The organism is Alteromonas sp. KS69 (assembly GCF_003989595.1).
Lineage (GTDB): Bacteria > Pseudomonadota > Gammaproteobacteria > Enterobacterales > Alteromonadaceae > Alteromonas > Alteromonas naphthalenivorans.
In genome coordinates this window covers 57,672-115,342 of the sequence record NZ_PYHU01000002.1, presented here as the reverse complement: position 1 = coordinate 115,342, position 57,671 = coordinate 57,672, and the positions used below count along the sequence as shown (strand labels likewise).

Sequence of the window (57,671 nt, the reverse complement as noted above, 5' to 3'; positions counted from 1 at the left end):
TACGGCTTCAACGGCAACTGCGCCTATCGATTATAAGTTCTTACTGTCGCTATTAAACGGCGAACAAAAAGACCTCCCCTATCAACGTGGCCGGCAAATCAATAGCCTGTTGAAACAACTTGAACTCGTTGGGCTGGTGGTTTTTCCAGAAGCGTTAGATTTAGAGCATTCTATTAACGGCAAAGCCCTACTTCTGCCCTTAATAAATAATGCACAATCGATTTTTGATGCCCTGCATAAATCTCACTTTGCTATATCAGCGGCTTGGAAACCAAACAAGGACCTGTTCCTAGAAATGGCGTCTCTTCTCGGTATCATTGATACTGAGTATGATGATAATGAGGTAGGCGAATTCATTTCATACTGGCTTGGTAGGCCTGGAACGATACTTAGTGAATTCCAGTGGACACAAAAATTCGCTCATAATATTAAACATAAGCGCCTTGCTGCAGGTTATTCTCCTGTAAGAAAAGTAGGAAATCAGCAAGTGAAAGTTGCAGCTGGTATCGAAGCAGATGATAATGCAAGAAAGCTGGTGGAAAAATACGCCACGTCCACAAAGAAGAATTGATGCTATGGATCGAATTACAGATAAAATTGCAAATCTTGCAAAGGCACTTAACAAGCCTTCAGAGCCTAATGATGAATATATCGATTACGCAACGCTTAGAAAGCAATATGAGAACCAAGCAAACCAAGAGATTGGTCAACTACAACAGCGCTCTAAAAAAGCGCGCGTAGAAGCCATTCATGGGCGTTCTGATCTAAATCCCAAATGGACATTCGCAAATTTAATTGAAGACAGTGACGATGTTATTGAAGCCGTATCTATTGCTCAATCGTTCATTGCCGCTCACGATGATCCAGCGTGGCGCCAAAGCGGCTCACATATGATGTTATTCTACGGCGATTATGGCCGAGGTAAGTCTCATATTGCAGGTGCGATCGCCCATCAACTCATAGAACAATATGAGATCTCCGTATTATATAGGCAGCTTTCAACCCTATTGGAAATGCGTTATTCCTCTTACGATTTTAGTGCCACAGACAACATAGGCCAGAAATTTAGAGAAGCAAACCAGGAACTACTTGAAGTCGATTTGCTCATTCTTGATGAAGTGTGTGTGAATGAAACTGTACTTAAAAAGAATACCCAAAGCTGGTTAGGCAACTTATTGCGGCAACGATTGGTGAATAAAAAGAACTGTATCTTGATCACTAACCACAGTTTAGGCGAGCTAGAGCACGCTATGGGGCGATATTGCTTTGAGTCAGTCAAAGAATACGATACTTACAAAGTACGCTTTCAAGGGCCAAGTAGACGTGAAGGTTTAACCCAAGATGAAGCCGAAGCACAGAATATCACACCAAGATATCAACCTAATCAGGTACGCTAAACCAAAAGCCACAGGCAGTAAGCGTTAAAAGATCATTAAAATCCCCCTCGTAATTCTCTAAAAGGGTGTCATTAATAATGATCATTACTCCCTTGTGGCACTAATTTTTTCTGTTTCCTCCATAAATTTTCAATTATTTTCCTGATCACAAAATAAAAGATAATCAGTGATCATATGATCCACTCAAAAATTGTGGAAAGATCTCATCCACAGTTAGATCGCTCTGAAAGCCATATTCTATGCTTAGTTAACGATCTAACAGTAGTATTAACCAACATTTTATCCCCAATGCGATCACATCTTGATCAGTGCTGTGGATAGGATCCTACAAACCACTGTGTATAAGCTCTTACTGAAGAATGAGTAACTTTATTCACAATTGCCCATGTGGATAACTAAGGGGTTTATACACAAGATTATGAGGGGGTTATCGATCTGTATTACACAACCTTTTAGATCGTGTAACTTCATGATCTGAAACTGCTTTAAAGGGTTACTAACAGATCTTGCTGATCCTAATAATAATAAAAATAAACAGATCTATATAAGATCTTAAGATCAATAAAGCCAAGTCGAAAAGAAATGAGCAACAGCATTGAAGAAAATTTAACCGTTTTCTTTATGCAATAAGTCAGCTAAAATACGCGCCCTTTTTTCGACTTGTACAGAAAAGAAAAAAGTTACTCCATTTACGTTAATAGTGAGGTTCGATATGTATTACACCCAAGCATTTGATGTCATCGTAGTCGGTGGTGGTCATGCTGGAACAGAGGCTGCGCTAGCTGCTGCTCGCATGGGATCAAACACCTTACTGTTAACTCATAACATTGAAACCATTGGACAGATGTCTTGTAACCCAGCAATCGGTGGGATCGGCAAAGGTCATTTGGTAAAAGAAATTGACGCACTTGGTGGTGCAATGGGTTTGGCTGCCGATCAAGGTGGTATTCAGTTTAGAACGCTAAATTCAAGCAAAGGACCAGCTGTACGAGCAACGCGTGCTCAGGCTGACAGAACCCTTTACCGCCAAGCCATTCGTAAAATCGTAGAAAGCCAAGAAAACCTCACGTTGTTTCAACAAAGCGTTGACGATCTTGTCGTTGAAAACGATCAGGTGACTGGTGTGGTTACCCAAATGGGGCTAAAATTTAAAGCCAAAACCGTGGTACTCACAGTAGGAACCTTCTTAGGCGGCACGATTCACATAGGCCTTGAGAACTATCGTGGTGGACGCGCAGGCGATCCCCCTTCGATAGCCCTCGCAGATCGTTTACGTGCCTTACCGTTTCGTGTAGACCGCTTAAAAACCGGTACACCTGCACGATTAGATGCCCGTTCGTTAGATTTTAGTGTGATGCAGGCACAACCTGGTGATAATCCAACGCCTGTATTTTCATTCATGGGCAACCGTGAAATGCATCCACAACAGATCCCGTGTTACATCACGCACACTAACGAAAAAACACACGATATTATTCGAGGCGGACTTGATCGCTCTCCTATGTTCACTGGCGTAATTGAAGGTATTGGCCCTCGTTACTGCCCAAGCATTGAAGATAAGATCACCCGTTTTGCAGACAAAGATTCGCATCAAATTTTTGTAGAGCCAGAAGGGTTAAATAGCATTGAGGTTTACCCAAATGGTATTTCAACAAGCTTGCCTTTTGATATTCAAATGAATCTTGTACGTTCAATCAAAGGCTTTGAGAACGCGCATATTGTTCGTCCAGGCTATGCGATTGAATATGATTTCTTTGATCCTAGAGATTTGAAACAAACTTTAGAAAATAAATTTATCAAAGGTTTGTTTTTTGCTGGCCAAATTAATGGCACAACCGGGTACGAAGAAGCAGGTGCGCAAGGCCTTATTGCTGGTGCTAATGCATCGCTGCAAGCACAAGAAAAAGATCCGCTTATTTTACGTCGCGATCAAGCTTACATGGGTGTATTGATTGACGATCTGGCTACTATGGGAACGAAAGAACCCTATCGTATGTTTACCAGCCGTGCAGAGTATCGATTACTCCTTCGTGAAGACAACGCCGATAGTCGCTTAACCGCGTTAGGTCGTGAGATAGGCTTGGTAGACGACGCACGTTGGGCAGCGTTCAATACTAAAATGGAAGCGGTTGAAGGTGAATTGCAACGCTTGCGCGGTCAATGGGTACATAAAGATCATGGTGCTACGCCAGCACTTAACACCCTGCTTAAAACGCCAGTAAGCAAAGAGCATTCGCTAGAAGAACTGATACGTCGACCTGAAATGACCTATCGTCAATTGATGGAGATTGAAAGTATTGGGCCTGGTTTAACCGATCCCATTGCAGCAGAACAAGTTGAGATCCAAATTAAATACGCTGGTTATATTGCCCGTCAAATGGACGAAATAGCGAAAACACAGCATCACGAAAATTCACTGTTACCGGTTGATCTCGATTTTACTAAGATCTCAGGTTTATCAAACGAAGTGGTAGCTAAACTCACAGAAGCGAGACCTGAAACCATAGGTAAAGCGTCGCGCATCTCCGGAATTACACCGGCCGCTATTTCCTTGCTTTTGGTGTATTTGAAAAAGCACGGCATGTTAAGAAAACACGATAAATTAAGCGCTTAAGCAGATTTCAATTTATGAGTTTAGAGCAAGAGTTACACGAAATACTGGCCTCGGGCCTTGCGGCACAATCACTTCAATTAAGCGATGATCAGCAAGCAAAGCTAGTGGGCTTTGTATTATTGATTGATAAATGGAACAAAGCCTACAACCTGACATCGGTGCGCGATCCGAAACAAATGATGGTAAAACATATTTTGGACTCATTAGCGATATATCCGTATTTAGCTAAACATGAAGCCAAACATATCATTGATGTCGGCACTGGCCCTGGTTTGCCAGGTATGCCCCTTGCGATAGCGTTTCCTGACACAGCATTTACCTTGCTAGATAGTTTAGGTAAGCGTGTTCGGTTTATGACCCAATGTGTCCATACCCTTAAATTATCTAACGTTACGCCTGTTCAAAGTCGTGTTGAAGCACATACCCCAGCGCAACCGTATGATATAGTACTTAGCCGAGCGTTCGCTTCGTTAAAAGATATGTTGCACTGGTGCCAACATCTGGTAAATTCAGACGGGCAGTTCCTTGCACTTAAAGGGCAGTTTCCAGAAGACGAATTAAAAGAAGTGAGTGATCACTATCAGGTGATCAAAACGGAAAGTCTCACTGTTCCTAATCTGGTGGGCGAACGACACCTCGTTTGGATTAAAAAGGCATAACAGGACTTATTGTGGCAAAGGTAATCGCGATCGCGAATCAAAAAGGTGGTGTGGGTAAAACCACTACTGCAGTGAATGTTGCAGCATCAATGGCTGCAACAAAACGTAAAGTGCTACTGATTGATCTTGATCCACAAGGTAACGCAACCATGGGAAGCGGCGTCGACAAATACGATGTTCACGCTACCGCGTTTGAATTGCTTATCGAAGAACAACCTATCAACGACGTTATTGTAAAAAATACAGCGGGTAAATTTGATTTAGTGGCTGCGAACGGTGACGTGACGGCAGCTGAAATTAAGTTGATGGAAATGTTTGCCCGTGAAGTGCGCCTTAGAAATGCGTTAAAACCTGTTCTCGATTATTACGATTTTATCTTTATTGACTGCCCTCCTTCACTAAACCAACTTACGGTGAATGCATTAGCTGCTGCTGATTCAGTCATGGTGCCGATGCAATGTGAATATTACGCACTCGAAGGGTTAACGGCGTTAATGGATACCATTCAAAAACTCGCATCAGTGGTAAATCCTGAATTGAAGATTGAAGGGGTATTGCGTACTATGTACGACCCTCGTAATCGCCTTGCCAACGATGTTTCCGAACAGCTTAAACGTCACTTTGGTGAGCAAGTATATCGTACTGTCATTCCGCGCAACGTGCGCCTAGCTGAAGCGCCAAGTTTCGGTACACCGGCGATGTACTACGATAAGTCTTCTACAGGGGCTAAAGCATATTTAGCATTGGCGGGTGAAATTCTTCGTCGTCGTGATAAATCTGCGCCAAGTCAGGCGAAAGCCAGTTAAATTATAATAAAGCGTAATGCATATCAGCAAATAGGCCATTGAGGGAAATATGTCAGCAAGAAAAAGAGGGCTAGGTCGCGGTTTGGATGCGCTATTAGCAACCAGTCAATCGACGTCGCAAAGAGAAACAGATGCTGCGGCGACAGAAGCTACACAAAGCGAACTTAGTAAATTACCTATAGAATTTCTTGTGCCTGGCAAATATCAGCCTCGCAAAGACATGTCACCTGATGCCCTTGAAGACCTTGCTTCCTCTATTCGTGCCCAAGGTATTATTCAACCCATCGTTGTTCGCAAAGTAGACGACAATAAGTACGAAATTATTGCGGGTGAACGTCGCTGGCGTGCATCGCAACTTGCGCAACTTGATGAAGTTCCTTGTCTTGTTAAAGATGTACCTGATGAGGCCGCGGTTGCCATCGCGCTAATTGAGAATATTCAGCGTGAAGATTTAAACGCGATGGAAGAGGCGCAAGCATTAGACCGTCTAATGAATGAATTCTCCTTAACCCACCAAGAAGTTGCTGAAGCTGTGGGTAAATCTCGTACAACCGTGACCAACTTGCTTCGACTTAACAATCTTAATGATGACGTTAAGTTGCTAGTTGAGCATGGTGATATTGAAATGGGTCATGCTCGCGCATTACTCGCCCTTGACGGTGAGCAACAATCAGAAGCGGCAAATGTTGTTTCGGGTAAAGGTTTAACGGTTCGTGATACAGAAAAGCTGGTCAAAAAGCTACTTGAACCAGAAAAACCGAAGCAAGAGAAGCAAATTGATCCAGATGTGCAAAACCTTATGACCCGACTTTCAGAAAATTTAGGGGCACCGGTAACAATAGACCATAACGCAAAAGGGAAAGGTAAATTAGTCATTAGCTTCGACGACTTACAACAATTAGACGGAATAATCACTAAAATTCAGTAGGTTATGTTTATATTCTGAAAGATGGTAAGTATGAATAACGAGGTCATTCATTCCTTAAACTTGGGCTGTGGACAGCCTCCTTTCCGGTTATAGCCTTAGAATATCTTCAGAATAGCTTTCAAAATGCGATGTACTGTTGAAAAATGTCGGTAAAACAGTATACTTCTGACGCTTTTCGTTAGACATGAACAAGCAGAAGGGCAACGTGAAAAACAAGTTAGCTGAACATGGAGTATTTATTGCCAAAAAAGGCATTCTGTTTCAGTTAGTCACGGCACTAATAATAACCCTTTTGGCGGGTATTATCGCAGGTCAACATTCTGCAATATCAACCGCCGCTGGCGCAGTGATAAGCATACTGCCAACAGCGATTTTTTCGGGGTTTGCATTTAAATATGCTGGTGCAAGTAAAAACGAACTTGTTGCCCAAAGTTTTAGCCAAGGTTCAAAATTGAAACTGGCACTGACAATCATTTTATTTGTAGTGACATTTGCAGGCTTAAATGCCGCGCCGCTAGAAGTTTTTGTGGCTTATGTCGTTACAACCGCCAGTCACGCACTGGCCATGTTCCGTTATGGTACGAAGTAGTCAAACAATAACGATTAATAAATAACTACTGAATACTTGCTTACGAATATGTACTGGAACCAGTCACCAATTTTTACACTTTACAACTTAGGTTAAACAATGGCATCTGAATACACTACCTCAGAATATATCAAGCACCACTTGACCAATGCCACCATGTGCTCAACCGACAACGGAATTGCTTTTAACAAAGCATGCTCTGATGCAGGTTTTTGGGCGTGGCATGTCGACACACTAGCCTGGTCAATTGGCCTTGGCATACTATTTCTTGTTGTTTTTAGAAGCGTAGCTTCAAAAGCCACTACGGGCGTACCTGGCAAAATGCAGGCGTTTGTAGAAGTGGTTATTGAGTTCGTTGACGACAACGTAAAAAGTACCTTCCACGGAAGAAGTGCACTAATTGCACCACTTGCACTAACTATTTTTGTTTGGGTTTTATTGATGAACCTGATGGATTTAGTGCCTGTTGACCTTATTCCTTGGATTGCTGGTCTTGTAGGTCAGCATGCCTTCGGTATGGACCCTCATGATGTTTATATGAAGGCTGTACCTACGACTGACCTTAACCTGACGTTTGCATTAGCGTCTGGTGTATTCATCCTAATTCTTTTCTATTCAATTAAAATGAAGGGTATCAGCGGTTTTGCAAAAGAACTTACTATGCAACCATTCGGTCACCCTGTATTCATCCCAGTAAACTTTATTCTGGAATCAGTTACCTTACTTGCACGCCCGCTTTCATTAGCACTGCGTTTATTCGGTAACTTATACGCCAGTGAGCTAATCTTTATCTTGATAGCCACCATTGGTTACTTCCAGTTACCTTTACATTTTATGTGGGCTGTATTCCATATTTTGGTTCTCCCTCTACAAGCGTTTATTTTCATGATGCTAACCATCGTGTATTTAAGCTTGGCGTGTGAAGACCACTAGTAAGCATTGATCCGCGCTGGTAATACCTGGATTGACCGGCGCGGTTAATAACCGAGTTCTACTTTTAACATTAACTTTAAATTTAACTTAAATCGGAGACGTACATGTTATACATCGCAGTTGCACTACTGATCGGTCTTGGTGCCCTTGGTACCGCTATTGGTTTCGGTCTGCTGGGTGGTAAATTCCTAGAATCTGCTGCTCGCCAACCTGAACTAGCACCTCAACTTCAAGTTAAGATGTTCATCGTAGCAGGTCTTATTGACGCTATCGCGATGATCGGTGTTGGTATCGCTCTATACCTATTGTTCGCTGTTGGTGCCTAATTTTACTACACACTTTTTTAGCGAACTTTTAGAGGAGGGGCGATTGTGAATTTTAACGCCACTTTTATTGGTCAATTAATCGCCTTCGCTGTGTTCGTGGTGTTCTGCATGAAATATGTGTGGCCACCGCTGATGGCAGCGATTGAAGAACGTCAGAAGAAAATAGCCGATGGGCTTGAAGCTTCTGAACGGGCAGAGAAAGACTTAGAACTTGCTCAAGCGAAAGCCACTGAGCAAATGAAAGATGCGAAAGCGCAAGCAGCCGAAATTATCGAGCAAGCCAAAAAGCGCGCCAACCAATTGGTTGACGAAGAAACGCAGAAGGGCCATGCAGAACGCGAGAAGATTATTGCTTCTGGCTACACCGAAATTGAAGCTGAACGCAATCGTGCCAAAGAAGATTTGCGCAAGCAAGTGTCTGCATTAGCAGTAGCTGGCGCACAGCAAATCTTACAACGTGAAATTGATGCTAACGCACAAAACGACATTGTTGAAAAACTTGTCGCTGAGCTTTAAGAGGGAGATGAGCCATGTCTGAATTGACAACCGTTGCTCGTCCTTACGCTAAAGCAGCTTTCGATTTCGCCGTCGAGAAGAATGCCATTGCGAAGTGGCAAGAAATGCTGACCTTTGCAGGTGCAGTAGCACAAAACGATGATATACATCAGTTGTTATCTGGAGCAGTAGCTGCAGATACGCTAGCTGACGTTTTCATCAATGTTTGTGGTGAGCAACTCGATGATCATGGCCAGAACCTTGTAAAGGTACTGGCTGAAAATAAACGTTTAGCCGCGTTGCCTGAAATTTCAAATGTGTTTGATGCCTTTAAAGCAGATTACGACAAAGAAATTGAAGTAGACGTAACTTCAGCCTCTGCGCTGAACGATGCACAGAAAACCGATTTGGTTGCATCGTTGGAAAAACGTTTGGCACGTAAAGTGAAGCTTAATTGTAACGTGAATCCTGACCTGATCGCTGGAATGGTTATTAAAGCCGGCGATACAGTAATAGATGGTTCCGTAAAATCGAAATTGAACCGTCTAGCAGACGCGTTGCAAGCATAACGGGGATAAGAGCATGCAACTTAATTCCACTGAAATTGCTGAACTGATCAAGAAAAGAATTGAACAGTTCAATGTAAGCAGTGAAGCACGCAATGAAGGTACTATCGTCGCAGTAACTGACGGTATTATCCGCATTCATGGCCTTGCCGATGTAATGCAAGGTGAAATGATTGAGCTTCCTGGAAGCCGCTACGCTATTGCACTAAACCTTGAGCGAGACTCTGTAGGTGCGGTTGTAATGGGTCCATATGCGGACTTACAGGAAGGCGTAAAAGTACAATCTACAGGCCGTATTCTTGAAGTACCTGTTGGTAATGCCCTACTAGGTCGTGTTGTAAACACACTTGGTGAGCCTATCGACGGTAAAGGCGCCATTGATGCAGCTGGCTTTGAGCCAGTAGAAAAGATTGCACCTGGTGTAATCGAGCGTCAATCAGTAGATCAGCCAATCCAAACTGGTTATAAGTCAGTTGATGCCATGATCCCAGTGGGTCGTGGTCAGCGTGAACTTATCATCGGCGACCGTCAGTGTGGTAAAACCGCAATGGCAATCGACGCTATCATCAACCAAAAAGGTACAGGCATTAAATGTGTGTACGTAGCGGTTGGTCAGAAAGCTTCTACTATCGCTAACGTGGTACGTAAGCTTGAAGAGCACGACGCATTGGGTCACACCATTATCGTTGCTGCTTCTGCGTCTGAGTCTGCTGCATTGCAATACCTTGCACCATACTCTGGTTGTACTATGGGTGAATACTTCCGTGACCGCGGTGAAGATGCGCTAATCGTATATGATGATTTGTCTAAGCAAGCTGTTGCTTACCGTCAAATTTCATTGCTACTTAAGCGTCCTCCTGGTCGTGAAGCATACCCTGGTGACGTTTTCTATCTTCACTCTCGTTTGCTAGAACGTGCTGCTCGTGTAAACGAACAATACGTTGAGCGTTATACAAACGGTGAAGTGAAAGGCAAAACCGGTTCATTAACTGCGCTTCCAATTATCGAAACGCAAGCTGGTGACGTATCTGCTTTCGTACCTACCAACGTAATCTCGATTACAGATGGTCAGATCTTCCTAGAAACTGACTTGTTTAACGCAGGTATCCGTCCAGCGGTTAACGCTGGTGTATCGGTATCTCGTGTTGGTGGTGCTGCGCAAACTAAAATTATCAAGAAGTTGGGCGGTGGTATTCGTCTTGCACTTGCTCAGTATCGTGAATTGGCGGCATTCTCGCAGTTCGCATCTGACCTTGATGATGCAACCCGTGAGCAACTTGAGCACGGTGAGCGCGTAACAGAGCTAATGAAACAGAAACAATATGCACCACTATCTATCGCAGATATGGGCGTATCATTGTTCGCGGTTGAAAAAGGTTTCCTTAAGGACGTTGAGCTTAACAAAATCCTAGATTTTGAAGCTGCTCTTCATTCTTACATGAACAGCGAAAACGCTGACCTTATGAAGACTATCAACGAAACTGGTAACTTCAACGACGAAATCGCCGCTAAGTTAGCTGACGCTTTAACACAATTTAAAGCGACACAAACTTGGTAATCAATGCAGCCGATGATGTGTAAACACCATCGGCTTCACGTTGAGTAATCGGAGAAATAGTCATGGCCAGCGGTAAAGAAATAAAAGGTAAGATTGGGAGTATCAAAAATACTCAAAAGATTACCAGTGCAATGGAAATGGTTGCTGCGTCCAAAATGAAACGGGCGCAAGAACGTATGGCCTCTGGCCGTCCATATGCGCAAAACATGCTAAAAGTGATTGGTCACATTGCTAACGGTAACCTTGAGTTCCGCCATCCTTATTTGGAAGAGCGTGAAGTTAAGCGCGTCGGCTACATTGTGATTTCCACTGACCGAGGCTTGTGTGGTGGCTTAAACAGTAATGAATTTAAGCTTGTCACTCAGGACGTCAAAAAATGGCGTGACCAAGGTGTAGAAGTGGACTTCGCTGCATTAGGTTCAAAAGCGTGCTCTTTCTTCAACCGTTTTGGTGGCACTTTGCTTGCCGCTGAATCTGGATTGGGTGATAAGCCGTCTGCGAGCGATGTAGTAGGTGTTGTACGTGTAATGCTTAAAGCTTACGACGAAGGCAAATTAGACCGAGTTTTCTTGGTATTTAATGACTTCGTAAACACCATGACACAGAGCCCTGTGATCAATCAGTTATTGCCTTTGCCAAAGTCTGAAGACGAAGAATATAAGCATCGTTGGGACTACATTTACGAACCAGATCCAAAAGAAATTTTGGAAGCATTGATGGTACGTTACATTGAGTCTCAGGTGTATCAGGGTGTTGTAGAAAACGCGGCGTCAGAACAAGCTGCGCGAATGGTTGCCATGAAGGCAGCAACCGACAACGCTGGCGACTTAATTGATGAGTTGCAACTGATATATAACAAAGCGCGTCAAGCTGCAATCACACAAGAAATTAGTGAGATTGTGAGCGGTGCCGCAGCGGTGTAGGCAAAGGTTTCTAAAAGATAACGAGGACAAATTATGAGTCAAGGTAAGGTCGTCCAAATCATTGGCGCCGTTGTGGACATTGAGTTTCCACAAACTGCGGTACCAAGAGTTTATGACGCACTACGAGTTACCGAAGGTGGCTTGTCTGGGTTAACCCTAGAAGTGCAACAACAATTAGGTGGCGGTGTAGTTCGCTCTATCGCCCTAGGTTCTACTGATGGCTTACAGCGCGGTTTGGCTGTAGAGAACACTGAAAACCCTATTATGGTTCCAGTGGGTACAGCTACTCTTGGCCGTATCATGGACGTATTGGGTAACCCAATCGACGAAGCAGGCCCAATTGGCGAAGAAGACCGTATGTCTATTCACCGTGCAGCGCCTAGCTACGAAGATCAGTCTAGCTCAGTAGAATTACTAGAAACTGGTATCAAAGTAATCGACTTGGTTTGCCCATTCGCTAAGGGTGGTAAAGTTGGTCTATTCGGTGGTGCTGGTGTAGGTAAAACAGTAAACATGATGGAGCTTATCCGTAACATCGCAATCGAACACAGTGGTTTCTCTGTATTCGCCGGTGTTGGTGAGCGTACTCGTGAAGGTAACGATTTCTATCATGAAATGAACGACTCTAACGTACTTGATAAAGTATCGTTGGTTTACGGCCAAATGAATGAGCCTCCTGGTAACCGTTTACGTGTTGCTTTGACAGGTCTTACTATGGCTGAGAAGTTCCGTGACGAAGGTCGTGACGTACTATTCTTCGTAGATAACATCTATCGTTATACCCTAGCAGGTACTGAAGTATCAGCACTTCTAGGTCGTATGCCGTCTGCAGTAGGTTATCAGCCTACGCTTGCAGAAGAGATGGGTGTACTTCAAGAACGTATTACGTCAACGAAGACAGGTTCAATCACTTCAATCCAAGCGGTATACGTACCTGCGGATGACTTGACGGATCCATCTCCGGCAACAACCTTTGCTCACTTAGACGCAACAGTTGTACTTTCTCGTGATATCGCGTCTCTTGGTATCTACCCTGCGGTAGACCCACTAGATTCAACTTCACGTCAGCTTGACCCATTAGTTATTGGTCAAGAGCACTATGACGTAGCACGTGGCGTACAAACTGTACTTCAGCGTTATAAAGAGTTGAAAGACATCATTGCCATCCTAGGTATGGACGAGTTGTCTGAAGAAGACAAGCAAGTGGTATCACGTGCTCGTAAAATTCAGCGCTTCCTTTCTCAGCCTTTCTTCGTAGCAGAAGTATTCACTGGCTCTCCAGGTAAATATGTATCGCTTAAAGACACTATCAGTGGCTTTAAAGGTATCCTGGAAGGTGAGTATGACTCTCTACCAGAACAAGCCTTCTACATGGTTGGTTCTATCGAAGAAGCGCAAGAGAAAGCCAATAAAGCATAATTATGTGGCTGACCCTGTCAGCCTATTAATGTGCTAACGTACCTAATCAGGAGGTTCTATGGCAGCAATGACAGTACATTTGGACGTAGTAAGCGCAGAAAAAGAAATTTTTTCTGGTCTTGTTGAAACGATTCAAGTGACAGGTAGCGAAGGTGAACTAGGTATACACCCAGGTCACGCGCCACTTATCTCTGCTATTAAACCTGGTATGGTGCGTTTGGTTAAGCAGTTCGGTGAAGAAGAAGTTATTTACGTTGCAGGTGGTGTACTAGAAGTACAGCCTGGTAACGTCACCGTACTGGCTGATACTGCGGTTCGTGTAGAAGATCTAGATGAGCAAGCAGCAGAAGAAGCCAAACGACGTGCACAAGAGCACATCGCCAACCCAGGCGCAGACTTTGATTACGCAGAAGCAGCTCAAGAGTTGTCTGAAGCTATCGCACAACTTCGCCTTATTCAGAAGTTACGCAAGTAATCTAATAGCTGTTTATAAAAACCCGCCTTTTGGCGGGTTTTTTTATTTGAATAGATAGATAAACAGTGTAAATAAATACGTCAATCGATTAACATAAGGATTGCTGAATATAATGATTGTCTACGCAGATTGTGGCTAATTCGTAGTATTACAATAGCAGTCTGTCTGTATTCTCTCGTTAGTAGATACGATGGTTTTATGAAGATAGCTCCTCCAACCAATAAACCACAACAGTTTATTGGCTTATTTCCTCTCTTAATTTTATTAGCGATACCGCTATTGAATATGTATTCGGGCGCTTTTTACTGGCCGAATTCTGGCGATATTTCTGCTCAGCGCAGTTTTAATTCTGCAGTAAGTATTTCATTATTTATTGGATATTTCTGGTTTGGATTTCGTTATATTCACCAAAACGTAGCAAGCAGTTTAATTTCGTTGTTGGTTAAAAAAAATCAGTTAGGTCAGTTTTCAGTACATAGACAAAGGCTAACCAAGGTCTTTCATCATCAAGTTGTAAACTCAGTAATAATTTCATGTATGTCTATGGTTGTACTAGCATTTTTAGGGGATATTAGTGACGAAGGCTATAATATTAAAAGCATTTCATACATCGCATCATTCGTTACTTTTAGCCTTCTTACTTCCTTATTTCTATTTCAAGTCAGATCCAATGTGACCTACCTGCTAAAGGAGGTGCTTCCAGGAACCAATAAACCTTCAGACTACTGGGCGTCTTTTAGTGTAATAACCAAGCTTTCTCTGACCAATGCCACTATTGCCTTAGGCCTATTAACCGTTCTGCCTATATTTTGGTTCAATGTAGTCGTATCATCTTTAGAGGTGGTAGCGGTGGTGAGTCTGTCACTGCTAATAGTGGCATATACGTTTACGCCCTTGTTAAAATTCAAAGCTATCTTAAAACAGCAGAAGACTCGAGCCTTAAACGAAGGCCACAGTGAACAGAGCAATCATATTGATAAAAATAGGCCGTCAAGAATGGCCCGAGCCCCAAGTGAAGCTTTTAAAAATAGTGATAAACTAAAAACTATAGTGGCAGTTGTTTTGATTCCTGTTTCGTGGGGTTTAGTTTCAATGGTCGAAACGCTAATTTAAATTTTCAGATTTACGCCTAAAATTAAAAGGCGATATTTAAGTACTTTTTAAATTTGGTTTGTACTTCTGATATCCGTATAATTCCTAGTTCGGCGTTTAGTAAACGCGTATGTGTCACTTTCCTATTATTATAACTAGCGATTAAAAAATACGATGAAGTTCAGTGCTTACGAGAGTAACCGCAATGTAGTAAGTGTATGGGCGTACCCACTCTTTTTAGTTTTGATCCTCCTACTTATACATAATTGGACTGGGTCATTAACGTGGCCTGTTCTAGACGCAAATCATCAGCGAGATTTTAATACTGCGCTAGGCACCACGCTGCTTTCTGGGTTTTTTTGGCTTACGATAAGAAATGTTCATAAGAATGCGGCAAGTACATTAATTGCAGCATTAGTAAGCTTAGAAAAACTTAGTCAGTTTAATCATCATCGCAGTCTGTTAGGAAGGCAGTTCGCTAGACATTTAATGTGGTCAACCTCTATTGGGGTGATCATGCCTATTGCGTATTTATTATCCGAAGGCTTAGTGACACGAATAGATGAGCCAGAAGTGCTTGTTATTGCACTCACATCAATCCCTTTTTGGTTATTGTTAACGCTCTTTATTTTACAAGTCTTCAGTAACACTCATTATTTACAGAAGCTCGCATCAACGGAACATTCTGACGCTGTAAAAGAACTGTACTTGCTGCGAGAGATTTTTAATATGGCGCTGTCGAATACCTTAATAGCGGTCTCAGGGTTTGCGCTAACGCCGATTTTTTGGATCAACAAGCCAGTTCCATTCTTCGATATTGTTGTTCTTACTGTCTATGCCATTTTTATTTCAGCGTATTTGTTTCTACCCATGATTATAGTGGCGAAACGAATGCGCACAGTGGCAAATATAGTGATGAAAGATTATGAAAGCGAAATTACACAGTTAATTCGTCAGCAAGCAAATAGCGCCGTAAAGTCATCGCTCAGCAAAGAAATAGAGTCGATAGAAACCAATAAAGAAACCTTACGTAGAGTTTTAAGCAAACCCCAAAAGCTTAGATTACTTATGTGCATGATGCCTTTACCCGCCTCTTGGCTTGCCTTTCTATTTGTAGAATCCTTCTACTAAGGGTAGCTTATAGAATAAGCAAATTTCATTAGGAGAGTGACATGCTGATTTACGGCGATAAACGCTCAGGTAATTGCTATAAATTACAGCTTTTACTGGCATTACTTGGGAAGGCATGTGAGTGGATTGATGTCGATATTCTTAAAGGAGAGTGTCGAACAGATACGTTTCTAGCAAAGTCCCCTAACAGTAAAATTCCTATTCTAGAGCTGGATGATGGACGTGTGTTGTCTGAGTCCAATGCCATCATGCATTATTTAGCTTCGGGCTCTGCGTTTATTCCCACCTCTCCTTTTACTTTTGCCACTTTATTACAATGGCAATTTTTCGAGCAATACAGTCACGAACCCTATATTGCGGTTGCGCGCTATATCAATCTTTATCTTGGCTTACCTGAGGACAGAAAAGCAGAATATGAGGCGAAGCAAGCTGGAGGCTACAGAGCGCTTGAAGTGATGGATAAACAACTTAGTCAAACCCCATTTTTGCTAGGTAACCAAATTTCGCTGGCAGACATCTCATTATTTGCTTATACCCATGTTGCACACGAGGGAGGCTTCGATCTAGCGGCTTACCCCGCGATAAGAAATTGGATAACACTAATTAAAGATCAAAAAGGGTTTATTCCAATGGAGGCCTAGTGATTAGGTCTCTCGCTGGTGGGCTTTGGGCCCTCCCCAATTCTCTTGCATAGCCTCTTGTAACTTAATGAAAGGCTGAGTATCAATATTATATAGTGTGTTTAAGGTATAGGCCGTTGCTTCAAGGGTTGATAACCCTGCACGAATTCGAGTATGCCGTATTCTATATTGTGTAGAGGGGGCGTGCTCGAAATGGAAGCTCGGTATAGACGACAACCAAGGGAATTGTTGCAATACAGCGTAAGCTTGCTTCCAGCTACCATCTATCACCAATAGTGTTTGTAGTGATGAAGCAATGTGTTCCCGCTGTGACTCAAGGGCGATACTGTTATCACTAGGGTATAAAAGTGCTGTTGATTGGACGTTACATCGTGAAGCTAATGTAGCCATTTCGCTAATACTATCAGTGGGAATTATCTCTACATCGTTAGCGCAAAGCTTAATTAATCTTGCTGTATTCTTAGCATTGGCAGATTCCTTAACGTGTTGAATTATAATAACCTTAATTGGTACTATAACCGATGAAATTGCTTCACAAATACAGGTGCTTGTAGGGTAATTGCACTTTTCACATTTAGATCTCATAGTCGTGTTTTGTATAAACCCCAGTCCTTAAACAGTTAAAAATAGTTAGAATGGATAATATACGTTATGGTTGATGTAGCGATACAATCCAAAATACTAAAAACGCTTTCAATTGTACCAAGTGGTTACGTAATCAGCTATGGGCAGTTAGCAGACCTTGCAGGTTTGCCGGGTAAAGCTAGACTTGTAGGAAAGTGCTTAAAAGGCTCTGATGTTACTACTCGATGGCATCGAGTTATAAGAGCTGATGGAAAAATAGCATTTCCGGCAGGATCTGAGCTAGCAGAAGAGCAGCGTTCTTTGCTGGTATCAGAAGGGGTCGTAGTTAGAAACCATAGAGTGAATATGAAAATTTATGGTTGGAAACCTAGTTTGTATACTTTATTGGCCGAACTAGACCAGTAGGAATATGTACTCGTGTTTGGCATAATTTATCACCAGTTGGCGTGGCGTTTTTAAAGTGGTATCTCACTCATAATGCTTAAGAAAATTACAATAAAAGACTTGAAACCAGGCATGTTTGTTCATCAAATCCTGGAGCAGAAAGGTCAACTTTCAGTTAAAAGCCAAGGACGAGTTACCTCGCAGGCGATTGCTGATGCCCTTAAAAAAAAGGGCGTGTTAACCCTTGTTGTTGATACTGATAAAGCGTTTAGCGTATCTTCAGGTGAACCTGAACCTAACAAGGAAGCGCCGGTAAGCAAAAAGGTTGCAGAGAAAGCACCTAAGGCAAGCCTTGAAAGCGAATTGACCCGCGCAACCAAGTTGCACGTTCAAGGCAAGCGAATTCAAAAGCAGTTACTTAGCAGTGTTAAAAAAGCACAGCCTTTTGATAGCAGTATTCCTAAAGAATTTTCAGCGAAGTTGGTGTCTTCAGTAGACCGTAACCCCGATGCATTATTGTGTCTGACGAAAATTCGTGAAAAAGATGACTACCTCTTAGAACATTCTTTAAATGTTGCTATATTACTGGCTAACTTTGGTCGTCATTTAGGAATGTCTGAAAGCGAAGTTCAAGATCTCTCATATTCAGGTTTTCTACATGACTTGGGTAAAATTCAAATACCGGATGAAATTCTGCATAAGCCTGGCCGTTTAACTGACGATGAAATGGACATCATGAAAGGGCATGTTAAACACGGGGTAGATTATTTAAATGAAACCGACTTAGACAAAACCTTAATTAGAACTATCAGTGAGCATCACGAGCGCTTAGATGGTTTAGGGTACCCTATGGGCACTAAAGGTGAAAACATCAGCCGTGAAGGCCGCATGTTAGCTATTGCGGATATGTACGATGCCTTAACTGCAGATAGAGTGTATAAATCTGGTATGTCGAGCCAAAAAGCGTTTTCTATATTGCTAAGCGATGCGCCGTCACGATTAGATTTACCATTGGTACAACAATTTATAAAATGTATGGGTATCTATCCGGTAGGAAGCCTAGTCCTATTGTCGAATGAACGACTTGCCATGGTTATTGAACAAACTGACTCGCCATTAGCGCCTAAAGTTAAGGTATTTTATTCTGTTCGAAATGCACATTTTCTTGAGCCAAAAGATATCGATTTAGCATCAGAAAAAAACGTTAAGGTGTCAAAAGCGGCTATTGCTTCCGATTATAAAATTGACGTGAACGCCTTTTTCGAACGCTCGGTCTCTATCGGGTAAGCACTAAAACATATTCCAATGGATATGTTCTGTACGAGTTGAGCAGAACGCTAAACACACACTGTCGTAAAAACGCGACTAAGTAAGAACGTTGCGTTTGTCTGTACCCTTTACAAACACCTTCACATTATACATCCGAACATTATTCAAACGCGGCGTGCGTAATAAGTTTGTTATCACCCGCCTATCGAAATATTACGTATCGTAGGAAGGCACTTCAAGGCTTGCACTATAAGCTGCCATTTAGCTTACGTTCAGTTAACTTCCTCTATAATGCCCTTAACGATTTTCTTTTATTGGTTACACTCATGCCAGTTAATGAATGTGGAATGCATATTGCTGTACTACTTAATAGTTAGTTAATAATTAGTGCTCGACAAATTTCGCTCAATACGTATTGGACAATAGATTGAGACGATAAATTAGTAACAGTAAAGATAGCAGTGACGCGAGCATGTAACTGTAAAGTTTAAAAGTAGGCGTAAGCTCGCCATCACTTGAAAAGTTGATAACGACGTACCGAGGATGTTATGAAAAAGAAAATAGGAATTACTTTAATTGCGGCATCTTTAGCCGTTGCTGGCTGTGCTAACGATCCATCGAACTCGCAGAAAGGTGCAGCTATTGGTGCTGTCATGGGCGCGTTGTTAGGTAAGGCGACGGGAGATAATGACAAAAGTCGCTACGCGTGGGGTGCGGCAGTTGGTGCCATTGCGGGTGGCGCGATTGGTGGATACATGGACAAGCAAGAAGAAGCGCTTCGAAGTGAATTATCTGATACCGGCGTTCAAGTAGTTCGAGAAGGCGACAATTTACGTTTGATCATGCCTGGCGATATAACATTTGCTACCGATAGTTCTTCTATCAGCCCTAACTTTAACCCCGTACTTCAAGATGTTGCCAAAGTAGTGAATAACTATGAAAAGACAGTACTGATGATAAAAGGTCATACTGATGACACAGGGTCAGAGCAATATAACCAAGGTTTATCTGAGCGCCGTGCGGGTGCGGTTAGAAATGTATTATTGAATTACAGCGTTAATTCTACTCGCATTACCACAGTAGGTATGGGTGAATATCAGCCTAAAGTGCCAAATGACACTGCGGCAAATAGATCGATGAACCGTCGTGTGGAGTTAGAGATTCAGCCGCTAACTCAGTCATAACGTTCGCTGCTAACTAATAAGAAAGGGCCTTTATTGGCCCTTTTTTCTATGCGATTTAATTTGCTCTGCAACGCTATCGGCAAGCGCATTTGGAACGGGAATGGTTAAGTGATATTGGCTTACTTTCCACTTATGGTTCTCTAATATCAATACACCGGTTCCACGTGTCACTCCTAAGCTATCGTTATCTAGAAGTTCATCGAACCACGCCACATCGCGGTTATTTGAAAAATATATATGTCTTGAATGGGGGGTATATGTCCATCCACGTCCTTTCGAAAAGTGAGGTTGTGCATAAGCTTTAAAGGCACTCATTGTCCATACCTCGCTAGCATCTGTACCAATGAAAATAGCATTGTCGCTATACAGTGAAAAGTAGCTGTCGAAGTTTGCATCGGAGGCAAATTGGTGTAGTGAATCGAGCACCTTGTTTACTTTTATCTCGTCTTCTAGCAATGGCTGAACTTTGGTATCACTATGCGGCTGTGTTGTTGAGGTCAACACCTCAGCAGCAACAGTATTCACGCAACTGAGTAATAAGATGGCGGTAATAGTTAAACGCATATATGTGTCGCTCCGAAGGACGAAAAGGTTTCACATGAAACAGTACAAATCAGTTTATCTTAAATTGAAACTGCGCCATAGAGCTGTTTACGCATTGCTTAAGTGTACTTATGCGCCCTTTAAAGGGAGTACTTATAAGGAGTTATAGCAATAACTTAGGCCTCATACGCCATAGTCGATTCTCGTATTATCAATGAAGGTTGAAACAAGGTTTGCACTTCATCTTTGTAGCCATAAACTACATTTAAAATATGACGTGCTGACATAGCAGCCATGTCTGAGATAGGGTTGCTAACCGTGGTTAGGCGTGGGAATACATGGTGCGCAAAAACGGCATCATCAAAACCCACGATAGACAAATCTTGTGGCAGGTTCATTCCTAAATCTCTGGCACAGCTCATCGCCCCTGAGGCCATCCAATCATTAGCACATACCAGTGCTGAAAAAGGCGAGTCGCCTGAAAGTAACTCTAACAAACCTGCTTTACCGTCTTCTTCGGTGTAGCTTCCTTCAAAGACTAAATTCGGGGTAAAGGCTATCCCTGCTTCTTTAAGCGCGCGCTTATGACCTGCCAGTCGTTGATTGGCATCGCACTTATCAGAAGGCCCTGATATATAAGCAATATTCTTATGGCCTAAGCTAATAAGGTGCTGCGTGGCTAAATAGCCGCCTTTTTCATTGTCTAACACAATACATCCTTCTCCCACACCATCAACTTGGCGGTTTACCAAAGAAATTGGGAGGCGAGATGAATTCAGCGTTTTTAAATACTCATCACTCATGGCTTCAGCATGCATGATAATAGCATCGCAATTACGACCAATTAGAAATTCGACCGCGTCTTGTTCGGTTTCTAAGTTATTGTGCCCTACTGTAATAATGACGTGCTTATCAGCGGCTCTCAGCGTCAACTCTACTGCTTGCATCAAGTCACCAAAAAATGGTGAGTTTAACTCTGAAACGAGAATACCTACACTATCTGAGCGGCTGGTGGCCAGTGAACGAGCAATGGAGTTGGGGCGATAGTTTAGCGCTAACATGGCTTCTTCTACCTTGGCTTTTAAGGCGGGATTTACAGTAGTTTTACCGTTCAATACCCGAGATACCGTCGACAACGAGACCCCTGCCTTATCAGCTACTTCATAGATTGTTGCCACGTATTACTTCCCCTAACTTAGTTTTCCAATGCCCATCAATACGGTGTTCGCATTATATACTGCGCATTATGCCGTTATTCAGGCAGTTGCGCTACGTCGCTTAAGTAAAGTCTCTGTTACTTCTTGTTGGCGCGCATCGGTGAGCGGATAAAGCATAATTAGGAGTGCGCCTGCTATACCAAAGCAGGCAGGTATCCAGCTCATCAATGCCTGCATGCCCGGTAAGGTTTGCGAAATGGAATCGACTTGCATGCCGTCATAACCATAACTTCCTAGTACCAACAGAACGAGAGCACCTGCAAAGCCTCCACCGGTTTTCTGTACAAAAGAGCCTGCTGAATAAACTAAGCCTGTCGCTCTTCGGCCTGTACGCCATTCGTTATAATCTGCAGAGTCGCCAAGCATGGAAAAGAATAAGGTTGGCATGATCGCAGCGAAAAACTCCGCACTACATCCCAATACAAATATGCCCGTAACAGAACCTAGTGGCACAAAGTAAATTGCACATGTAAGTGCGCTGCTAGCCAATAACGAGAGAATAAATAGCTTTTTCCTGCCCATAAAACGCGATAATGCTGACGTGGCCAATGCGCCTAATATCGATACCACCAATAAGGCAATAAAATAATATCCGGTGAGCAATTCATCACCAATGTAGTACTTAAAGTAATAGGCAATGACACCGTACTTTATGCCGTTAAACATCATAGTAAGGAAGCCCATGCCTAGCAAAATGACCCAGGGTTTATTGGTAAGTAAATCAATGATGTCTTGTTGTGAACGACTATTGCTCGCTTCAGGTCGATTTACAAGGCGCTTAATAAAGATGGATGTTATCGAAATGACCACAACGAAAGCGATGCCACTTGGCCAATTTCTATAATAGAAAAAGGCAGTAATGGCCGACAGCGGGAACAGAATTAACGGTAGCTGACGAGACAAGTCTTTTAGTTCTTGAAGTAAGCTTGCTCCGTCGTTTTGCGCTACTGGAACCCTCTCCTTGGTGGTGGCCACAGTCGTGAACATCAATGCGACTAAGAGAGTAGCAAAAAGGTACATGGCATATTGATAACCCTTTGCAGTATTACCTTCACCGAAGAACGCAACTAGCATAGGTAAGCACCCCATGACGAGCAGTCCTCCCATAAAAGCTCCAGCAAATCGAAAGCCGGATAAACTGGTTCGCTCTCGGTCGTCGCTTGTCATCACGCCCATTAGCGCTGAATAGGGTACGTTATTAACCGTGTAAGCTAAGGTTAGCCCTATGTAGGTTAGGTAGGCATAGATGAGCTTATTCGTATAAGAAAAATCAGGTGTGGTGAAACACAGCACCATGAATAAGCCTAAAAAAGGGGTAGAGCCTAATATCCAGGGTCGAAATTTACCGAGTTTAGTTTGCGTTCTATCGGCAATCATTCCCATGATGATGTCAGTAACGCCATCCGTAAGACGTACCACCAAAAAAAGCATGGCAGCGGCCGCAGCAGTTAACCCAAAGGTATCTGTGTAAAACACCGCCAAGTATGCAAGGGCGCCTCGCCAGACTAGATTAGCCGCTGCATCGCCCAACCCATAACCAATCTTTTCCCGCACACTCAACGAATGATTCACAGCGTATTCCTTTTATATTTGTTATTTACGACTAGCTAATAAACGTTGGTAAGCCTTCGCACTATTTTTAAAAGTACGTTCTTGGGTTTCGAAATCGACATAGACAAGACCGAACCGCTTTTCATAGCCCTCGGCCCATTCAAAGTTATCCATGAGGCTCCACGCGAAGTAACCACTCACTTTTACGCCTGATTCCATCGCTTCATTAACCGCGTTTAGGTGGCCAGTGTAATAGTCTATTCTATCTTCGTCGTCTACCATACCATCTTGGACTACATCTGCCATGGCAGCCCCGTTCTCGGTAATGTATACAGGTGGAAGTTTATAACGCTCATCCAAAGAAACGAGCAGTTCACGTAAAGCTTCAGGGTAAATTTCCCAACCAATATCCGTCATGGGGGCTTGGTGGGCGTGCTCGTGAAAGAGATCTTCTGCTTTATGTGGAGCATAGTAATGAAGACGGGTATAGAAGTTAATGCCAAGAAAATCTAAAGGCTGACAAATAATTTCCATGTCACCTGATTCGATGGGAGGCTTGTCACTATCTGCTAATGCCTCGATAACATAGGGATAACTCCCTTCCATCACAGGTTGCATATACCATTGATTTATATATTGATCTGCCATTTCTGTGGCGAGCTTATCGGCTTCAGAATCTGATGCGCTATAGCACGGGGTAAAATTCAACACGATACCGTTCAAAGCATGAGGCGCATTTTTTCTTAGTACCTGCATACCTAGTCCGTGGGCAAGTAAAATGTGATGGGCGGCAGCTCGACCGAACTTTCTTCCTTTTCGGCCAGGCGCATGAACACCAATTTCATAGCCTAAATATGCAGAACAAAAGGGTTCGTTGAAAGTGGCATAAGAATAAACTCGATCGCCAAGGGCTGTGGTAATTTTATCAGCATAGTTTGCGAAATCGTAAGCGGTTTGACGATACAGCCATCCGCCTTTTGCCTCTAAATACTGTGGTAAATCCCAATGGTAAAGGGTGACGAACGGTTTTATATTCGCTTCAATTAGCACATCAAGTAATTGAATATAAAAAGAAACGCCTTTTTTATTTAATTCGCCATCCTGAGTCATCACTCGAGGCCAAGATATAGAAAAACGATACGCATCTACGCCAAGTTGTTTGAGCATTTCAACATCATCGCGCCACCTAAGAATATGTTCACAAGCTACCACGCCATCAGAATTATCAGCTACTGCCCCAGGCGTGCGACAAAAAACATCCCAAATACTTTCCATTCGATTTTCAGCATCTCCCTCTATTTGAAAAGAAGAAGTCGCTGTTCCAAAGGTAAATTCTTTATCTAACATGGGGCTTGTTTTGGGTAGCTCGATGTCTTTCATCATTTCTTAGGGTCCTATTACAATTCTCGGTAATGTAGCGAGGTGAAAGTTTGAATGCGTGAAAAATAAACGCTACGGATGACTTCACCTATTTTGTTTATAGCATGAACACAACATTTTGAGAAAGCGCTTTCTTTGTAAAGTTGTTATATTTTATCTTTACGTTACAGATTCCCTGTTTACATTTGGCTGGTTGATGTTCACAGATTTCACTTGAGGGTATAATTCAAGTTTTTGATTTATAATAATAAATATAAATAAGAACAGTTATCTAATATTAAGCTTATTTTTCGTTGTGAAGTTTGTGTGAAAAAAATGTTGATCTTTAGTCTAGGATGACTTAGTTTTGAGAAAGCGCTTTCTCTTGCGGGTGTTTCGTTGGTAAACCTGAGAAAGCCCTTTCTTGGGAAGCGCTCATTACTCAGCACAACATAAGAGAGAAAGACAGTGACACATAACAAGCTATACAAATCTAAAATCGCTACTAGTCTGTCTTTAATATTGGGAACAGGCCTGATGTTCCCAGTACAAGCACAGGAAGCTAGCGAAAATGACAATATAGAAGTCATTCAAGTATCTGGGATTCGAAGCAGTGTTCAAGAATCGATGGGCATTAAGCGCGATTCAGCGGGTGTTGTTGATGCTATTTCCGCTGAAGACATTGGTAAGTTTCCTGATACAAACTTAGCAGAATCCCTTCAACGTATTACCGGTATATCGATAAGCCGAAATAACGGTGAAGGTAGCCAAATTACGGCGCGTGGTTTCGGCCCCGATTTCAACATGGTGACGTTAAATGGCAGAACGATGCCAGGCGCTGCGTTACCTAATGGCGGTAGTGTTGGTAATTCTCGTGCATTTAACTTTTCTGATTTAGCATCTGAAAGTGTCCGTGCTGTAGAGGTTTATAAAACCGGTCGCGCAAGTATAGCTACTGGTGGTATTGGTGCCTCAGTTAATATTCGTACTGCAAGACCATTCGATGCGTCTGAAACTGGCATCATGGCGAGTGTCGGTGCGAAAGCACTGCATGACACGACAAATCGCGTGGGTGACGATGTCACGCCAGAGCTGTCTGGGTTTATTAACTACTTAAACGACGACAGAGTATTTGGGGTGACCTTTACTGGGTCCTACCAGCAACGTGATAGTGCCGCACAAGGCGCATTCGTTAATGAATGGCGAGTAAATCCGTTTAATGGCACGGTACCACAATCTCCAGATCCGGCTAATCCAGATAGTGGTGATCCTATCGTTCTAAATAATGCACCAGCAATGGGGCAATTATTTGGTATCCCTTCAGATTTACGTTACTACATGGCGGACAGAGAGCGTGAGCGTACCAACGCCCAGCTTACTTTTCAGTATGCGCCAAGTGATGATCTCGTGGCTACCCTAGACTACACGTATTCAAAACAAGACTTATACGAAGCTCGTGCAGAGCAGTCGATTTGGATGGACGACCGTTACTTTACCAACCTAACCTTCGATGACAATACGGTTAAAACTCCCGTGCTGATTACGCAAGAGCGTAGAGATTTATTGCCTCGTGACTTGGGCTTAGCGATACAAGAGCTTAATCAGGTTAACGAAAATAAATCAGTAGGTTTTAACGTTAAATACTTTGCTACCGATGATTTAACGCTGCATTTCGACTTGCATAATTCTACTGCAGAAGGTCGACCAGATTCACCTTACGGTACATGGACAAACCTTGGACTTGGTGCGAACGTTGCTCGCGGTCAAGGTGTCGATTTCTCCGGCGACTTCCCTATCATGATGCTAGATTTCGACGATGTTTCTCGTACGAATCTAAATGGAAACGGCGTACTTGACCAAGACGATGTGGGTACATCAATTCTTGATATGAACTTTGCTTCACAAGAAACAGAAATTACCCAAGCTCGTATTGACGGTAGCTATGCTATGGATACCGGAAGTATTAACTTCGGTATTGAATCTCGTGCTATGGAAAGTACGTCGCTACAATCACTTACTCGTCATACCATGGGTAACTGGGGTATTGAAAATCCAGGTGAATTGCCAGCAGGTTCATTAACCCCTCTCGATTTAGCCAGTGAATTCAGCGACTTCAATACCACAGGTATGTTTTCGCAAGGGTTTACCGGTAGCGTGGCTGAAATTGGTGCCTTCGCTGCCCAAGAGTATGGTTTCGATTTACTTGCCAACAACCCATTTGCCACTAACCGGACTATTGAAGAAGATATTACATCGGTTTATTTTGAACTCGATTTATCCGGTGAACTCAATGGTATGGAATATAACTTATTGACCGGTATTCGTTACGAAAATACGGATGTCACTTCTATTGCAAATATCAGCTTACCTAGCGGTATCGCATGGGAAGGAAACAACGACTTTAACGTTCGTTTCGGTAGCGACATGGAAGATGTTGAAGTTGATTCAAGCTATGACCATTTCCTTCCTGCGTTAGATTTCGATATCGAAGTGATGGAAAATGTGATTGCGCGTTTCTCCTATAGCAAAACCATAGCTAGACCGACTTACAACAACTTAAGTGCGGCTTCTACTGTTGGTACGCCAAGTAGCCCTACCCTTCTTAGTGATGGCCCAACGGCTACGGCAAGCTCAGGTAACCCTGCTCTTATACCGCTTGAATCAGACAACGTAGATTTATCGCTAGAATACTACTTTGATGAAACCAGCTACGTATCAGTAGGTTTTTACGATAAACGGGTTAAAAACTTTATTGGTAACGAACAAGTTGAAGAGAACATATTTGGGTTGACGGACGCTACGGCAGGTCCTCGTGCACAAGCAGCTATGGACGAACTTGAAGCCCGCGGCATTCCTATCAGCGATACCTCGTTATTTAACATGGTCGCTGCAATGGAAAATGGTGTCGATTACGACTCTATGACCGACGAACAGTTCGAAGCGGCATACGACATTATTCCAAATGGTGACGATCCATTGATGACTTTCATCAATTCGAAGCCAGTGAATAACAAAAACGCCAATATTTACGGATTTGAGCTGGCTGCCCAGCACTTCTTCGGCGATACCGGTTTTGGTATTCAAGCGAACTATACAACGGTTACAGGTGATATCGGGTTTGATAACAACGCCAACCCAAGTATTACGCAGTTTGCGCTAGTCGGCTTAAGTGATACCGCTAACCTGATATTTATGTATGAAATGGATGCACTTCAAGCGCGTATTGCCTATAACTGGCGTGATAAGTTCCTAGATACGACGTCTCAATATGTGAATGAGCCAGGTTATACCGAAGCATACTCACAAATTGATTTTAGTATGTCGTATGAGGTGTCTGACGCATTAACGGTATCGTTTGAAGGGATAAACATTACCGATGAAAATATTCGTCGACACGGAAGAACTAGCGCAATGCTATGGCAACTAGATGAATTAGGCGCACGTTACGCATTGGGTGCTCGTTACACCTTTTAAATAAAGCGTACGCTTAGATGATATATGGCCTATTGGGGTGGAATGCGTTGCACCTCAATGGGCTTTTTTGTCATAGTGGATCCTAAATAAAATACTAAATTAAACACAACGCTTAGTAATAAAGAAACAAACCCCCTACACAAAATGAAAAGGGTAAACAGTGTCGAACCAACCTATTAAGCATGTAGTCATTGTGGGCGGTGGAACCGCTGGTTGGCTGTGCGCTGGAGTATTAGCCGCTAGGCTGGGTAAAAGAATAAGCAACAGAACAAATACCAATAGCAACAACCCAAACCACGCACAACACATTCGTGAAGAAAGCGCCATACACATTACACTGGTGGAATCACCTAATGTGCCGAGTATCGGCGTGGGAGAAGGCTCTTGGCCTTCCTTACGGGATACACTGCAAGAAATAGGTATTAAGGAAGCGGATTTTCTTACTTGCTGTCACGCATCCTTTAAACAAGGCTCTACTTTTGCTGGTTGGCGCAACGGCCATCAAGGTGACAAATACCAACACCCTTTCACGACACCCACAGGCTATACTGAACTTGATATTCACCGTTGCTGGCAACAGTTTTTCAGTAACGAATCGTTTGAGCAAAGCTTTTGCTTACAACCCGATATTTGCGATGCTGGGCTAGCACCAAAGCAAAGCACAACACCAGAATATGCCTACGTGCTCAATTACGGCTATCATTTTGACGCCTCCGCATTAGCGACCCTGCTTACAAACCATTGTAAAACCAGCTTAGGTGTAAAGCACACGCAAGCGCATATTGCGAACGTGGTTACACAAGATAATGGCGATATCGAGTCGCTGGTGACTGAAAACGGCGATACGATAAAAGGTGACTTGTTTATTGATTGTAGCGGTCAACAAGGGCTATTAATCGACAAACATTACCATGTGCCATGGCATTCAGTGTCGTCGGTGCTGCTAAATAACCGCGCCGTGGCCGTACAGGTGCCTTATGGCAGCAGCGACTTGTCGGCATCTGCCGATACCATTGCTTCAACGACAATCGCCACAGCCCAAACCTGCGGATGGACGTGGGATATTGGCTTGCAACACCGCCGTGGTGTGGGGCTAGTTTATGCTAGTGAGTATGCGAGTGAGGAAGATGCAGAATCTATACTGCGCGAACACTTAGCGAAGCAGTTGCCTAAAACTGAGATAGAGAACCTCAACTATAGACATTTACAGTTCGACCCAGGCTACCGAAAGCAGTTTTGGGTGAATAACTGTATTGGTATGGGTATGTCATCAGGCTTTATCGAGCCGTTAGAGGCCTCGGCAATTGCGATGGTTGAATTGGGTATTCGCATGCTGTGCGATCAGTTTCCGCAGAACCGAAAACACATGAGCCACGTGGCCACGCGTTACAATCAGCGTTTTACCTATCGCTGGGAAAGAGTTATCGACTTTTTAAAACTACACTATGTATTAAGCGAGAGAACAGAGCCATATTGGAAGGCGCAGCGAAGCGAAAACAGCATTCCAGACTCGCTAAACGCCTTACTCGATTTATGGCAGTACCAAGCCCCCTCTCGTTACGACCTTATTGAAAACGAAGAGATCTTTCCCTCAGCAAGCTATCAGTATATTTTGTATGGAATGGGTTTTCACACCAATGGCCGGCAGCTTGATAAAAACAGCGACATGGTGAATAAAGCCTTCGCGGTAAAACAGAGCTTACAACAAGGCAAACGCCAATTGCTTGCTGGATTGCCAACTAACCGCGATTTACTCACCGCCATTTCTCATTGTGTAGAGAAAGAAACCACAACAAATGATAACGACAAGAAAGAAGGACCTCGCCATGATGTCATCGGATTCCGATAATTCAAACACTTCGGGAGCGAAAACTAGCCCAGTAAAGCGTGTCGTGATTGCAGGTGGTGGCACCGCTGGCTGGATGGCGGCGACAGCGCTTTCAAAATTACTCGGCAAATCCCTTTCCATTACGCTGGTAGAATCAAAAGATATCGGCATTGTTGGTGTTGGCGAGGCGACCATCCCCCCTATTCGTACGTTCCACAAGCTCCTCGGTATAGACGAAAAAGCCTTCATGCGTGCCACCAATGCCACCTTCAAATTGGGCATAGAATTCGAAAACTGGCGAGAGCAAAATCACAGTTACATCCATTCATTTGGGGTAACAGGTCGAGAGTGCTGGGCAGGCGAATTTCATCACTTTTGGTTACGAGCAAAAGACCTGGGTTTTGGTGGTGACTTCGGTGATTACTGCACCGAATTAAAAGCCGCGAAAGAGGGTAAGTTTGCCTACGGCGAACGCATGCCAATGAACTTCGCCTATCACTTTGACGCCGTGGCCTACGGTCGCTTTTTAAAAGGGTTGGCATTAGAGGCGGGAGTGACGCATATTGAAGATGATATTCAGCATGTAAGTAAACGCTCACAAACGGGGTGTATAACAAGTATAAAGTTATCGGATGATAAAGAAATTGCTGGCGACTTATTTATCGATTGCACGGGATTTAAGGGACTTTTAATAGAAAAGGCGCTTCACACCGGGTATGAAAACTGGAGCCATTGGCTTCCCTGCGACAGTGCTTTGGCAGTACAAACCGCGTCGACGGGCGCGCCCATTCCTTATACAAAAAGTGTGGCACATACTGCGGGCTGGCGCTGGAAAATTCCGCTTCAAAATCGAGTGGGTAATGGTTTAGTTTACTGCAGCAATTATATGAGCGACGACGAAGCTAAAGACACCTTATTAAGTGCCATAGAAGGCGAGACGTTAAATGAACCAAGAATTATAAGATTTACACCAGGTAAACGTCGGTTAGGGTGGAATAAAAACTGTGTTGCATTAGGGTTAGCCAGCGGTTTTATCGAACCTTTGGAGTCTACTAGTATTCACCTGATCATGACCGGTATTGTACGCTTAATGCGCTTGTTTCCATTTGATGGAATAACCCAATCGACCGTAGATGAATACAATAATAAGTACAACAGTGAAATGGCAGCCATTCTCGATTTTATTGTGATGCACTATAAAGTGACCAACCGAAAAGACAGCCCATTCTGGGAACATTGCAATAGCATGGATATTCCCCCTTCCCTCACCCACAAAATAAACCTATTTAAACAAACTGGAAGAGTGTTTTTAGATGATGGGGATATCTTCCGCGTCGATTCGTGGACACAAGTTATGATGGGGCAAGGCGTGGTGCCAGAGCAATATCATCGGGTAGCCGATGAAATGTCTGAAACCGAACTTGAGCGGTTTCTAGCCGGCTTAAAACAACAGGTAGATAAACAGGTATCGGCGTTACCGTATCATCAAGACTTCCTTAAGAAATACCTGTAATTAATAGAGCGAAGTTGATTATCCTGTTTCACCATAAACTCATTCAATGATTAGGCTAATTATCAATTTATGGTGAACTGCTATGCTTTAGCCAACATTAAGCACTAGCGCCTAAATGAGTAGAAGATACTGCTAATCATTTTTTTACCAGTAGCCTTTACTAACAGCGCATGCACAGTTCGCCCCTTAGCGTGGTGCACAAATATTTCTTAAATAGGAAAATAGCCAGATGAAAGCTTACTCAGTATTGGATGTAATCGTTAAAGATGAGAGTTGGGTTCCAGCGTATATGGAAAGCGTGGGCGACATAGTGTCGAAACACGGTGGAGTATATTTAGCTAATAGCACTAACTACGAATTTGTAGAAGGTAGCGGTAATAAAGAAGCGGCGCGGGTTATTATCGAATGGCCATCTGTAGATGCTGGTAAAGCGTTTATGTCAGACCCAGCTTATCTTCCCCATTTAAAGGCACGTCAAGCTGGCACCATCAGTAATCACTTTTTGATTGAAGGCAAAGCCTGATATTGCGTTAGCGCAGTGTCCGCCGCATTAGTGTCGCGTTGGCTCTTCAACAATACGCCATAAGCACTATGCCGGAAGTGGGGAGATGAATTATCTATCCAAGCTCGGCCTAGTGCGAATGGAAGTGTTATCAATTAGCGTGGCATATTCCCAATCTGCTTAAGAATACTGCCGAAGGCTTTGCCGCCATTTTTTTGAATTTGCTTATCGAAATATAAACTACCTAAAACAAAAACGGTGATATGACCTACCGAGCGCCATGTCGCATGGGTTTTGCCGTCGATTTTCTTCAACGTAATTTCACCTAATTGGTGATCATAAGGAAGCGGTTTTGACTTCACCACTTTATAGCCTAATTTATAGGGAGGATCGTAAGCGACTATTTCTTCATGCAAGTTGGCCCCACCCGCAATAATCTCTCGCACAGCACCAAGACCATTTTGTTCCAACTTACCTTCAACAATAAGGTTGGATGCTTCCACGCCTTTAAATTGTGCATAGTTTGCATGGTCACTTAACGTGGCAAAAACAAAGTCTATTGGCTGGTCGATAATCCGCTCTACATGAATTGAAAACATCCACTGCCCCTGATGCATTTATTGTTATTGAGTACGACTGATTTATTCACTGCTTACTCAAATATAAAGCAACAGATATATAGCTCAAATAACCACTTTTGATTTGTAACTATAGGTTGAGGGAGGGCGCTGATAAGCACTTATGGTAAAAGCTTAAAAAAACCTCGCGATATCGCGAGGTTTCTAAGTTTATTGTTCGATTTACTAAGGGTTACTGAGCTTTATTCAATATTCTGGATCTGCTCATTGAGTAGCGGTCTAGACCCTAACAAACTCAATGAGTTATCGAAAAGAAACCGTTCAAAAATGCCTGTTTGCCCACCAAACTGCCCACCACTTGCCTATGGCTTTTACTAAATCTTAGTGGTTAGCAATGGAAAAACAGTGTCGTTTTTATGCTGCTGTTAGAGCAAAACATAGCAGTTTTGAAGGGCTTTATCGAGTAATTTTTTCAACACTTTATTTAATAATGGATACAATAATATCCACTTTATGTTTTATTTCGATATAATGGATATGACTGTATCCATTTGGCCTTTGCGGATGAAATTTACCTTACTTGATGATACCGATGTAAGCCACGCCTATGCGGCTTATTTACGTGAGTTACGAAAGCAGGCAAAGCTGTCACGAGCGGCGCTTGCTGAGCGAAGCTGCGTACCTGCGGCCACCATTAAGAAATTTGAGCTGACCGGGCAAATTTCATTTCGCCAATTGCTGTTGCTATGGCAGACCCTTGATTCGCTAGAGAGGCTCTATCAACTCACACAACCTAGCAAAGAACGGGTCACTATGCCCTCTAGTATTGATGAGGTGCTAAAAGATGAGTTTTAAACCCATTCAAAAACTCGCCGTGACTCGCACCTTAAGTTCAGGTGAGCAGGTTGCAGTAGGGGTCTTGGCGCAGAATCGGCAAGGCGTTTTTTTCCAGTATGCAGACAGCTACTTGCAGCAGTTTGGCAACTTATCACCTTTTACCTTGCATGCGAACGCGCAAGTTCAAGTCGCTCCTAAAGCGCCGCACCAAGGTGTACATGGCGTATTTGGAGATTGTTTACCCGATGGCTGGGGCATGCTGTTACAAGATCGTATTTTCCGGCAAAAGGGCATCCTACCTAATCAATTAACGGCGATGGATAGACTGGCCTTTGTCGGTGATAAAGGCATGGGAGCATTGTCTTTTTCTCCGGTGTCTGAGTTTTCAGCCACCACGCACGCGGATATTGATTTAGCGACGTTAGGCTTAGAAGCACAAACGCTGTTCGATTCTTCGATGTCAGATTATATGGATGATAATCACGATGAGTTAGATGGGCATACTCAACAGGTGTTGGCCGCATTAGTCGCCGGAGGTAGTTCGGGTGGGGCAAGGCCTAAGGCACAAATTTATATGCCTGCTGGGGAAACTCAGTATTGTCGAACCTTCGCTCAGCTTGGAGATGAGGCTTGGCTGATTAAATTTACTTCTAAAAATCTCGCGCTCGGGCATGAAGAAGGTTTGTGCGAGGCAGTTTATTTACAAATGGCAGAACTTGCTAAGTGTCAACCGCCGCAATGGCAACTCATTGAAGCACCACCTACCAGCGGTGCGCCTGCCTGGTTAGCGCTTAAGCGTTTTGATTATGTCACTGAACAGGCCGATTTAGGCAGTAATCGCAGTTCAGGTCGCCTGCATATGCACAGCGCTTGCGGGCTAATGGATGCAGACTTTCGAACGCCAAGTTTAGATTACATTGATTTAATTAAAGCCAGCCGTCAGTTGTGTAAATCGCCAGCGGCTGGACAACTGCAATTTCGCCGCGCCATTTTTAATCTGCTGTCGTCTAATCAAGACGACCACAGTAAAAACTGGGCGTTTTTGCAAGCGGATGACGGTCAATGGGATCCTGCCCCTTTTTACGATGTGACTTACAGCCCACATCCATTCAACGAACACGCCACTGTGTTCGGAGGTTATGGTAAAGCGCCACCGCTTAAGGTGATGCAAAAACTAGCGACCAGTGCGGGCTATGGGAGTTGGCATGATGCAAGGCAAGTCATTGAAGAAGTCGCAGAAGCCATCAGCCAATTTGCTTATCTTGCGACGCAGCTAGAGATCAGTAAAACAACAGTGTCTGCGATTGCTAAGACATTGGAGCAGCGCAAACAAGAAAATGCAGCGCTTTTTCAATGAAAGTAAAACAAACTTTTCAATTCACAATAAATAGATAGCAAGGTCATCGTGAGCGAATATCAATACTATAAATTTGAGCGTCTGGATGGGTATTTAGATGCTAAAGCACGTCAAGCACTCAGGGCCATTTCAAGCCGTGCCGAGATCAGCGCTACGTCCTTTCAGGTGTATTACACCTACAGTGATCTAAAGGCCGAGCCTTTTGAGCTGATGTTAAAATACTTTGATATCGGTTTTTACTATGCCGATTGGGGCTCAATCGATGTATACATCAAGCTACCAGCAGGAACGCTTCCAGATGCGTTACTTGGCTTTTCAAGTGATGGACTTCATATTCACGAAAACGATGAGTGGCAGTTGCTGATTTTTTCCCTTGAGGAGTATGATGAGTATTTTGACGATGAGCATGCTGACGACTTTTTCCAGCATTTAGCTGGGTTACGCAGCGGGTTAATGCAAGGGGATTGGCGCCTTGTGTACTTTATGTGGCTCAAAATGTTTGATTTTAATGATGACGTTGAGCGAGTGCCGTTAATTCAATTCGATTTTGAGCACTTCAGTGAAGAGGAGCAGGCGTTTGCAGCGCTGTATGATATTCCCTTAGCATTAGTTAAGGCTCTGGCCATGGTGCTGAAGGAGCAACCCAGTCACCTAGCCAAACAAACCCAATTTCAGTTTGATTCGTGGCTCCATAATCTCTCGCAAGCAGAGAAAGACACGCTTTTACGCACGCTGTTTGAGCAAGGCCAGCTAACCCGACACCAAGCCTTAGCGCTGACGCGAAAAGAACCTGTCAACACAGACGAGATCTATCAATACTGGTTAACCTCCGCCGTCATTTCTCCTTTCATTGAGCAAGCGCAAAGTCAATTACAGCAAGAGCAAGCCGCAGCACTCGCAAAAAAATTAGCTATCGAAAAAGCGGAAAAAGAAAAAGCGTTGACGGATATCTACAATCAACATGAGCACTACTGGCAGCAAGCACAAGAGCAAGCGGATCGCACTTGCGCCAGTGGTTACGATGCGGCATCAAGCTATCTGCATCAGCTGTTTGAGGCCTATCAGTTCAAAGCGGATGAAGCGGCGTTTGAACAACGTTTTAAGCGCTTTGTTGTGGCGAATAATAGCCGTAAAGCACTGTTAAATCGCTTGAGTGATTTGCTTTAAACGATGAGGCGATAGGCTGGCCAAATGACGTTAGCAAAAAACCGATTGAGGGTTGGTTGAAAGGTTGTAAGCCCACCAAAGGTCTACAAATTGTTACCTATGAAGTCACTTTGTGTAGACCTCGGGGTCTAAGCAACGCGCTTTTACCATCTCTGTGGTAAATACTGCGTGAAATACAAAGGCATCACGATATTGGTTTGCTCTAATGCGGATGAGCCTTGTGTACCCGTTAACTTAAAGGTTTTACTTGGAGTACATTTTTCAACGTAGGATGCCAACGATTTTGCTCTTGTACGTTTACCACTTTTGACCTCCACAGGGACGATATCGCCTTCATCGGTCGCCAAAATAAATTCGATTTCGGCGCGGGCGTCATTCCATGAATAGCTTGGGTCAACGCCAATGGCAGTGAGCTCTTGTTGCACAAAGTTTTCAGCCACATAGCCTCTGTAGTTATAAACAGAGAGATCATAGTTTTGTTGCTTAATTTCTTTATAACTGCTGCCGAGCATATGATTAAGCAGGCCCACATCAAACAGAAACAGTTTCACCATATTTTCTTTTTTATAGGCCGCTAACGGAGATTTCGGCAATCCTTCAATAGGGTAGTTTGGCAAAGCTAAGCGGCAGCAGTTAAGCCAATGGATCGCGGTTTCAAAATCGCTATAACGAGATTTACGTTCATGCACATGCTTAAATTTAAAGCGTTTAACCGACTCATCGCTGACAAGTGATAGCTGGGCTGGAATGCTATTAAATACCGATTCAATCAGTGTGGCGTCGACCTTGCCCGCGTACTTACCAAAATCGCGGCGATAACCTTCCACTAAATAGGCATGAATTTTTGTGACTTTTTCAACACGCTCTAGAATGCTTGAATCCTTATACTGATACCAAGCAGAAACGGCTTCCGGCATACCACCAGTAAAAAAGTAGTCAGTGAGTTTGTCCATCAATTTGGTGTGTACTGCCGGTGTGCTTGCTTGACTATCAAACGCTTTGATCAGCGCTTGCTCGTTGGATGCGTAAATAAATTCTTGGAAGGTCAGTGGTCGTAAATTGTATTGTTCTACCTTGCCCACAGGGAAGGTGTTGAGCAAACCAATATTCGAGCCGCTGGCAGCGACAAAATAGGACGGTGCTTTTTCAGCAAAGTACTTTAGTGAGGTAACGGCACGTTCACATTCGCCAATTTCATCTAATATCAGCAGATCGGTTTCTGGGTTGAACGCTTGGTTGGTTAACAACTCAATGTTCATTACTAGCTCGTCAGGTGACAGAGAGCCATCGAACGCTTCTTTGTAAGCAGGGTTTTCAAGGAAGTCGATACGAAGGATGTTGGCAAAGGTGTTCCCAAATATCTCTTGTAGCAGATAGGTTTTACCTGTTTGTCTTGCACCATCGATCAATAATGGCTTGCGCACCGGTTGATTTTTCCATGCTATTAGGGCGTTGAGTAAGTTGCGCTGCATTGTCATTTCCCGCCAATTAAGACTGTTAACTGCCTGTAGTATAACTCAGTCTACACTTTAACGCGCAGAAAAGTGTGGAATTATACATTTTTATGCGCATAAAAGTGTAATCCGCAACCTTTGGCATTCAGGGATCCATTTCATCGCCTTGACCAACGCGCAAGCTAAACCTAAAGGTGGGATATAAATCCAATTATATTGAGTAAAGTAGGAATATAGTCCTACATATAAATTGTTGGAGTTGCTTGGGATTCAAAGTTGGACTATATTCCCATTAACGGTTAAATAGTGGGAATATAGTCCCTTTGGTTGGTGATATGGCTAAGCGTGACTTACACAATGTACTGTTTCCAAAGCAGCGCAAAATCCTGAGGCATTTTGGTGAAGACTTGCTGTTGGCGATGAAACGACGTGGTTTTACAAAAAAGCTACTGTGTGAACGTACTGGTTTTGATCATAAAACCGTGAATAAAGTCTTCGCCGGTGATCCGGGCGTTGCCATAGGCACTTACTTAAAAGTGATGGCTGTTCTTGGCATGGAAAGCAACTTTGCAGAAATGGCCGCTCATGATGAAGTGGGTATCAAGCTGCAAAACATAAAATTGCTGGAAGGTTCAAAATGAGCCGTGAAATCGTCGAAGTCTATGCCGACTGGCAGCCAATTGAAGCGCCTTTGCTAATTGGGCTGCTTGCTCACAGTGATTCAAGCCGAGGTGGCGTATTTAGTTTTGCCTACGATAAAGCATTTTTAACCTCAGCCTATCGCTTGCAAATTGATCCAATCCTAACGCTTCACTCCGGTGAACTCTATAACGATGAAGCCGATAAAAACTTTCGCGCATTTCTTGATTCATCGCCTGATAGATGGGGGCGTATTTTAATGCAGCGGCGTGCGGCGATTGAGGCGCGCAAAGGCATTCGAGCAACAAGTCGATTAAACGAATTGGATTACCTGCTGGGCGTACATGACTCTTATCGGATGGGGGGGATTCGATTTAAGCGAGTAGGCTCGGATGCTTTTTTGGACGACAACTCTGAGTTTGCTGCGCCACCAATGGCTTCTTTGCGAGAGCTAGAGCACGCAGCAATGCAGATTGAAAAAGACGATAACATCGACAGTGACGAGTATTACCGCTGGTTGAAAATGCTGATTTCTCCAGGCTCATCATTAGGTGGTGCAAGGCCCAAGGCTTGTGTCACAGATGAACAAGGCCACTTGTGGATTGCCAAGTTTCCCAATCTAAATGATACCCATGACGTGGGCGCATGGGAGATGGTCTGTTATGAATTGGCTTTGGCGGCAGGTGTTGACATGTTTCCAAGTGAGATTAGGCAGTTTTCCTCTGGGCACCATACCTTTTTAACCAAACGGTTTGACCGCGACGGTGAAAAGCGGCTGCATTTTTCATCGGCCATGACACAGCTTCAATACTATGATGGTGAACAATCTCAAGGTGCTAGCTACTTAGAGATTGCTGAATTTATTTCCAATTCTGGTGCACAAACCGCAGCCGATTTAGCTCAGTTATGGCGTCGAATCGTGTTTAATATTGCGGTGTCCAACACGGATGATCACCTGCGTAACCATGGGTTTTTATTAACAAAGAATGGCTGGAAGTTATCACCTGCTTATGATTTAAACCCGATAGTGGGTAAGCATGGCCTGCATCTGAATATTACCGATGCAGACAACGCTTTAGACTACCAGCTAGCCTTTGATGTGAAAGACTTCTTCAGACTTTCGCAAACCCAAGCCACGCAAATTTACGATGAAGTATTAATGGCGGTTAAGCAATGGCAAACCGTTGCTAAGCGGCTAGGGATCAGCCGAGCGGAGCAAGCCATGAAACAATCAGCGTTTAACGTTTAATGAGTCAGTGAAACTATATTTTCATTTTTCAGCAGATAAAGAAGTTTTAGTTTCACTTTATGCTTTGCCTCATACTCCATGTGTTTTAACACTTCGCTCATCCCTTGGGCTTTTGGGGCAGTTTGGGCAAAGCCTTAGTTCACGCCACTTAGCCACGCACCAACCCTGCCCACAGAACAATTATTATTTGGGGCACTATCTACAAACTGGGGCAAGTAGCTACTTGTACCCTCAGAAAGCTGCACGATCTGGGCATTTATCTGCCTACTGCGTCCGTTTAACTCTTTGATAATAGCGGGGCAAACTCCTAACTGAACTTAACAGATCAGTGAGGAAGCAAACGATGAACCCAACGACACAATCATCCACCACATCAACACACCCAGCGCGTCAGCAGCGGATTTTGCGCTTGCCCGAGGTAAAGGCCAAAACAGGCTTTGGCCGCAGTACCATTTATGCCCTGATGGCCAGCGGTGAATTTCCACGTTCCATTCGTATTGGTGCGCGTGCCGTGGGCTGGTTAGAAAGCGATATCGACCAGTGGATTGAAACCCGCCGTATCGGTGCTGCTTATGGCCGTGGATAAACCATCAGCATTAAACCAATTATCTGCCAGTGATATGCCTAGCAACGAGCCAACATTACCAGCTGGTTTTGCCTATAACGAGCAAAACTGGCTGGTGATGCAACCGGCAGGGCAAGATAGCCCAGTCAAAATCTGTTCTTGGCTGCAAGTTGCTGCTCGCACCCGCGATCCGCAAGGGGACAACTACGGCTATTTATTGCACTGGTTAGACGATGACAATCGCCATCGCTACTGGGCCATGCCCGCAGAACTATTGGCCGGAGACGGCAGCGAGTACCGCCGAATTCTACTTAGCCGAGGCATGCGGCTTAGTAACAGTGTCAAAGCGCGGCAGTTGCTCTCGCTGTTTATTCAACAAATGGGCGAACTGGCCACGCAAAAGGCCATCAGCGTCAACTGCATTGGCTGGCATCATAACGCTTATGTGCATCCGCGCCTCACTTTTTACCCAAGCGAACACAGCAACAACCCGCGCATGGTGTTGCAAACCATGCACCCGATAGAAGGCTTTATTCAACAAGGCAGTAGCGACACTTGGCGGCAGCACGTAGGCCGTTATTGTCTGGATAACCCGCTATTAATTGTTGGCGTTTGTGCTGCACTGGCTGCACCTTTATTGCATTTGTGCGGGGTGGATGGTTTTGGTTTACACCTCTACGGTGCCAGCAGTACTGGTAAAACCGCAGCGTTGTATCCGGCGTTATCAGTGTGGGGCGAGCCTAATCAACTACGCCACAGTTGGCGTGCCACGGCCAACGGTTTAGAAGGCACAGCATTAGCGCATAACGATGCCTTACTGGCGCTCGATGAAATGGGCGAAGTTGACCCAAAAGAGGCGGGCGATGTCGCTTACATGCTTGCCAATGGTCAAGGTAAAACTCGTGCAGGCAAATACGGTGAAATGCGCTTACCCGCCCGCTGGCGTTTGGTGTTTTTATCCACTGGCGAAGTGACGCTTGAAAGCCATCTGGCCAGTATCGGCAAGCGCGTAAAAGCCGGCCAGCAAGTGCGAGTGATTGATCTCAGTGCCGATGCTGGAGCGCAAATGGGCGTGTTTAACCAGAGTCATGGTATGAACGCCGCCGATTTAGCCGATCACCTAAAACAGCAAAGCCGCCAACATTACGGCAGCTTGGCCTTGGATTGGTTACGGTATTTAACGCAGCACAGCGCGCAGGTGTGCCCCGTTTTCCAAAACGTACGCCAACGCTTTTTAGCCAGTTTACCTCCCGAGTCAGACGGCCAAGTGCGCCGAGTCGCCGAAAAATTTGCCTTACTGGCCAGCGCTGGCCTGTTAGCCATTCAAGCCAAAGTACTTGATTGGCCAGCTCAAAGTGTCGAAGCTGCCTGTTTAAGCCAGCTTAACCAATGGATACTTGCCCGCGGTGGCGTGGCCGCCAATGAAGATCAACAAGCCATTCGCCAGGTGCGCAGTTTTATTGAGCAACATGGCGAAAGCCGCTTTACGCCTAAACAAACCGGTTACAGTAGCCAACGCGCGGGTTGGATTGACTCTACAGGCCCACAAACCCTCTACCTGTTTTACCCAACTGGCTGGCGTGAAGCTACTGAAGGTCTAAGCCCAGATCGTGCCGCCAAAGCACTGATGGCGGCAGGCTACCTAGTCCCCGATGGTAATCGGCCACAGCGCAAAGTCAGCCTGCCCGACAACACCCGCCCACGTATGTACTGCGTGAAAGGCAGTATTTTGGATGACTAAAAAGGTGATGAGCCCTGTGTAGGCTTGTCGCCTTGCAGTGCACCGCCAGTCAACCTAAAGGCTGGGCGAGGATTAAAGGCTAAGGCAGACAATACCGTTAGAAGCATTCCCGTGAACCACCAGCGTACCAACAACCGGCACCGAACGAATAACAAATACGCTCAATTATTTGGTTTTAACTCAAATAAGTTGAGAATAATCATAATCGTGGTAGGGTAAGCAACAGTGAAAAATCCCCCAAGTTTATGGTTAAGAAAACACCGTGGAGAGAGCATGATCCGCTGCCACCTAGCCCGATTAATGGGTGAGAGAAAAATGCGCATTAGCGACGTGATGCGAGAAACCGGCCTAAGCCGAACCACTGTCACGCTACTGTACAAAGAAACCGCGCTCAAGGTGGACTTAGAGGCGCTCGATAAGCTGTGCGATTTGTTTAACTGCGATATACACGAACTACTCGAAAAATCGCCTGCGGCCTCCGCTGTGAATGAGAATACAAAATGACCCTAATTAACATCAAAGATCTCGAAGCACACCTATGGCATGCAGCCCACATTATTACCGGGCCTATCGATGCGTCGGACTACAAGACTTACATTTTCCCGATCCTCTTTTTTAAGCGCATTTGCGATGTGTACGACGAGGAATTTATCGACGCCATGGAACAAGTGGGTGATGAAGAGCTTGCCAAAGGCGACATGTTTCACCGCATTCAAATTCCACAAGAGTGCCACTGGAAAGACGTTTTTGTCGAAACCAAAGACATAGGCCAAGCCTTAAAAGATGCGTTTCGCGGTATTGAACTGGCTAACCCAAAGCTACATGGCATATTCGGCGATGCCAGCTGGACCAACAAAGAACGCCTGTCGGATGAACTCTTAGCTACCTTGCTTAACCATTTCAACAAAGTAAATCTAGGTGTGGCGTCTGTTCGCGACGATGATATGGGTCGAGCATACGAATACCTCATCAAACGCTTTGCCGATAAGGCCAACAAAAAAGCCGGTGAATTCTATACCCCGCGCACCATTGTTCGTTTAATGGTTAACATCCTAGACCCACAGGCCGGTGAAAGCGTGTACGACCCAGCCTGTGGTACTGGTGGGATGTTGCTTGAAACCATCCATCACGTAAAAGAAAACGGTGGCGACCCTCGCCTGTTAAAAATTAAAGGCCAAGAGAAGAACCTCACCACCGAAGCGATTGCCCGCATGAACCTGTTTTTGCATGGTCAGGAAGATTTCGACATCGTTCGCGGCGACACCCTGCGCGAGCCTAAGTTTTTGGTGAGTGATCGCCTAGAAACCTTTGATTGTGTAATCGCCAATCCGCCATTCAGCCTCAAAGAATGGGGCTATGATCTTTGGTCTGCCGACCCATATGGCCGTAAACAATATGGTTTAGCCCCTAAAACCAACGGTGATTTCGCCTGGGTGCAACATATGTTCGCCTCATTAAACGATCAAGGTCGCATGGCAGTGGTATTACCCCATGGTGTGTTATTTAGAGGCGCCGCTGAAGGTAAGATCCGTACACAGTTGTTAAAAGAAAACCGCATCGAAGCCATCATCGGCGTAGCGTCAAACCTGTTCTATGGCACAGGTATTCCGGCCTGTATTTTAGTGCTGCGCAAATCACGCCCAGCCGACCATCAAGATCACGTGCTGATTATTAATGCGGAAGAAATCTTCACCAAAGGCCGTGCGCAAAATACCTTGTCTAATGATCAAGCCGACGACATTTTTAACATCTATCGTCAGCAAGAAACCTTAGGTCCTAAAGCTGAAGAAATCGAAGGCGTTGCGCGCTGGGTGGCGTTAGCCGAGATTGAAGAAAACGACTTTAATCTCAATATCGCGCGTTATGTACAAAAACCACTGGAAGAAGAAACCATTACAGTGGAAGAAGCGCTAAAAGATTTCCAACAAAAACTGGCCGCCCTAGAGCAAGCCGAAAATGAACTGGAAGCACTGCTGATCAAGGAAGGGTTTGAACTATGAGCAAAAAGCTCACGGTGATGGTGTCATCCACCGTTTATGGCGTAGAAGAGCTGCTCGACCGCGTATACACACTACTAACTACCTTTGGTTATGAAGTTTGGATGTCGCATAAAGGCACAGTGCCGGTATCGTCTAATGAAACCGCTTTTGAAAGCTGCCTAAAAGCAGTAGAAAAATGCGACCTATTTTTAGGCATCATTACTCCACAATACGGTAGTGGTGTTGATGCAACGGGCCTATCCATAACCCATAAAGAGATGAAAAAAGCCATCGAGCTCAATAAACCTCGCTGGTTTTTAGCGCACGATCAAGTCGTCTTTGCCCGCCGCCTATTAATGGATTTAGGTTACAAAACCCAAGAACAGCGCTCAGCATTGACACTGCGCAAAGGCGCAGCGTCCATTTCCAATATTAAGGTGATCGACTTATACGAAGACGCCACCATGGAACAACTGCCACTGGATGATCGCCAAGGCAACTGGGTGCAAAAGTTCGATCGTGACGACGACGCCAACCTTTTTGTAGTCGCACAATTCTCTCGCTATCAAGACGTAGAGCAGCGCCTGACCGAACATTTTCAAAATGTCAGTCAAGTGAGCGCCTCAGTAGGAGCAAGCCATGAGTAAAACGGCCGCACAACTCAAGCAACTACTGTCACTAGGTGAAAACCAAACCCTTGAATACCTTACAAGCTGCGACTTAAACCACTGCGGTCCGCAAGTTTGCGCCTTTTTAAATACCCAAGGTGGTTACCTGCTATGTGGAGTCGATGATAAAGGCCAAATCAAGGGCGTAGAACAGGCCGAACAAGTAGCTGAACAGCTCGAAAGCCAGCTTAAATCGGCGATTCAACCGCCAGTACTGTTTTCGGTAGAAGTACAGCAAGTCGAAAACAAACAGCTATTAGTGGTTGAAGTGCCGGCCGGCAAAGACATTCCTTACGCCTTTAACAGTGACATCTACATACGTGCCGGCGAGCAAACCCAAAAAGCCGATGTCGATACCATCCGCGACATGGTCATGTGCAAGCAAGTAGAACCTACCCGCTGGGAGCGTTTGTTCTCGTCTGAACTCGACGAACAAGGTTTATCCGCCAGCGCTTGTAAAAAACTGCTATCCGCCAAACGCATTCCCAAAGAGGTCGCGCAAGCCGAACAAGGCCTACTGCACCAGTTGCAATTGTTATCTTTGGCCAAATACGGCCGCTTAACCAATGCCGCCGATGTATTACTGGCCAGTGTGCCGGGTAAGCGCCATCCGCAAGCCCGCGTGCGTGCGGTGTGTTATCGCCATAAGGCCGACGACGAATATCAGGATTTACAGCACCTCGATGGCCCAATGGCCGAGGTGATCGAGCAGCTGATTACCTTTGTGATGCGCAATACGCCATCGCGCGCACGCTTTAGCAGTGCCAATAATCAGCGCGAAGACATCCCCATGTACCCAGAGCAAGCGGTACGCGAAGCCATTGTCAACGCCTTTGCCCACCGCGATTACAGCAACTTTGCCGGGGGCATTAAGGTTGAAGTTAGCCCAGCACACCTAAAAATATGGAACGCCGGTGCGTTTCCGCAAGGCATCGACGAGCACAAAATTCAGCAAGGCCATATCTCGGTACTGCGTAACCCCGACATCGCCCACGGCTTATACCTACAAGGCTATATGGAAAAGCTTGGCCGCGGCAGTGTCGTCATTCAACAAGCTTGCAAAGCAGCGGGCCTACCCGCGCCGAAATGGCACTCCGACAGCAGCTCCGGCGTGACTTTGACCCTGTTCGCCACGGAAGTCACCACGGAAGTCACCACGGAAGTCACCACGGAAGTCACCACGGAAGTCGCACGGATGATCAGCCTCATGAGCCAAGAGCATAGCCGCGACGAATTAATGGCATTAATGGCACTGAAAAACGCCGAGCATTTCCGTAAACACTACTTAAAACCGGCACTGGAGATCACCCCAGCCTTGGTAGAAATGACCATTCCAGACAAGCCAACCAGCCGTAACCAAAAATACCGTTTAACCGCGCTTGGCCAGCAGCTAAAGCAACAACTACAGCAGCAACTAAGCGATAAGAAGACATCATGAGCGCATTAAATAAGAAAAAATTAGAGGATTTACTCTGGGGCGCAGCCGAGTTTTTGCGCGGCCAAATCGACGCCTCAGACTACAAACAGTACATCTTCCCGCTGCTATTTTATAAGCGCCTGTCAGATGTGTATTTGGAAGAATACACCGAGGCCTTGGAGATCCATGAAGGCGATGCCGAATACGCAGCAATGCCCATGTTCCACCGTTTTGATATTCCCAAAGAAGCCCGCTGGGAAAAAGTGCGCCACACCAGCAAAAACATGGTGAGGCCATTCAAAACGCACTGCGTTTAATTGAAGCCAACAACCCGCGCTTACATGGCGTGTTTGGTGATGCCCAGTGGACCAACAAAGAGCGCCTGCCCGATCACCTGCTATCTGATCTGATTGAGCACTTCAGTAAAATTCCGCTGGGGATTAAATCGGTCGCCCAGGATGATCTGGGTGAGGCATACGAATACCTCATCAAAAAATTCGCCGACGACTCTGGCCACACCGCCGCTGAGTTTTATACCAACCGCACCGTCGTGCACCTGATGACGCGTATTATGGGCTTAAAGCCCGGTGAAACGGCTTACGACCCCACCTGCGGCACCGGCGGAATGTTGCTTAACGCGGTAATGGATTTGCGCACTCATGGGGAGCCTTCAGCGGATCAACAGCAGTGGCGTTCGGTGCATCTCTATGGACAAGAAGTAAACCTACTCACTTCGGCCATTGCCCGAATGAACATGTTCCTGCACGACATTGAAGAGTTCGATGTGCTGCGCGGCGATACCCTGGCGGAACCCAAGTTTATTGAAAACGACCAGCTCAAGCAGTTTGATGTGATTTTTGCCAACCCGCCTTACTCCATCAAAAAGTTGAACCGCGATAAGTTTGCCGCCGACCCATACGGCCGCAACCTCTACGGCGTACCACCGCAAGGCTGCGCCGACTATGCGTTTTACACCCATATCATCAAAAGCCTAAAACCTGACACTGGCCGCGCCGCTATGCTCTGGCCCCACGGTGTATTGTTTCGTGATTCCGAGCAAAGCATTCGTAAACAAGTGATTGAGTCCGACATCATTGAAGCGGTGATTGGCCTTGGGCCAAACCTGTTTTACAACTCGCCGATGGAATCCTGCGTGGTGGTACTCAATTGCAATAAACCCGCCGAGCGCAAAAACAAGGTGCTATTTATCAATGGCGTGGAGCACGTTACCCGAGAGCGCGCCCACAGCCGCCTGTCTGATGATGATTTAGCAGTACTTTGCGAGGCGTACTTTGAGCCTGAGAAGCAAAGCGACATTACGGCTTTGGTTGATATCGATACCCTTAAAGAGAACCTCTACAACCTGTCGATTCCGCTCTATGTGCAAGCACAAAACAATGGCGAAGTACACGATATTGAACATGCCATCGAGGCATGGAAAGTCAGCCGTGTGCAATTGAAAAAGCAGACAAATAAGTTATTCCAAAGCCTAGCTGGGTTGGGATACGACATGCAAGGAAGTATTAGTGTCGCGGAAGGCAGGAAGCTGGGAGCGACCGAGGTTGAAGCTGGCAAGGTGGAGCAGTAAATGACTGAGCAACAATTACCCGAGGGCTGGCAAATGGTGAAGTTTGGCGATATCGCCAAGCATATTTCCAAGCGTGTTGAGCCCAGTGAAACCGACCTTGAAATCTATGTCGGGCTGGAACATTTGGACCCAGACAGTTTGAAAATCAAGCGTCACGGTGTGCCGAGTGATGTTGAAGGCCAAAAGCTTCTGGTGAAAAAAGGTCAAATCATTTTTGGCAAGCGACGTGCCTATCAGCGCAAAGTGGCCGTGGCAGACTGGGATTGTATTTGCTCGGCACATGCCATGGTGCTTGAGGCGAACCCTAAAAATGTAATACCTGAATTTCTACCATTCTTTATGCAGTCAGATGTGTTTATGAATCGTGCTGTAGAAATTTCCGAGGGGTCACTTTCGCCAACAATCAAGTGGAAAGTTCTTTGCGAGCAGAAATTTCCAATACCAAATAAAAATATACAAGAAAATTTACTCGAAAAACTTGAGAAAATTGAGGTCCTATTAGACTTAATCAATAACACTCTTGATTCACTCAGCAATGTCAGATCAAAAGTATACTCCCAAATATTTGGTGAGGCAGATCAAGATTGCATGCAAAAAGGATCAGATGTGTTCGAAATCTTTGGAGGATACGCACCTTCTAAAATTGAGTTCAGCCAGAATGGTGATTTGGCATATTTTAAAGTTGACGACTTCAACAATAATGTCGACCACGCAAACCTAAGTATCCCAAATGAAAAATTTAATCTTGAAGAACAAAACCAAAAATTAAATATTTTAGAGCCTGGGTATATTGTTTTTCCAAAGCGTGGCGCTGCCATTTTTAAAAACAGGGTCGGAATTCTTGCTGCAAAAGGGGTGGTGGACACGAATATTATGGCGTTGAGGTGCCGCGATGTAGAACCTTTGTTTGTAAAAATATTTCTAGAATGGTATGGGCTTCATAATATATCTGACAATTCAGGCATCCCTCAGCTCAATAACAAACATATTAACCCATTAAATATTCCAGTTCTCGAAGATGGATTGCGTCATAAGGTTATTGGTTTTGAGCAGCAATTCAGCAATCAAAAGGACCTGCTGTACAATAAACAGGCGTCTTTGACGCTTCTCAAAAAAGCATTGATAAATCAAACGGTAGAATAAGTCATGTTTAACGAACAAACCGTCACAGAAAATGGAATTATTGACCGCTTAAAAGGTTTAAGCGGCGTAAAATGGACTTACTGCCACGGTGAAAACCTGCCCAAACAAGCGCAGGATATCTTCGTTGATGAGTGGCTAAAAGACGCCTTGTGTTCGTTAAACCCTGATATCGCCAAACAGCCGGATTACGCCGATGAAGTGATTTACAAGCTGCGTGGCGTGGTGCTGGAAGCACGTCATACCGGCTTAGTAAAAGCCAATGAGAACTTTCATGAATGGATGATGGCCGAGAAAACCTTGCCTTTTGGCGAGAATGGCGACCATATCACCATCAACCTGATTGATTTCGACAATATCGACAACAACCACTTTGTGGTGTCACAACAGGTGCACTATATCGCGGCTACCGAAGTGTATTTTGATATCGTGCTCTATGTGAACGGTATTCCCTTGGTGGTGGGCGAAGTGAAAACAGCGACCCGCCCCAGCGTGACCTGGCAAGATGGCGCCGCCGATTTTATGGGCGGTAAAAAACACTACTGGAGGAACGTTGAACCCTACTTTGTGCCCAACCTGCTGTGTTTTGCCAGCGAAGGAAAAACCTTCGCTTATGGTGCCATTAACGCCCGGGTAAAAGATTGGGGCCCTTGGCACAATACCGACCTGCGCGATGACATTTTGCCCAGCTTAGCATCGGTGCTGGCTAGCTGTGAGGGCTTGTTAAACCCGCAAACCTTATTGCAATTGCTGGAATCTTTCGCGCTGTTTTCAACGGTGAAAACCGGTAAAAACACCCCACCCAAGCGCATTAAAATTCTGCCGCGTTACCCACAGTTTGAAGCGGCCAAGCAAATAGTGGAGCGTGTGCGCAAAGGCTACCCGAAAAAAGGTCTGATCTGGCATTTCCAAGGCTCGGGCAAATCGTTATTGATGCTCTACGCCGCCAAGATGCTGCGCAGTGACAATGCTCTGAAAAACCCCACCGTATTGATCGTGGTAGACCGCCGCGATCTGGACAGCCAAATCAACGAGACCTTTGGCGGTGCCGACGTTAAAAACCTCATAAAAGTACAAAGCTGCAAAAAGCTTGGCGAACATATCGAGCAAGACAGCCGTGGTATATTAATTACCACCATCTTTAAGTTTAAAGATGTCGAGATTGATGACAGCAACCCCAACGGCCTCAACAGCCGCGACAACATTATTGTGTTGGTGGACGAAGCCCACCGCACGCAGGAAGGCGGCTTGGGAGAGAAAATGCGCTGGGCCCTGCCACAAGCGCACTTCTATGGATTAACCGGTACACCGATTTCCGGTATCGACCGCAATACCTTCAAGTTATTTGGCGCCGAAGAAGACCCCGGCCGCTACATGAATCGCTACAGCTACAAACAGTCGATCCGCGATGGCGCCACGAACCCAGTGAAGTTTGAACCACGTTTGGCAGAACTACGGGTAGACCGTGATGCCATCAACCAGGAATTTGAGCAGCTTGCCAAAGACAATAATCTCGACGACGAAGAAAAGGCCGCACTATCAAAACGCGCAGGCAAATTAGCAGTGATGCTCAAAGCGCCTAAACGCATGGCCGCCGTCAGCAATGATATTGCAGAACACTTTACCAGCCACGTGAAGCCGAAAAAGATGAAAGGCATGGTGGTGGTATACGACCGCGATGCCTGCGTGCAGATGTACTACTTGCTGGGTGAAAAGCTCGGCTTTGATGCCGTTGAAGTGGTGATGAATGTCGACCAAGCACCGGTAAAAGCCGAAGAAGGCGGTAAAAAAGACAAGCTTAATAAAGACTGGCGTAAATGGAAGGAAGAGTTAGACCTGCCGATTAAACAAGCAGATTTTGAGCGCTGGCAGCACATAGATGCAGAAGACCAAACCCAGAAAGACTTAATCGAAAGCTTTAAAGACCCCAAACATCCGTTGCAGCTGATCATCGTTACCGCCAAGTTACTTACCGGCTTTGACGCGCCTATCTGCTATTGCATGTACTTGGATAAACCGCTGCGTGACCACACGCTGCTACAGGCCATGTGCCGCACCAACCGTTTGTACGAAACAGACGATGTGCGCAAAGACATGGGCCTCATCATCGACTACCTTGGCGTGTTTGAAAACCTGCGCACCGCGCTGGCTTACAACCCGGAAGAGATTGATGGCGTGGTAGAAGGTATTGAAGCCTTTAAAGAATTATTACCCGCCCAGTTAGATAAGTGTTTGTCCTTCTTCCCTAACGTAGATCGAACCTTAGAAGGCTTCGAAGGCATTATGGCGGCGCAAGAATGCCTGCCAACCAATGAAAAGCGCGATGAATTTGCCGCCAGCTTTGGCGTGTTAGCCAAGCTTTGGTCGGCCATTAACCCAGACACCTTCTTAGCCCCGTATCGCAAAGACTATAAATGGCTGGCACAGATTTATGAATCAGTGCGCCCAGTCGGCCAAACCGGCGCTTTGGTGTGGGCGGCCCTTGGCCCTGAAACCATCAAGATGATCCATGAGCACACCGACATCAACCGCATCCGCGATGATATCGACGAGCTAATCATGGATGAGCACGCCATTTTCACCCTAACCGACAAAGAACAAGAGCAGCGCGCCAAACGCCTAGAAATTGACCTGATGGGCCGCCTGCGCGGCAGCAACGATCCTAAGTTTGTCGAATTAGGTGAACGCTTAGAAAAATTGCGCCAAGACTACGAGTCTGGTGTGATTAAAGCCATCGACTGGTTAAAAGGCCTGTTAGATGCAGCAAAAGACACGGTTCAAGCTGAGCGCGAAACCGGTGATCATGTGGTGACCGAAGAGGACAATAAACAGGCCTTAACCAAACTCTTCCTGGAAACTCGCCCAGAAACCACGCCAAAGCTAATCGGCGATGTGGTAGAGCAAATCGACAAAATCGTTAAAGCCACCCGCTTTGAAGGCTGGCAAAACTCCAACAGCGGCCCGCGCGAAATCCAAAAGGCGCTGCTGGTAACACTGGCGCAGTTTGGCTTGGGTAAAGATAAAGAGCTGTTCCAAAAGGCATATGGGTATATAGAAGAGCATTATTGATGGCAGCTTGCGGCCGAGTGAGCAACGACAAGGAGGTTTAGGATGCTAAAGAAAATTCAGCACATTAAAAAGCTTGGTGTGTTTGACGATTTTAGCTGGGATAGTGAAGTTAAAAACAAAGGCGGCGCCGTTCAGAACTTTGTTGATATCAACATCATCTATGGGCGCAACTATTCCGGTAAGACCACACTGTCGCGTATTGCTCGTGCTCTAGAGACACGCACTTTATCAGACAAATATGGCGCGCCTTCGTTTCAACTAAAATTTGCTGACAACTCAGATGTAACATTCGCGGCCTTAGCCACCCACGACAAGAACATTCGCGTTTTCAATGAAGACTTTATTAGAGATAACCTTCGATTTATCACTAATCCTGACGACAGCATTGAGCCATTTGCCATTTTAGGCGATGACAATAATAAGATCGAAAAAGAGATTGAAGCTCTTGAGGCAGAACTCGGTTCTAGTATTGAAGGGCAAGAAACCGGTTTGTTTGCCGACAAAAAGCAGGCCGCAGTTGCATACAGCAATGCCTTTGCCTCTCATAAACAATCGAATGAAAGTCTAGAAAAACAATTGGGTGATAAAGCGACTAATAAAGACATCGGTATTAAATACAAGCCTGAGCGTTTTGGTGACCAAAACTACACCATTACCAAATTAAAGGCCGATATCACAACTGTTAGTAGCCCTGATTTTCAGCCGTTAACATCAGAGCAAGTGAGCGAGCACGAAAAGCTGATTGATGAAAAGGTTTTGCCTGCAATCCCCAGATTTTCTTCCCCTCAGCTAAGTTTTTTAAGCTTGGCACTACAAGTTGAAACGTTGGTAACCAAGCCCATCAGTGAGTCTGATAAAATTCAGGCGTTAGTAAAAGATGCTGTACTTAACCGCTGGGTCAATGAAGGTCGTTCTCATCATCGAAATAAGCATGAAAAATGCGCATTTTGTGACAATGAAATTTCGACTGAGCGGTGGGCAGAGCTTGATAAGCACTTTGATGTAGAGTCTGAGCTATTGGAAAAGTCGATTGATGCGTTACTTGCTAAGATAGAAATCGAAAACCAAACAGTTCAATCCGCACTCACCATTGATCAATCTGCTTTTTATTCCAAGTTCCACTCACAACTAACTGCCTTAAATTTAAGGTTAGAAGCTGCAACCAAAGACTATCAGCTTGCTTTAGGTAATCTAACCAAGCAACTGAAGGCGCGAAAAGGTGATATTTTAAACGTTAAAGACTATGAGAGCCCCGCTGATGGTACCGCGAAACTAACGCAAATCTGGCAGGATTATAGTGACCTTTGCGCTCAATCAGAGTTATTTAGCAGCTCATTAGCTGGCGAACAAACCAAGGCCAAAGCCGACTTGCGATTGAAAGAGGTCGCTGAGTATTTGCTTACGATTGATTACCAAACACAGCTCAATTCAATTGAAACCTTACAGCAAAAAAGAGACGAGGCTCAACAAGCGCAGGCGACTATCAATGCGGACATTACCGAAAAACAAGCACAAGTTACGGCTAAGAAACGTGAACTGAATGACGAAGAAAAAGGGGCTAAAAAGGTAAATGAATATCTGAATAATTTTTTCGGGCATCAGTTTTTGACGTTGGAGGCTAAAAAGGATGAAGGGCCAACGCAAGAGGCAAAACGTATTCGGTTTGAAGTGATCCGTGATGGTAAAAAAGCTTATCATCTTAGTGAAGGGGAATGCAGCTTGCTGGCATTTTGCTACTTTTTGGCCAAGTTAGATGATGTCGCAACAAAAGATTCAAAACCCATTATTTGGATTGATGATCCTATCTCGTCGCTCGATGGTAATCATATTTTCTTTATTTATAGCTTGTTGAATGCGGAAGTGGTCGAAAAGGGCAAATTTGCACAACTGTTTGTTTCAACACACAACCTTGATTTCTTGAAGTATCTGAGAATGCTGAATGGCAAGTATTTCGATCCAGCAGGCTCTGGAAAGTTAAAAAGCTACCAGAAAGATTTCTTTGTTGTGATTAGGCAAGGTAAATTTTCTACAATTCAGTCTATGCCTGATTACCTAAAAAAATACATCACAGAGTTCAATTATCTTTTTCATCAAATCTACAAGTGCGCCAATGTCGAAAGTGTTAATGATGCAAACTTCAACTCGTTTTATAACTTTGCGAATAATGCGCGCAAATTTTTCGAGATTTATCTTTACTATAAGTACCCTGATCAAACATCTGATGAAGATAAGTTAAAGCTGTTTTTTGGTGATGAAAAAATCCCAGCAGTGTTAGTTGATAGAATCAATAACGAGTTTTCACATTTAAAGGGGTGCTTCGAAAGTGGCTCGATACCTATAGATGTACCGGAAATGCAAACAGCTGCAAGGCAAATCATCGAGCGACTAAAACAGGACAATGAGCAGTTTTCTTCATTAATGAGAAGTGTTGGTGAGACCGTTGAGGTTGAAACTGTATGAGAGGGTACTCAAGGACAATAATGGTAAGCATTGTACAAAGTGAAATCATCTGGAAGTTCCGGATAGTTCAAACGATAGCCTGAGTAAAAACCTAACAGAGAAAGCTCTAGCTAAAAATATCGAGCCATTTGGCGCTTTTGATATTAAAATTGCACCAACAACACCCCTCCCGCTACCCGTTAGATCAGCGCCCTCCGAGGGGTTACTCTTTTTTCAGGCTTCTAATTTTTGGTACCGTAATGAGTTACGGCACCAAAATTCGCTTTCAACCACACATTACTCTCCGGCTCGCAAAGGTGGTGCAGCAGAGCTAGGTTAATCTGGTGGCTGATCACGTTGCCGTTTGGTTTTCCGTTGTCTTTTTTCAAACCTCTCAGTAATAACCCTGTGCATGATTTTCCTATTTGCTCCGGCGAACTGGGCAGGCAAAAGGCGCGGTTTTGCTGTTTGGGGTGCAAGGTAGCGCGCTTTCCCGTTTTAGATAAAGGCGTGATGCACCAAAAAATACAGGCGTTGGCCGGTGTGTTTGCTTGCAATGTTCTGGTTTGGCTTGTGCAATCCCCATATACCGGTAAAAAATGTGCCGGTAACAAAACCAAGCCGCCTTGCGCGTGGCCATCAACCTCAGGCAAAGGTAGCCAATATAAGTTGGGCCATTGTTCTGGGCTCTGCCATTTTTCTACGATCACTTGTGCGCCAATGCTATTCAGCCATTGGTGAATCGGGCAGCCAGGGTGCGCTTGTTTAACGCGTGGTAACTGAAAAGTCAGCCAGCGGGTTAAGCGTTCGGCTGCATTATCGCACTGGCTTAATGCTGGGTAGAGAGTAAACGCGCCATGCCCAACCAGTAACGCGACCAGCTGCTGTATCCATTCTCTATACCAATCGTTACCACTTGCCCATAACACGTCACATATCACCTTGTTGGTTCGTCATGCCGTCTATTTTCAGTCGTCGAGTGCAGACGTGGTGGTGAATTAGATGAAAGAAATGGCCATCAAACTAACCAGTCAAATCGGTTTTTTATGATGACCTGTGCGCGGCTAACTGTTTGAGATACATAGTCCAATACAGCGCTGTTTGGCGGCATTTGGCTAGTGCAAAAAAATCGAGACGCCAAACGATCGTTTGCATTCTGGGTTTGAAAAAACAAACGGTTTGTACTTTGATGCCGAGGTTGGTTTAGGGTACAAAAAGTGCCAAACCTTGCTTTGAGCCAGTAATGGCAAGGCCTACCAGCGTTGGATTTCAATCGAGACGCCAAACAGTAAATGGACTAATTTCCCTGTTTGGCGTTTCGATCCAAAAGCCAAACGGATAGTGGTTTTGGCGTAAGGGGGTAAAGGCATGGGGAAGTGTTTAATGAAGTGCTGCTGTTTATTTTGGCCTGGTATTTGATGAAGGGACGTTTTCTAACTTCAGTGAAGGTTGCTTGTCACTGTTACCCTCAAAGTATTCAAGGGCGTACCCCATTGCCTTGTAGCTTTTCTCGCGTTTTTTAAACATGCGTTGCAGCATAGGGAGGGCGCAGTCCACATAGTCGTGAATGGTGACTTGTGTTTTGCCTTCCGATTCACGATGAATACGACCGGCATATTGAGCCAATGTACCTTTCCATGCGATTGGCATAGCCAAAAACAACGTATCCAGTCTTGGTAGGTCAAATCCTTCGCCTACATATTTTCCTGTTGCGACGACGACTTGAGCCGATTGCAGATGATTGACAGCATTCTTGCGTTCGGCAGCTTTCATGGCGCCTTTGAGTACGACAGTGCTTATACCCATCTCGGTAAGTCGTGAGTGTATGTACTCTGTGCTCTGTAAGGACTAACGGGTGAACGCTCGTTTTGAGCGCTACGCAAAGCCTCTCTTAATGCGAGAAGCTGCTGCTTTTCGTTTTCAAGCTCAGCTAGCCTGTTATCAATAGCAGAAATGTTTGGGTAGCGAGCGTCATTCATAACAAACTAATTTTGATTCGCAGCGCTATGAAGCGCGAACTTGCGGTGGCTTGATCAGTGACTCTGCTGGAATACCTAACCCTTCATGAAGTTTCCAAATCATTTTTAGCGTGAGTGATCGCTTATGGTTTAGGATTTCATAAACACGATTGCTTTTACCTATCATGGGTTCAAGATCTTTAACCGTTAAGCCTTTGCGCTCCATCTCAAACTTTATTGCCTCAACAGGGTCTGGCAAATCCATTGGAAAATGCTTTGCTTCGTAGGCTTCAACTAACGTAACCAAAATGTCCAGCTTTTCGCCTTCAATGGTATCTGGCTCCGCCATCATTAGGTTTTCGATGTCGTTTAATGCCGCGCGGTAGTCGGCATCTGTTTTAATAGGTCTGATGTCCATTATATTTACCTCTTGTTACTACCTTTTGGCTTTAAATCGTTTGCACATCAATTTTATCGTATTGTGCATGGCTGCCGATAAACCGTATGTAAACCACCTTGTAGGCATAATTGATCCAAACGACTAACCGGTATTTATTACCGGCAATGTTAAACACGACACGTCCATCTTTGAGGATGCTGGCATTTCTAAAGTCCTGTTTCACATCCGCCGGTGCTCCCCAATCAGCGTTTAATGCATGCCTATACCACGCTAACGTTGGCTCTTTAGCGTCAATGTATTCTGGGCTGTCTTCCCAAAATGTTTTTAAGGTTGATAATGCGATAATTCTCATAAACAGATGTTAGTCCCAATTTGGGACTTTTGCAAGTTTGGTATTCTTGATGCGGTTAGGAGTTGTTACCGCATCCCCAACTGCCCCATTCCTTGGGGCAGTGTAATTTCCTTTTATTCACCCTCTAAAGCTTGGCATATCAAGTGCTGCCCCATTGTCCCAACTGCCCACGGTAAGTGAGCAAATGGCTTGTTAGTTTCGCCTGATTGGCTTTTTCGGCATACAGCTGCGTTTACCATCGAAGAACGCCAATACTCTGAACCAATAGAGCGATTCTTCATAACCTAGGCTGTACGTTGGGCGTGCAGGCGGGATGAGTCCTAGTTTGCGTCCTAGGCTGACAATCACGTAGAACGTGAGTTTTAGCGTCAGCCACGGGGTGAGAGCCACCAATGTCGTCAGACAATACCGGGTAAGCTCGTAGCTTACGCCATAAGGTTGTTCGAGTAAGGCAATGCCAATACACCAACCAAGGCCTGCCAGCATGGCTATTGGAAAGGTAATGGGTGCGAGTCGCATCATAAATTGCATGTTAACGCCCTCCTGTGTGGTGTTGTGAAGAGGGCTCAAAGTTCACCAGTGGTTCAACCACATCAGCCACGGTTTGATGGGCAATTCGGCGCTCTTCAAAGTAATCGTGGCGGTCGTAGATACCCTCAACGCCTTTTAGCTTATGGTTAAGACAGCGTTCGGCCACATTGCCTGCAATGCCCAAAGAGGCGGCAAGGCTGCGAAAGGTGCGGCGCAGATCGTGTACGGTGAAGTGTTCAAGCTTGCCCATTTTATTCGGTGGCTGTTTTTTGCGCCCAGGCTCGCGACCAAAGAGTTTAGAAATGGCGCGGTTTAGCGTATCTGGCCCCATATGTGGACGATGGCTTGCTCGTCTGGCTGGGAAAACATAAGGTGAGCCACAAGCGCGGATTTGCAGCTCGTTAAACCAGGCAATGGCTTGGCGTGGTAAGGGAATGCTGATTGGCACGCCAGTTTTACTTCGTTCCTTGGGTAGGTCCCATACGCCCGTGGTTAAATCCATTTCACGCCACATGGCTTCGCACAGTTCGCTTTTGCGCACGCCCAATACCAAAAACAGGCAGCAAGCGAGGTAGTTGTCGC

General features: G+C 44.7%; 53 protein-coding genes and 1 pseudogene (2 of these 54 cut by a window edge). 41 read left to right on the top strand and 13 right to left on the bottom strand.

Annotated elements, in window-relative coordinates; all coding sequences use genetic code 11:
• From C7Y69_RS01270 to C7Y69_RS01185, 18 genes are all read left to right on the top strand, one after another.
• A protein-coding gene (locus C7Y69_RS01270) for a DnaT-like ssDNA-binding domain-containing protein (protein ID WP_126871543.1) crosses the window boundary here: on the top strand, positions 1-571 show its 3' portion. Its footprint begins 101 nt before the window's first position; 571 of the gene's 672 nt are visible here — the last part of the coding sequence; its start codon lies beyond the left edge, outside the window; the stop codon is at positions 569-571.
• 4 nt (positions 572-575) lie between these two features.
• Entirely contained in the window at positions 576-1,397 is an 822-nt protein-coding gene (locus C7Y69_RS01265) for an ATP-binding protein (RefSeq protein WP_013786821.1), read from the top strand.
• Between the two features lie 712 nt (positions 1,398-2,109).
• Entirely contained in the window at positions 2,110-4,011 is a 1,902-nt protein-coding gene (gene mnmG, locus C7Y69_RS01260) for a tRNA uridine-5-carboxymethylaminomethyl(34) synthesis enzyme MnmG (protein WP_126871542.1), read from the top strand.
• A gap of 14 nt (positions 4,012-4,025) precedes the next feature.
• Positions 4,026-4,670, top strand: coding sequence for a 16S rRNA (guanine(527)-N(7))-methyltransferase RsmG (gene rsmG / locus C7Y69_RS01255; protein WP_013786819.1), 645 nt, complete (start codon positions 4,026-4,028; stop codon positions 4,668-4,670).
• A gap of 11 nt (positions 4,671-4,681) precedes the next feature.
• A complete protein-coding gene (locus C7Y69_RS01250; protein ID WP_013786818.1) occupies positions 4,682-5,476 on the top strand; it encodes a ParA family protein in 795 nt (264 codons plus the stop codon).
• A gap of 49 nt (positions 5,477-5,525) precedes the next feature.
• Complete coding sequence (locus C7Y69_RS01245) at positions 5,526-6,404, top strand: ParB/RepB/Spo0J family partition protein (protein WP_013786817.1); 879 nt, start codon at positions 5,526-5,528, stop codon at positions 6,402-6,404.
• 205 nt (positions 6,405-6,609) lie between these two features.
• On the top strand, positions 6,610-6,993 hold the full coding sequence (locus tag C7Y69_RS01240) for an ATP synthase subunit I (protein WP_013786816.1): 384 nt from the start codon (positions 6,610-6,612) through the stop codon (positions 6,991-6,993).
• 99 nt (positions 6,994-7,092) lie between these two features.
• Positions 7,093-7,926: a F0F1 ATP synthase subunit A gene (gene atpB, locus C7Y69_RS01235; RefSeq protein ID WP_126871541.1), complete on the top strand. Its 834-nt coding sequence runs from the start codon at positions 7,093-7,095 to the stop codon at positions 7,924-7,926.
• A gap of 104 nt (positions 7,927-8,030) precedes the next feature.
• Positions 8,031-8,252: a F0F1 ATP synthase subunit C gene (atpE, locus tag C7Y69_RS01230; protein WP_012520222.1), complete on the top strand. Its 222-nt coding sequence runs from the start codon at positions 8,031-8,033 to the stop codon at positions 8,250-8,252.
• 45 nt (positions 8,253-8,297) lie between these two features.
• Complete coding sequence (gene atpF, locus C7Y69_RS01225; RefSeq protein WP_013786814.1) at positions 8,298-8,768, top strand: F0F1 ATP synthase subunit B; 471 nt, start codon at positions 8,298-8,300, stop codon at positions 8,766-8,768.
• 14 nt (positions 8,769-8,782) lie between these two features.
• Positions 8,783-9,316, top strand: a complete 534-nt coding sequence (atpH, locus tag C7Y69_RS01220) for a F0F1 ATP synthase subunit delta (RefSeq protein WP_013786813.1) — start codon at positions 8,783-8,785, stop codon at positions 9,314-9,316.
• A 13-nt stretch (positions 9,317-9,329) separates the two neighbouring features.
• Complete coding sequence (atpA, locus tag C7Y69_RS01215; protein ID WP_013786812.1) at positions 9,330-10,871, top strand: F0F1 ATP synthase subunit alpha; 1,542 nt, start codon at positions 9,330-9,332, stop codon at positions 10,869-10,871.
• Positions 10,872-10,933: 62 nt separating this feature from the next.
• Complete coding sequence (gene atpG / locus C7Y69_RS01210; RefSeq protein WP_013786811.1) at positions 10,934-11,794, top strand: F0F1 ATP synthase subunit gamma; 861 nt, start codon at positions 10,934-10,936, stop codon at positions 11,792-11,794.
• 33 nt (positions 11,795-11,827) lie between these two features.
• Positions 11,828-13,213: a F0F1 ATP synthase subunit beta gene (gene atpD, locus C7Y69_RS01205; protein ID WP_013786810.1), complete on the top strand. Its 1,386-nt coding sequence runs from the start codon at positions 11,828-11,830 to the stop codon at positions 13,211-13,213.
• A 58-nt stretch (positions 13,214-13,271) separates the two neighbouring features.
• Positions 13,272-13,688, top strand: a complete 417-nt coding sequence (locus C7Y69_RS01200; RefSeq protein ID WP_013786809.1) for a F0F1 ATP synthase subunit epsilon — start codon at positions 13,272-13,274, stop codon at positions 13,686-13,688.
• 198 nt (positions 13,689-13,886) lie between these two features.
• A complete protein-coding gene (locus C7Y69_RS01195) occupies positions 13,887-14,801 on the top strand; it encodes a hypothetical protein (RefSeq protein ID WP_126871540.1) in 915 nt (304 codons plus the stop codon).
• A 153-nt stretch (positions 14,802-14,954) separates the two neighbouring features.
• Positions 14,955-15,911, top strand: coding sequence for a hypothetical protein (locus tag C7Y69_RS01190; RefSeq protein ID WP_013786807.1), 957 nt, complete (start codon positions 14,955-14,957; stop codon positions 15,909-15,911).
• 41 nt (positions 15,912-15,952) lie between these two features.
• Complete coding sequence (locus C7Y69_RS01185) at positions 15,953-16,552, top strand: glutathione S-transferase family protein (protein ID WP_126871539.1); 600 nt, start codon at positions 15,953-15,955, stop codon at positions 16,550-16,552.
• Between the two features lie 3 nt (positions 16,553-16,555).
• Here C7Y69_RS01185 and C7Y69_RS01180 read toward each other — a convergent pair whose 3' ends face one another.
• Complete coding sequence (locus tag C7Y69_RS01180; protein WP_013786805.1) at positions 16,556-17,137, bottom strand: DTW domain-containing protein; 582 nt, start codon at positions 17,135-17,137, stop codon at positions 16,556-16,558.
• A gap of 66 nt (positions 17,138-17,203) precedes the next feature.
• Here C7Y69_RS01180 and C7Y69_RS01175 point away from each other — a divergent pair, with 66 nt between their 5' ends.
• The 3 genes from C7Y69_RS01175 to C7Y69_RS01165 all read left to right on the top strand — a co-directional run bounded on the left by C7Y69_RS01175 (position 17,204) and on the right by C7Y69_RS01165 (position 19,974).
• Positions 17,204-17,542, top strand: a complete 339-nt coding sequence (locus C7Y69_RS01175) for an MGMT family protein (protein WP_013786804.1) — start codon at positions 17,204-17,206, stop codon at positions 17,540-17,542.
• A gap of 72 nt (positions 17,543-17,614) precedes the next feature.
• Complete coding sequence (locus tag C7Y69_RS01170; protein WP_126871538.1) at positions 17,615-18,808, top strand: HD-GYP domain-containing protein; 1,194 nt, start codon at positions 17,615-17,617, stop codon at positions 18,806-18,808.
• Positions 18,809-19,338: 530 nt separating this feature from the next.
• Positions 19,339-19,974 carry an OmpA family protein gene (locus C7Y69_RS01165; protein WP_126871537.1) on the top strand — a complete coding sequence of 212 codons (636 nt, stop codon included), beginning with the start codon at positions 19,339-19,341 and terminating at the stop codon, positions 19,972-19,974.
• A 30-nt stretch (positions 19,975-20,004) separates the two neighbouring features.
• Here C7Y69_RS01165 and C7Y69_RS01160 read toward each other — a convergent pair whose 3' ends face one another.
• The 4 genes from C7Y69_RS01160 to C7Y69_RS01145 form a co-directional block, all read right to left on the bottom strand.
• Entirely contained in the window at positions 20,005-20,538 is a 534-nt protein-coding gene (locus tag C7Y69_RS01160; RefSeq protein ID WP_013786801.1) for a nuclear transport factor 2 family protein, read from the bottom strand.
• 155 nt (positions 20,539-20,693) lie between these two features.
• Entirely contained in the window at positions 20,694-21,695 is a 1,002-nt protein-coding gene (locus tag C7Y69_RS01155) for a LacI family DNA-binding transcriptional regulator (RefSeq protein ID WP_126871536.1), read from the bottom strand.
• 78 nt (positions 21,696-21,773) lie between these two features.
• Positions 21,774-23,306: an MFS transporter gene (locus tag C7Y69_RS01150; protein ID WP_126871535.1), complete on the bottom strand. Its 1,533-nt coding sequence runs from the start codon at positions 23,304-23,306 to the stop codon at positions 21,774-21,776.
• 21 nt (positions 23,307-23,327) lie between these two features.
• Positions 23,328-24,665 (bottom strand): GH1 family beta-glucosidase, encoded by a 1,338-nt coding sequence (locus C7Y69_RS01145; protein WP_126871566.1) that lies wholly within the window; start codon positions 24,663-24,665, stop codon positions 23,328-23,330.
• Between the two features lie 516 nt (positions 24,666-25,181).
• On the opposite strand from C7Y69_RS01145, the gene C7Y69_RS01140 reads away from it, so the two are divergent.
• The 4 genes from C7Y69_RS01140 (at position 25,182) to C7Y69_RS01125 (ending at position 31,982) form a co-directional block, all read left to right on the top strand.
• Complete coding sequence (locus C7Y69_RS01140) at positions 25,182-28,118, top strand: TonB-dependent receptor (RefSeq protein ID WP_409513411.1); 2,937 nt, start codon at positions 25,182-25,184, stop codon at positions 28,116-28,118.
• Between the two features lie 160 nt (positions 28,119-28,278).
• A complete protein-coding gene (locus tag C7Y69_RS01135; protein WP_126871533.1) occupies positions 28,279-29,967 on the top strand; it encodes a tryptophan halogenase family protein in 1,689 nt (562 codons plus the stop codon).
• Positions 29,945-31,459, top strand: coding sequence for a tryptophan halogenase family protein (locus tag C7Y69_RS01130; RefSeq protein ID WP_126871532.1), 1,515 nt, complete (start codon positions 29,945-29,947; stop codon positions 31,457-31,459). The genes C7Y69_RS01135 and C7Y69_RS01130 overlap by 23 nt, the downstream gene beginning before the upstream one ends.
• Positions 31,460-31,688: 229 nt before the next feature.
• Positions 31,689-31,982 carry a DUF1330 domain-containing protein gene (locus C7Y69_RS01125; RefSeq protein ID WP_013786795.1) on the top strand — a complete coding sequence of 98 codons (294 nt, stop codon included), beginning with the start codon at positions 31,689-31,691 and terminating at the stop codon, positions 31,980-31,982.
• Positions 31,983-32,116: 134 nt separating this feature from the next.
• Here the strand turns inward: C7Y69_RS01125 and C7Y69_RS01120 are convergent, their stop codons facing one another.
• Positions 32,117-32,560 carry an SRPBCC family protein gene (locus C7Y69_RS01120; RefSeq protein ID WP_013786794.1) on the bottom strand — a complete coding sequence of 148 codons (444 nt, stop codon included), beginning with the start codon at positions 32,558-32,560 and terminating at the stop codon, positions 32,117-32,119.
• 543 nt (positions 32,561-33,103) lie between these two features.
• Here C7Y69_RS01120 and C7Y69_RS01115 point away from each other — a divergent pair.
• From C7Y69_RS01115 to C7Y69_RS01105, 3 genes are read left to right on the top strand one after another with little or no spacing between them, the layout of a single operon-like run.
• Positions 33,104-33,394 carry a helix-turn-helix domain-containing protein gene (locus C7Y69_RS01115; RefSeq protein ID WP_000673265.1) on the top strand — a complete coding sequence of 97 codons (291 nt, stop codon included), beginning with the start codon at positions 33,104-33,106 and terminating at the stop codon, positions 33,392-33,394.
• The gene (locus C7Y69_RS01110; RefSeq protein WP_013786793.1) at positions 33,384-34,733 is read left to right on the top strand and encodes a type II toxin-antitoxin system HipA family toxin; all 1,350 of its coding nucleotides are present in this window, start codon (positions 33,384-33,386) and stop codon (positions 34,731-34,733) included. Before C7Y69_RS01115 ends, C7Y69_RS01110 begins: the two co-directional genes overlap by 11 nt.
• A gap of 48 nt (positions 34,734-34,781) precedes the next feature.
• Entirely contained in the window at positions 34,782-35,900 is a 1,119-nt protein-coding gene (locus C7Y69_RS01105) for a hypothetical protein (protein WP_013786792.1), read from the top strand.
• A gap of 143 nt (positions 35,901-36,043) precedes the next feature.
• Here C7Y69_RS01105 and C7Y69_RS01100 read toward each other — a convergent pair whose 3' ends face one another.
• Positions 36,044-37,372, bottom strand: coding sequence for an ATP-binding protein (locus tag C7Y69_RS01100; RefSeq protein ID WP_013786791.1), 1,329 nt, complete (start codon positions 37,370-37,372; stop codon positions 36,044-36,046).
• A 317-nt stretch (positions 37,373-37,689) separates the two neighbouring features.
• Between C7Y69_RS01100 and C7Y69_RS01095 the strand changes: the two genes are divergently transcribed.
• The 13 genes from C7Y69_RS01095 to C7Y69_RS01040 all read left to right on the top strand — a co-directional run bounded on the left by C7Y69_RS01095 (position 37,690) and on the right by C7Y69_RS01040 (position 53,869).
• Entirely contained in the window at positions 37,690-37,995 is a 306-nt protein-coding gene (locus C7Y69_RS01095) for a helix-turn-helix domain-containing protein (protein ID WP_041453222.1), read from the top strand.
• On the top strand, positions 37,992-39,242 hold the full coding sequence (locus C7Y69_RS01090) for a type II toxin-antitoxin system HipA family toxin (protein WP_126871531.1): 1,251 nt from the start codon (positions 37,992-37,994) through the stop codon (positions 39,240-39,242). The genes C7Y69_RS01095 and C7Y69_RS01090 overlap by 4 nt, the downstream gene beginning before the upstream one ends.
• Before the next feature lie 343 nt (positions 39,243-39,585).
• Positions 39,586-39,828 (top strand): helix-turn-helix transcriptional regulator, encoded by a 243-nt coding sequence (locus tag C7Y69_RS01085; protein ID WP_001070200.1) that lies wholly within the window; start codon positions 39,586-39,588, stop codon positions 39,826-39,828.
• Positions 39,815-41,548: a DUF927 domain-containing protein gene (locus C7Y69_RS01080; RefSeq protein WP_126871530.1), complete on the top strand. Its 1,734-nt coding sequence runs from the start codon at positions 39,815-39,817 to the stop codon at positions 41,546-41,548. The genes C7Y69_RS01085 and C7Y69_RS01080 overlap by 14 nt, the downstream gene beginning before the upstream one ends.
• A gap of 273 nt (positions 41,549-41,821) precedes the next feature.
• Entirely contained in the window at positions 41,822-42,052 is a 231-nt protein-coding gene (locus C7Y69_RS01075; RefSeq protein ID WP_000617363.1) for a helix-turn-helix domain-containing protein, read from the top strand.
• Positions 42,049-43,548, top strand: coding sequence for a class I SAM-dependent DNA methyltransferase (locus tag C7Y69_RS01070; RefSeq protein ID WP_126871529.1), 1,500 nt, complete (start codon positions 42,049-42,051; stop codon positions 43,546-43,548). The genes C7Y69_RS01075 and C7Y69_RS01070 overlap by 4 nt, the downstream gene beginning before the upstream one ends.
• Complete coding sequence (locus C7Y69_RS01065) at positions 43,545-44,174, top strand: DUF4062 domain-containing protein (RefSeq protein WP_126871528.1); 630 nt, start codon at positions 43,545-43,547, stop codon at positions 44,172-44,174. Before C7Y69_RS01070 ends, C7Y69_RS01065 begins: the two co-directional genes overlap by 4 nt.
• Positions 44,167-45,633: an RNA-binding domain-containing protein gene (locus C7Y69_RS01060; RefSeq protein WP_126871527.1), complete on the top strand. Its 1,467-nt coding sequence runs from the start codon at positions 44,167-44,169 to the stop codon at positions 45,631-45,633. Before C7Y69_RS01065 ends, C7Y69_RS01060 begins: the two co-directional genes overlap by 8 nt.
• A complete protein-coding gene (locus tag C7Y69_RS21750; RefSeq protein WP_260563400.1) occupies positions 45,630-45,929 on the top strand; it encodes a type I restriction-modification system subunit M N-terminal domain-containing protein in 300 nt (99 codons plus the stop codon). The genes C7Y69_RS01060 and C7Y69_RS21750 overlap by 4 nt, the downstream gene beginning before the upstream one ends.
• A gap of 29 nt (positions 45,930-45,958) precedes the next feature.
• Positions 45,959-47,200 carry a class I SAM-dependent DNA methyltransferase gene (locus C7Y69_RS01055; RefSeq protein ID WP_260563399.1) on the top strand — a complete coding sequence of 414 codons (1,242 nt, stop codon included), beginning with the start codon at positions 45,959-45,961 and terminating at the stop codon, positions 47,198-47,200.
• Entirely contained in the window at positions 47,201-48,343 is a 1,143-nt protein-coding gene (locus C7Y69_RS21745; protein ID WP_260563398.1) for a restriction endonuclease subunit S, read from the top strand.
• A gap of 3 nt (positions 48,344-48,346) precedes the next feature.
• A complete protein-coding gene (locus tag C7Y69_RS01045) occupies positions 48,347-51,409 on the top strand; it encodes a type I restriction endonuclease subunit R (protein ID WP_126871526.1) in 3,063 nt (1,020 codons plus the stop codon).
• A 42-nt stretch (positions 51,410-51,451) separates the two neighbouring features.
• Positions 51,452-53,869: an AAA family ATPase gene (locus tag C7Y69_RS01040; protein WP_126871525.1), complete on the top strand. Its 2,418-nt coding sequence runs from the start codon at positions 51,452-51,454 to the stop codon at positions 53,867-53,869.
• A 221-nt stretch (positions 53,870-54,090) separates the two neighbouring features.
• Here C7Y69_RS01040 and C7Y69_RS01035 read toward each other — a convergent pair whose 3' ends face one another.
• The 6 genes and pseudogenes from C7Y69_RS01035 to C7Y69_RS01010 form a co-directional block, all read right to left on the bottom strand.
• A complete protein-coding gene (locus tag C7Y69_RS01035; protein ID WP_126871524.1) occupies positions 54,091-54,777 on the bottom strand; it encodes a hypothetical protein in 687 nt (228 codons plus the stop codon).
• A gap of 469 nt (positions 54,778-55,246) precedes the next feature.
• A pseudogene (locus tag C7Y69_RS01030) lies at positions 55,247-55,706 on the bottom strand (DEAD/DEAH box helicase); the annotation flags it as partial.
• Positions 55,707-55,852: 146 nt separating this feature from the next.
• A complete protein-coding gene (locus C7Y69_RS01025) occupies positions 55,853-56,224 on the bottom strand; it encodes a type II toxin-antitoxin system HigA family antitoxin (RefSeq protein WP_000354813.1) in 372 nt (123 codons plus the stop codon).
• 31 nt (positions 56,225-56,255) lie between these two features.
• Positions 56,256-56,558 (bottom strand): type II toxin-antitoxin system HigB family toxin, encoded by a 303-nt coding sequence (locus C7Y69_RS01020; RefSeq protein ID WP_102309607.1) that lies wholly within the window; start codon positions 56,556-56,558, stop codon positions 56,256-56,258.
• Between the two features lie 192 nt (positions 56,559-56,750).
• Positions 56,751-57,089, bottom strand: a complete 339-nt coding sequence (locus C7Y69_RS01015) for a hypothetical protein (RefSeq protein WP_126871523.1) — start codon at positions 57,087-57,089, stop codon at positions 56,751-56,753.
• A 1-nt stretch (position 57,090) separates the two neighbouring features.
• Positions 57,091-57,671: the 3' portion of a tyrosine-type recombinase/integrase gene (locus tag C7Y69_RS01010; RefSeq protein WP_126871522.1), read on the bottom strand. Its footprint extends 676 nt past the window's final position; 581 of the gene's 1,257 nt are visible here — the last part of the coding sequence; its start codon lies beyond the right edge, outside the window — the gene reads right to left on this strand; it ends in the stop codon at positions 57,091-57,093.

Bases quoted from the DNA above. Each gene is read 5' to 3' on its own strand.
- C7Y69_RS01265 (WP_013786821.1), top strand. From the start codon at position 576: ATGGATCGAATTACAGATAAAATTGCAAATCTTGCAAAGGCACTTAAC.
- mnmG (WP_126871542.1), top strand. From the start codon at position 2,110: ATGTATTACACCCAAGCATTTGATGTCATCGTAGTCGGTGGTGGTCAT.
- rsmG (WP_013786819.1), top strand. From the start codon at position 4,026: ATGAGTTTAGAGCAAGAGTTACACGAAATACTGGCCTCGGGCCTTGCG.
- C7Y69_RS01245 (WP_013786817.1), top strand. From the start codon at position 5,526: ATGTCAGCAAGAAAAAGAGGGCTAGGTCGCGGTTTGGATGCGCTATTA.
- atpB (WP_126871541.1), top strand. From the start codon at position 7,093: ATGGCATCTGAATACACTACCTCAGAATATATCAAGCACCACTTGACC.
- atpE (WP_012520222.1), top strand. From the start codon at position 8,031: ATGTTATACATCGCAGTTGCACTACTGATCGGTCTTGGTGCCCTTGGT.
- atpH (WP_013786813.1), top strand. From the start codon at position 8,783: ATGTCTGAATTGACAACCGTTGCTCGTCCTTACGCTAAAGCAGCTTTC.
- atpA (WP_013786812.1), top strand. From the start codon at position 9,330: ATGCAACTTAATTCCACTGAAATTGCTGAACTGATCAAGAAAAGAATT.
- atpG (WP_013786811.1), top strand. From the start codon at position 10,934: ATGGCCAGCGGTAAAGAAATAAAAGGTAAGATTGGGAGTATCAAAAAT.
- atpD (WP_013786810.1), top strand. From the start codon at position 11,828: ATGAGTCAAGGTAAGGTCGTCCAAATCATTGGCGCCGTTGTGGACATT.
- C7Y69_RS01200 (WP_013786809.1), top strand. From the start codon at position 13,272: ATGGCAGCAATGACAGTACATTTGGACGTAGTAAGCGCAGAAAAAGAA.
- C7Y69_RS01195 (WP_126871540.1), top strand. From the start codon at position 13,887: ATGAAGATAGCTCCTCCAACCAATAAACCACAACAGTTTATTGGCTTA.
- C7Y69_RS01190 (WP_013786807.1), top strand. From the start codon at position 14,955: ATGAAGTTCAGTGCTTACGAGAGTAACCGCAATGTAGTAAGTGTATGG.
- C7Y69_RS01185 (WP_126871539.1), top strand. From the start codon at position 15,953: ATGCTGATTTACGGCGATAAACGCTCAGGTAATTGCTATAAATTACAG.
- C7Y69_RS01180 (WP_013786805.1), bottom strand. From the start codon at position 17,137: ATGAGATCTAAATGTGAAAAGTGCAATTACCCTACAAGCACCTGTATT.
- C7Y69_RS01175 (WP_013786804.1), top strand. From the start codon at position 17,204: ATGGTTGATGTAGCGATACAATCCAAAATACTAAAAACGCTTTCAATT.
- C7Y69_RS01170 (WP_126871538.1), top strand. From the start codon at position 17,615: ATGCTTAAGAAAATTACAATAAAAGACTTGAAACCAGGCATGTTTGTT.
- C7Y69_RS01165 (WP_126871537.1), top strand. From the start codon at position 19,339: ATGAAAAAGAAAATAGGAATTACTTTAATTGCGGCATCTTTAGCCGTT.
- C7Y69_RS01160 (WP_013786801.1), bottom strand. From the start codon at position 20,538: ATGCGTTTAACTATTACCGCCATCTTATTACTCAGTTGCGTGAATACT.
- C7Y69_RS01145 (WP_126871566.1), bottom strand. From the start codon at position 24,665: ATGAAAGACATCGAGCTACCCAAAACAAGCCCCATGTTAGATAAAGAA.
- C7Y69_RS01140 (WP_409513411.1), top strand. From the start codon at position 25,182: ATGTTCCCAGTACAAGCACAGGAAGCTAGCGAAAATGACAATATAGAA.
- C7Y69_RS01130 (WP_126871532.1), top strand. From the start codon at position 29,945: ATGATGTCATCGGATTCCGATAATTCAAACACTTCGGGAGCGAAAACT.
- C7Y69_RS01125 (WP_013786795.1), top strand. From the start codon at position 31,689: ATGAAAGCTTACTCAGTATTGGATGTAATCGTTAAAGATGAGAGTTGG.
- C7Y69_RS01120 (WP_013786794.1), bottom strand. From the start codon at position 32,560: ATGTTTTCAATTCATGTAGAGCGGATTATCGACCAGCCAATAGACTTT.
- C7Y69_RS01115 (WP_000673265.1), top strand. From the start codon at position 33,104: ATGAAATTTACCTTACTTGATGATACCGATGTAAGCCACGCCTATGCG.
- C7Y69_RS01110 (WP_013786793.1), top strand. From the start codon at position 33,384: ATGAGTTTTAAACCCATTCAAAAACTCGCCGTGACTCGCACCTTAAGT.
- C7Y69_RS01100 (WP_013786791.1), bottom strand. From the start codon at position 37,372: ATGCAGCGCAACTTACTCAACGCCCTAATAGCATGGAAAAATCAACCG.
- C7Y69_RS01095 (WP_041453222.1), top strand. From the start codon at position 37,690: ATGGCTAAGCGTGACTTACACAATGTACTGTTTCCAAAGCAGCGCAAA.
- C7Y69_RS01090 (WP_126871531.1), top strand. From the start codon at position 37,992: ATGAGCCGTGAAATCGTCGAAGTCTATGCCGACTGGCAGCCAATTGAA.
- C7Y69_RS01085 (WP_001070200.1), top strand. From the start codon at position 39,586: ATGAACCCAACGACACAATCATCCACCACATCAACACACCCAGCGCGT.
- C7Y69_RS01080 (WP_126871530.1), top strand. From the start codon at position 39,815: ATGGCCGTGGATAAACCATCAGCATTAAACCAATTATCTGCCAGTGAT.
- C7Y69_RS01075 (WP_000617363.1), top strand. From the start codon at position 41,822: ATGATCCGCTGCCACCTAGCCCGATTAATGGGTGAGAGAAAAATGCGC.
- C7Y69_RS01070 (WP_126871529.1), top strand. From the start codon at position 42,049: ATGACCCTAATTAACATCAAAGATCTCGAAGCACACCTATGGCATGCA.
- C7Y69_RS01065 (WP_126871528.1), top strand. From the start codon at position 43,545: ATGAGCAAAAAGCTCACGGTGATGGTGTCATCCACCGTTTATGGCGTA.
- C7Y69_RS01060 (WP_126871527.1), top strand. From the start codon at position 44,167: ATGAGTAAAACGGCCGCACAACTCAAGCAACTACTGTCACTAGGTGAA.
- C7Y69_RS21750 (WP_260563400.1), top strand. From the start codon at position 45,630: ATGAGCGCATTAAATAAGAAAAAATTAGAGGATTTACTCTGGGGCGCA.
- C7Y69_RS21745 (WP_260563398.1), top strand. From the start codon at position 47,201: ATGACTGAGCAACAATTACCCGAGGGCTGGCAAATGGTGAAGTTTGGC.
- C7Y69_RS01045 (WP_126871526.1), top strand. From the start codon at position 48,347: ATGTTTAACGAACAAACCGTCACAGAAAATGGAATTATTGACCGCTTA.
- C7Y69_RS01040 (WP_126871525.1), top strand. From the start codon at position 51,452: ATGCTAAAGAAAATTCAGCACATTAAAAAGCTTGGTGTGTTTGACGAT.
- C7Y69_RS01025 (WP_000354813.1), bottom strand. From the start codon at position 56,224: ATGGACATCAGACCTATTAAAACAGATGCCGACTACCGCGCGGCATTA.
- C7Y69_RS01020 (WP_102309607.1), bottom strand. From the start codon at position 56,558: ATGAGAATTATCGCATTATCAACCTTAAAAACATTTTGGGAAGACAGC.
- C7Y69_RS01015 (WP_126871523.1), bottom strand. From the start codon at position 57,089: ATGCAATTTATGATGCGACTCGCACCCATTACCTTTCCAATAGCCATG.